The organism is Kineococcus sp. GCM10028916 (assembly GCF_042674865.1).
In the GTDB taxonomy this organism is placed as follows: domain Bacteria; phylum Actinomycetota; class Actinomycetes; order Actinomycetales; family Kineococcaceae; genus Kineococcus.
In genome coordinates this window covers 1-56,079 of sequence record NZ_JBHTFM010000006.1, presented here as the reverse complement: position 1 = coordinate 56,079, position 56,079 = coordinate 1, and the positions used below count along the sequence as shown (strand labels likewise).

The 56,079-nt window shown below is 73.4% G+C and carries 53 protein-coding genes and 3 tRNA genes (1 of these 56 only partly in view); 34 read left to right on the top strand and 22 right to left on the bottom strand.

Annotation, left to right across the window (positions count from 1 at the left end):
• Nucleotides 1-186: the 5' portion of a mycoredoxin gene (locus tag ACFQ46_RS07455; RefSeq protein ID WP_380162441.1), read on the bottom strand. The gene continues 66 nt to the left of window position 1, outside the view; the window shows 186 of its 252 coding nt (coding positions 1-186); its start codon is at nt 184-186; its stop codon lies beyond the left edge, outside the window.
• A 176-nt stretch (nt 187-362) separates the two neighbouring features.
• Here ACFQ46_RS07455 and ACFQ46_RS07450 point away from each other — a divergent pair, with 176 nt between their 5' ends.
• The 4 genes from ACFQ46_RS07450 (at nt 363) to ACFQ46_RS07435 (ending at nt 3,655) form a co-directional block, all read left to right on the top strand.
• Complete coding sequence (locus ACFQ46_RS07450; RefSeq protein ID WP_380258705.1) at nt 363-2,468, top strand: ATP-dependent DNA helicase UvrD2; 2,106 nt, start codon at nt 363-365, stop codon at nt 2,466-2,468.
• Between the two features lie 187 nt (nt 2,469-2,655).
• A complete protein-coding gene (locus ACFQ46_RS07445; RefSeq protein WP_380258703.1) occupies nt 2,656-2,916 on the top strand; it encodes a hypothetical protein in 261 nt (86 codons plus the stop codon).
• A gap of 110 nt (nt 2,917-3,026) precedes the next feature.
• Complete coding sequence (locus tag ACFQ46_RS07440; protein WP_328292360.1) at nt 3,027-3,395, top strand: WhiB family transcriptional regulator; 369 nt, start codon at nt 3,027-3,029, stop codon at nt 3,393-3,395.
• A gap of 35 nt (nt 3,396-3,430) precedes the next feature.
• Nucleotides 3,431-3,655, top strand: a complete 225-nt coding sequence (locus ACFQ46_RS07435; RefSeq protein ID WP_328292359.1) for a hypothetical protein — start codon at nt 3,431-3,433, stop codon at nt 3,653-3,655.
• Between the two features lie 45 nt (nt 3,656-3,700).
• Here ACFQ46_RS07435 and ACFQ46_RS07430 read toward each other — a convergent pair whose 3' ends face one another.
• Both ACFQ46_RS07430 and ACFQ46_RS07425 read right to left on the bottom strand, forming a co-directional pair.
• Nucleotides 3,701-4,489, bottom strand: a complete 789-nt coding sequence (locus tag ACFQ46_RS07430) for a hypothetical protein (RefSeq protein ID WP_380258700.1) — start codon at nt 4,487-4,489, stop codon at nt 3,701-3,703.
• 118 nt (nt 4,490-4,607) lie between these two features.
• Nucleotides 4,608-4,769: a DUF5679 domain-containing protein gene (locus tag ACFQ46_RS07425; protein ID WP_328292357.1), complete on the bottom strand. Its 162-nt coding sequence runs from the start codon at nt 4,767-4,769 to the stop codon at nt 4,608-4,610.
• 212 nt (nt 4,770-4,981) lie between these two features.
• Here ACFQ46_RS07425 and ACFQ46_RS07420 point away from each other — a divergent pair, with 212 nt between their 5' ends.
• The 5 genes from ACFQ46_RS07420 to ACFQ46_RS07400 all read left to right on the top strand — a co-directional run bounded on the left by ACFQ46_RS07420 (nt 4,982) and on the right by ACFQ46_RS07400 (nt 10,477).
• Entirely contained in the window at nt 4,982-5,746 is a 765-nt protein-coding gene (locus tag ACFQ46_RS07420; RefSeq protein WP_380259219.1) for a M48 family metallopeptidase, read from the top strand.
• A gap of 139 nt (nt 5,747-5,885) precedes the next feature.
• Nucleotides 5,886-6,971: a sugar ABC transporter substrate-binding protein gene (locus tag ACFQ46_RS07415; RefSeq protein WP_380258698.1), complete on the top strand. Its 1,086-nt coding sequence runs from the start codon at nt 5,886-5,888 to the stop codon at nt 6,969-6,971.
• Nucleotides 6,972-7,052: 81 nt separating this feature from the next.
• Nucleotides 7,053-7,859, top strand: a complete 807-nt coding sequence (locus tag ACFQ46_RS07410; RefSeq protein WP_380258696.1) for an ATP-binding cassette domain-containing protein — start codon at nt 7,053-7,055, stop codon at nt 7,857-7,859.
• Nucleotides 7,860-7,869: 10 nt separating this feature from the next.
• A complete protein-coding gene (locus tag ACFQ46_RS07405; RefSeq protein WP_380258694.1) occupies nt 7,870-9,216 on the top strand; it encodes a sugar ABC transporter permease in 1,347 nt (448 codons plus the stop codon).
• A gap of 7 nt (nt 9,217-9,223) precedes the next feature.
• Nucleotides 9,224-10,477 carry an ROK family protein gene (locus tag ACFQ46_RS07400; RefSeq protein ID WP_380258692.1) on the top strand — a complete coding sequence of 418 codons (1,254 nt, stop codon included), beginning with the start codon at nt 9,224-9,226 and terminating at the stop codon, nt 10,475-10,477.
• 19 nt (nt 10,478-10,496) lie between these two features.
• Here the strand turns inward: ACFQ46_RS07400 and ACFQ46_RS07395 are convergent, their stop codons facing one another.
• Complete coding sequence (locus ACFQ46_RS07395; protein ID WP_380258690.1) at nt 10,497-12,047, bottom strand: zinc-dependent metalloprotease; 1,551 nt, start codon at nt 12,045-12,047, stop codon at nt 10,497-10,499.
• 169 nt (nt 12,048-12,216) lie between these two features.
• On the opposite strand from ACFQ46_RS07395, the gene ACFQ46_RS07390 reads away from it, so the two are divergent.
• On the top strand, nt 12,217-13,365 hold the full coding sequence (locus tag ACFQ46_RS07390) for a PDZ domain-containing protein (protein ID WP_380258688.1): 1,149 nt from the start codon (nt 12,217-12,219) through the stop codon (nt 13,363-13,365).
• Between the two features lie 20 nt (nt 13,366-13,385).
• On the opposite strand, the gene ACFQ46_RS07385 is transcribed toward ACFQ46_RS07390, so the two are convergent.
• Nucleotides 13,386-13,979 carry a PPA1309 family protein gene (locus ACFQ46_RS07385; RefSeq protein ID WP_380258686.1) on the bottom strand — a complete coding sequence of 198 codons (594 nt, stop codon included), beginning with the start codon at nt 13,977-13,979 and terminating at the stop codon, nt 13,386-13,388.
• Between the two features lie 204 nt (nt 13,980-14,183).
• Here ACFQ46_RS07385 and ACFQ46_RS07380 point away from each other — a divergent pair, with 204 nt between their 5' ends.
• The 10 genes from ACFQ46_RS07380 (at nt 14,184) to ACFQ46_RS07335 (ending at nt 25,600) form a co-directional block, all read left to right on the top strand.
• On the top strand, nt 14,184-17,240 hold the full coding sequence (locus ACFQ46_RS07380) for a UPF0182 family protein (RefSeq protein WP_380258684.1): 3,057 nt from the start codon (nt 14,184-14,186) through the stop codon (nt 17,238-17,240).
• 101 nt (nt 17,241-17,341) lie between these two features.
• Nucleotides 17,342-17,418 (top strand) — tRNA-Met (locus ACFQ46_RS07375).
• A 94-nt stretch (nt 17,419-17,512) separates the two neighbouring features.
• Nucleotides 17,513-17,589: transfer RNA gene (locus tag ACFQ46_RS07370), tRNA-Met, on the top strand.
• 109 nt (nt 17,590-17,698) lie between these two features.
• Nucleotides 17,699-17,775 (top strand) — tRNA-Met (locus tag ACFQ46_RS07365).
• A gap of 83 nt (nt 17,776-17,858) precedes the next feature.
• Nucleotides 17,859-19,256, top strand: a complete 1,398-nt coding sequence (locus ACFQ46_RS07360) for a 3' terminal RNA ribose 2'-O-methyltransferase Hen1 (protein ID WP_380258682.1) — start codon at nt 17,859-17,861, stop codon at nt 19,254-19,256.
• 23 nt (nt 19,257-19,279) lie between these two features.
• The gene (locus ACFQ46_RS07355; RefSeq protein ID WP_380259218.1) at nt 19,280-21,817 is read left to right on the top strand and encodes a polynucleotide kinase-phosphatase; all 2,538 of its coding nucleotides are present in this window, start codon (nt 19,280-19,282) and stop codon (nt 21,815-21,817) included.
• 114 nt (nt 21,818-21,931) lie between these two features.
• Nucleotides 21,932-22,555 carry a hypothetical protein gene (locus ACFQ46_RS07350; RefSeq protein ID WP_380258680.1) on the top strand — a complete coding sequence of 208 codons (624 nt, stop codon included), beginning with the start codon at nt 21,932-21,934 and terminating at the stop codon, nt 22,553-22,555.
• A 103-nt stretch (nt 22,556-22,658) separates the two neighbouring features.
• Nucleotides 22,659-23,798 (top strand): sensor histidine kinase, encoded by a 1,140-nt coding sequence (locus tag ACFQ46_RS07345; RefSeq protein ID WP_380258678.1) that lies wholly within the window; start codon nt 22,659-22,661, stop codon nt 23,796-23,798.
• A gap of 23 nt (nt 23,799-23,821) precedes the next feature.
• Entirely contained in the window at nt 23,822-24,475 is a 654-nt protein-coding gene (locus tag ACFQ46_RS07340; RefSeq protein ID WP_380258676.1) for a response regulator, read from the top strand.
• A gap of 162 nt (nt 24,476-24,637) precedes the next feature.
• Nucleotides 24,638-25,600 (top strand): hypothetical protein, encoded by a 963-nt coding sequence (locus ACFQ46_RS07335; RefSeq protein WP_380258674.1) that lies wholly within the window; start codon nt 24,638-24,640, stop codon nt 25,598-25,600.
• A gap of 65 nt (nt 25,601-25,665) precedes the next feature.
• Here the strand turns inward: ACFQ46_RS07335 and ACFQ46_RS07330 are convergent, their stop codons facing one another.
• Nucleotides 25,666-27,612, bottom strand: a complete 1,947-nt coding sequence (locus tag ACFQ46_RS07330; RefSeq protein WP_380258672.1) for an anthranilate synthase family protein — start codon at nt 27,610-27,612, stop codon at nt 25,666-25,668.
• Between the two features lie 239 nt (nt 27,613-27,851).
• On the opposite strand from ACFQ46_RS07330, the gene ACFQ46_RS07325 reads away from it, so the two are divergent.
• Both ACFQ46_RS07325 and ACFQ46_RS07320 read left to right on the top strand, forming a co-directional pair.
• Nucleotides 27,852-29,276: a glucose-6-phosphate dehydrogenase (NADP(+)) gene (locus ACFQ46_RS07325; protein WP_380258670.1), complete on the top strand. Its 1,425-nt coding sequence runs from the start codon at nt 27,852-27,854 to the stop codon at nt 29,274-29,276.
• Nucleotides 29,261-29,752, top strand: a complete 492-nt coding sequence (locus tag ACFQ46_RS07320; protein WP_380258668.1) for a GNAT family N-acetyltransferase — start codon at nt 29,261-29,263, stop codon at nt 29,750-29,752. Before ACFQ46_RS07325 ends, ACFQ46_RS07320 begins: the two co-directional genes overlap by 16 nt.
• 30 nt (nt 29,753-29,782) lie before the next feature.
• Here ACFQ46_RS07320 and ACFQ46_RS07315 read toward each other — a convergent pair whose 3' ends face one another.
• A complete protein-coding gene (locus ACFQ46_RS07315) occupies nt 29,783-30,298 on the bottom strand; it encodes a GAF domain-containing protein (protein WP_380258666.1) in 516 nt (171 codons plus the stop codon).
• A gap of 299 nt (nt 30,299-30,597) precedes the next feature.
• Between ACFQ46_RS07315 and ACFQ46_RS07310 the strand changes: the two genes are divergently transcribed.
• Nucleotides 30,598-30,909, top strand: coding sequence for a hypothetical protein (locus ACFQ46_RS07310; RefSeq protein WP_380258664.1), 312 nt, complete (start codon nt 30,598-30,600; stop codon nt 30,907-30,909).
• On the opposite strand, the gene ACFQ46_RS07305 is transcribed toward ACFQ46_RS07310, so the two are convergent.
• The 3 genes from ACFQ46_RS07305 to ACFQ46_RS07295 form a co-directional block, all read right to left on the bottom strand.
• Nucleotides 30,893-31,579, bottom strand: a complete 687-nt coding sequence (locus ACFQ46_RS07305; protein ID WP_380258662.1) for a SemiSWEET family transporter — start codon at nt 31,577-31,579, stop codon at nt 30,893-30,895. The two genes, ACFQ46_RS07310 and ACFQ46_RS07305, sit on opposite strands and share 17 nt — an antisense overlap.
• A gap of 106 nt (nt 31,580-31,685) precedes the next feature.
• Entirely contained in the window at nt 31,686-32,867 is a 1,182-nt protein-coding gene (solA, locus tag ACFQ46_RS07300; protein WP_380258660.1) for an N-methyl-L-tryptophan oxidase, read from the bottom strand.
• Nucleotides 32,867-33,952 (bottom strand): mechanosensitive ion channel family protein, encoded by a 1,086-nt coding sequence (locus tag ACFQ46_RS07295; protein WP_380258658.1) that lies wholly within the window; start codon nt 33,950-33,952, stop codon nt 32,867-32,869. The genes solA and ACFQ46_RS07295 overlap by 1 nt, the downstream gene beginning before the upstream one ends.
• Before the next feature lie 174 nt (nt 33,953-34,126).
• Between ACFQ46_RS07295 and ACFQ46_RS07290 the strand changes: the two genes are divergently transcribed.
• On the top strand, nt 34,127-35,011 hold the full coding sequence (locus tag ACFQ46_RS07290; RefSeq protein ID WP_380258656.1) for a universal stress protein: 885 nt from the start codon (nt 34,127-34,129) through the stop codon (nt 35,009-35,011).
• Nucleotides 35,012-35,014: 3 nt separating this feature from the next.
• Here the strand turns inward: ACFQ46_RS07290 and ACFQ46_RS07285 are convergent, their stop codons facing one another.
• Entirely contained in the window at nt 35,015-35,800 is a 786-nt protein-coding gene (locus ACFQ46_RS07285; RefSeq protein WP_380258654.1) for a CPBP family intramembrane glutamic endopeptidase, read from the bottom strand.
• Nucleotides 35,797-36,627, bottom strand: a complete 831-nt coding sequence (hisN, locus tag ACFQ46_RS07280; protein WP_380258652.1) for a histidinol-phosphatase — start codon at nt 36,625-36,627, stop codon at nt 35,797-35,799. Before hisN ends, ACFQ46_RS07285 begins: the two co-directional genes overlap by 4 nt.
• Before the next feature lie 169 nt (nt 36,628-36,796).
• On the opposite strand from hisN, the gene ACFQ46_RS07275 reads away from it, so the two are divergent.
• Nucleotides 36,797-37,492, top strand: coding sequence for a vitamin K epoxide reductase family protein (locus ACFQ46_RS07275; protein WP_380258650.1), 696 nt, complete (start codon nt 36,797-36,799; stop codon nt 37,490-37,492).
• Between the two features lie 21 nt (nt 37,493-37,513).
• Here ACFQ46_RS07275 and ACFQ46_RS07270 read toward each other — a convergent pair whose 3' ends face one another.
• The 4 genes from ACFQ46_RS07270 to ACFQ46_RS07255 all read right to left on the bottom strand — a co-directional run bounded on the left by ACFQ46_RS07270 (nt 37,514) and on the right by ACFQ46_RS07255 (nt 46,154).
• Entirely contained in the window at nt 37,514-43,036 is a 5,523-nt protein-coding gene (locus ACFQ46_RS07270; protein ID WP_380258648.1) for a diguanylate cyclase, read from the bottom strand.
• A gap of 96 nt (nt 43,037-43,132) precedes the next feature.
• Nucleotides 43,133-44,185 (bottom strand): ribosome small subunit-dependent GTPase A, encoded by a 1,053-nt coding sequence (gene rsgA / locus ACFQ46_RS07265; RefSeq protein ID WP_380162445.1) that lies wholly within the window; start codon nt 44,183-44,185, stop codon nt 43,133-43,135.
• A gap of 20 nt (nt 44,186-44,205) precedes the next feature.
• Complete coding sequence (gene aroA / locus ACFQ46_RS07260) at nt 44,206-45,549, bottom strand: 3-phosphoshikimate 1-carboxyvinyltransferase (RefSeq protein WP_380258646.1); 1,344 nt, start codon at nt 45,547-45,549, stop codon at nt 44,206-44,208.
• Between the two features lie 74 nt (nt 45,550-45,623).
• The gene (locus ACFQ46_RS07255) at nt 45,624-46,154 is read right to left on the bottom strand and encodes a DoxX family membrane protein (RefSeq protein WP_328292329.1); all 531 of its coding nucleotides are present in this window, start codon (nt 46,152-46,154) and stop codon (nt 45,624-45,626) included.
• A 76-nt stretch (nt 46,155-46,230) separates the two neighbouring features.
• Between ACFQ46_RS07255 and ACFQ46_RS07250 the strand changes: the two genes are divergently transcribed.
• From ACFQ46_RS07250 to rsrA, 3 genes are read left to right on the top strand one after another with little or no spacing between them, the layout of a single operon-like run.
• Nucleotides 46,231-47,049 carry an SOS response-associated peptidase gene (locus ACFQ46_RS07250; RefSeq protein WP_380258644.1) on the top strand — a complete coding sequence of 273 codons (819 nt, stop codon included), beginning with the start codon at nt 46,231-46,233 and terminating at the stop codon, nt 47,047-47,049.
• A gap of 36 nt (nt 47,050-47,085) precedes the next feature.
• On the top strand, nt 47,086-47,856 hold the full coding sequence (locus ACFQ46_RS07245; RefSeq protein WP_380161411.1) for a sigma-70 family RNA polymerase sigma factor: 771 nt from the start codon (nt 47,086-47,088) through the stop codon (nt 47,854-47,856).
• Nucleotides 47,853-48,119, top strand: a complete 267-nt coding sequence (gene rsrA, locus ACFQ46_RS07240) for a mycothiol system anti-sigma-R factor (protein WP_328292326.1) — start codon at nt 47,853-47,855, stop codon at nt 48,117-48,119. Before ACFQ46_RS07245 ends, rsrA begins: the two co-directional genes overlap by 4 nt.
• An 81-nt stretch (nt 48,120-48,200) precedes the next feature.
• Here the strand turns inward: rsrA and ACFQ46_RS07235 are convergent, their stop codons facing one another.
• Nucleotides 48,201-48,275 (bottom strand): 50S ribosomal protein bL37, encoded by a 75-nt coding sequence (locus ACFQ46_RS07235; RefSeq protein ID WP_375791718.1) that lies wholly within the window; start codon nt 48,273-48,275, stop codon nt 48,201-48,203.
• 117 nt (nt 48,276-48,392) lie between these two features.
• Here ACFQ46_RS07235 and ACFQ46_RS07230 point away from each other — a divergent pair, with 117 nt between their 5' ends.
• Nucleotides 48,393-49,544, top strand: a complete 1,152-nt coding sequence (locus ACFQ46_RS07230) for a type IV pilus twitching motility protein PilT (RefSeq protein ID WP_380258642.1) — start codon at nt 48,393-48,395, stop codon at nt 49,542-49,544.
• Here the strand turns inward: ACFQ46_RS07230 and ACFQ46_RS07225 are convergent.
• The gene (locus ACFQ46_RS07225; protein ID WP_380258640.1) at nt 49,541-49,981 is read right to left on the bottom strand and encodes a nuclear transport factor 2 family protein; all 441 of its coding nucleotides are present in this window, start codon (nt 49,979-49,981) and stop codon (nt 49,541-49,543) included. The genes ACFQ46_RS07230 and ACFQ46_RS07225 overlap by 4 nt on opposite strands.
• 126 nt (nt 49,982-50,107) lie before the next feature.
• On the opposite strand from ACFQ46_RS07225, the gene ACFQ46_RS07220 reads away from it, so the two are divergent.
• Nucleotides 50,108-50,704 (top strand): TetR/AcrR family transcriptional regulator, encoded by a 597-nt coding sequence (locus tag ACFQ46_RS07220; RefSeq protein WP_380258638.1) that lies wholly within the window; start codon nt 50,108-50,110, stop codon nt 50,702-50,704.
• Nucleotides 50,705-50,742: 38 nt separating this feature from the next.
• On the opposite strand, the gene ACFQ46_RS07215 is transcribed toward ACFQ46_RS07220, so the two are convergent.
• Nucleotides 50,743-51,465 carry a maleylpyruvate isomerase family mycothiol-dependent enzyme gene (locus ACFQ46_RS07215; RefSeq protein ID WP_380258636.1) on the bottom strand — a complete coding sequence of 241 codons (723 nt, stop codon included), beginning with the start codon at nt 51,463-51,465 and terminating at the stop codon, nt 50,743-50,745.
• A complete protein-coding gene (locus tag ACFQ46_RS07210; protein ID WP_328292320.1) occupies nt 51,462-51,620 on the bottom strand; it encodes a hypothetical protein in 159 nt (52 codons plus the stop codon). Before ACFQ46_RS07210 ends, ACFQ46_RS07215 begins: the two co-directional genes overlap by 4 nt.
• A 101-nt stretch (nt 51,621-51,721) precedes the next feature.
• Between ACFQ46_RS07210 and ACFQ46_RS07205 the strand changes: the two genes are divergently transcribed.
• Together ACFQ46_RS07205 and ACFQ46_RS07200 are read left to right on the top strand one after the other, a co-directional pair.
• Entirely contained in the window at nt 51,722-52,726 is a 1,005-nt protein-coding gene (locus tag ACFQ46_RS07205; protein WP_380258634.1) for a GlxA family transcriptional regulator, read from the top strand.
• Nucleotides 52,723-53,589, top strand: a complete 867-nt coding sequence (locus tag ACFQ46_RS07200) for a YihY/virulence factor BrkB family protein (protein WP_380258632.1) — start codon at nt 52,723-52,725, stop codon at nt 53,587-53,589. The genes ACFQ46_RS07205 and ACFQ46_RS07200 overlap by 4 nt, the downstream gene beginning before the upstream one ends.
• 69 nt (nt 53,590-53,658) lie before the next feature.
• Here the strand turns inward: ACFQ46_RS07200 and ACFQ46_RS07195 are convergent, their stop codons facing one another.
• A complete protein-coding gene (locus tag ACFQ46_RS07195) occupies nt 53,659-54,177 on the bottom strand; it encodes a DinB family protein (RefSeq protein ID WP_380258630.1) in 519 nt (172 codons plus the stop codon).
• Nucleotides 54,178-54,242: 65 nt separating this feature from the next.
• Here ACFQ46_RS07195 and ACFQ46_RS07190 point away from each other — a divergent pair, with 65 nt between their 5' ends.
• Together ACFQ46_RS07190 and ACFQ46_RS07185 are read left to right on the top strand one after the other, a co-directional pair.
• Complete coding sequence (locus tag ACFQ46_RS07190) at nt 54,243-55,091, top strand: DUF3626 domain-containing protein (RefSeq protein ID WP_380258628.1); 849 nt, start codon at nt 54,243-54,245, stop codon at nt 55,089-55,091.
• Nucleotides 55,092-55,134: 43 nt separating this feature from the next.
• Nucleotides 55,135-55,419, top strand: coding sequence for a bleomycin resistance protein (locus ACFQ46_RS07185; RefSeq protein WP_380258626.1), 285 nt, complete (start codon nt 55,135-55,137; stop codon nt 55,417-55,419).
• 29 nt (nt 55,420-55,448) lie between these two features.
• Here ACFQ46_RS07185 and ACFQ46_RS07180 read toward each other — a convergent pair whose 3' ends face one another.
• Nucleotides 55,449-55,976, bottom strand: a complete 528-nt coding sequence (locus tag ACFQ46_RS07180; RefSeq protein WP_380258624.1) for an HNH endonuclease signature motif containing protein — start codon at nt 55,974-55,976, stop codon at nt 55,449-55,451.
• Nucleotides 55,977-56,079: the final 103 nt, after the last annotated feature.

Sequence of the window (56,079 nt, the reverse complement as noted above, 5' to 3'; positions counted from 1 at the left end):
CAACGTCGGCACGGTCTGGTTGCCACCGTTGACCTGCATCACGTACTCGGCCGCGTTCGGGACCTCCTCGATGTTCACCTCGGAGTAGCTGATGCCTTCACGGTCCATCTGCGACTTCAGGCGACGGCAGTAGCCGCACCACGTCGTCGTGAACATCGTGACGCTGCCGGCCGCGGGGGCCTCCATCGTGGACACGGTCCTGCTCCTCGCTCCAGGTCACCACCGGGCTGTGGATCGTCTGCACCTCGTGCAACCACGGGATCCACAGCCATCTTCCCGCAGGCGGTTCACGGCGTGTCGTCCACAACGCGCCGCCCCTCCTGCCACCGACCACCCGTCCGGTGGGAGAAGATGCCGGGGCCATGACGACGAGCACAGACCTCCGCCCCAGCGCCGACTCGGTCCTCGACGGGCTCGACCCCGAGCAGCGCCAGGTCGCGACCACGCTCGACGGCCCCGTCTGCGTCCTCGCCGGCGCCGGGACCGGCAAGACCCGCGCCATCACCCACCGCATCGCCTACGGCGTGCACTCCGGCGCCTACGTGCCCAACCGGGTGCTGGCCGTGACGTTCACGGCGCGCGCCGCGGGGGAGATGCGGACCCGCCTGCGCGACCTCGGCGTCGCCGGCGTCCAGGCCCGCACCTTCCACGCCGCCGCCCTGCGTCAGCTGCAGTTCTTCTGGCCGCAGTCCATCGGCGGGTCGCTGCCGAACCTGGTCGAGCACAAGGCCCCGCTCATCGCCGACGCCTGCAACCGGCTGCGCATCCAGGCCGACCGCACCCGGGTGCGCGACCTCTCCGCCGAGGTCGAGTGGACCAAGGTCATGCTCGTCGACCCCGACGACTACGTGCGCCTCGCCGCCGCCGCCGGCCGCGGCGAGCCGGGCGGGCTCGACCTCGCCACCGTCGCGCGCCTCGTGCGCACCTACGAGGACGTGAAGACCGACCGGGCCGTCATCGACTTCGAGGACGTGCTGCTGCTGACCGCCGGCATCCTCGACGAGCGCCCCGACGTCGCCGCCACCGTCCGTGAGCAGTACCGCCACTTCGTCGTCGACGAGTACCAGGACGTCTCGCCGCTGCAGCAGCGCCTCCTCGACCTCTGGCTCGGCGGCCGCCAGGACCTCTGCGTCGTCGGCGACGCCAGCCAGACGATCTACTCCTTCGCCGGCGCCACCCCCGAGCACCTGCTCGACTTCCCCCGACGTCACCCCGACACCAAGGTCGTCCGGCTCGTGCGGGACTACCGCTCCACCCCCGAGGTCGTCGGCCTCGCCAACTCCGTCCTCTCGATGGCCAGCGGCACGCACGCCCAGGCCCGCCTCGAGCTCATCGCCCAGCGGCCCTCCGGCCCGCCGCCCACGTTCACCGCCTACGACGACGACGTCGCCGAGGCCGCCGGCGTCGCCGCGCGCATCGCCGCCGAGGTCCGCGGTGGTCGCAGCGCCAAGGACATCGCGGTCCTCTTCCGCACCAACGGCCAGTCGCAGGCCCTGGAGTCGGCGCTCGCCGACGCCGGGGTCGGCTACGTCGTCCGCGGCGGGGAGCGGTTCTTCTCCCGCAAGGAGGTCCGCGACGCGATCGTGCTGCTGCGCGGTGGCGCCCGGTCCGCGGTGCCCGGCCACGACCTCGGGGCCGAGACCCGTGCGGTGCTCTCCTCGGCCGGCTGGGGCGAGAAGGCCCCGACGGCCGGTGGCGCGACGCGCGAGAAGTGGGAGTCGTTGCAGGCACTGGTGGTCCTCGCCGACGAGCTCGCGGAGAAGCGCCCCGGTGCGCAACTCAGCGACCTCGTCGAGGAACTCCTCGAACGCAGCCAGGCCCAGCACGCCCCGACGGTCGACGGCGTGACGCTGGCCTCCTTCCACGCGGCCAAGGGGCTGGAGTGGGACGTGGTGTTCCTGGTGGGGGTGAGCGAGGGGCTGTTGCCGATCTCGTTCGCCGAGACCCCCGACGACATCGAGGAGGAACGCCGCCTCCTCTACGTCGGGGTGACCCGGGCCCGCGAGGGGATCCACCTGTCCTGGGCCAACTCCCGCACCCCGGGAGGCCGGGCCTCCCGCAAACCCTCGCGCTTCCTCGACGCCGTCCGTCCCCAGGGCGCGCCCACGGCCCGTCGCGGCGGTGCGGTCACGCCGGCGGGCGCGAAGACCAAGCGCACCAGCGGACCCATGCTCTGCCGCGTCTGCGGCGCGTCGCTCACCGCCGGGGTGGACCGCAAGCTCGGGCGCTGCAGCGACTGCCCGTCCAGCTACGACGAGGCGGTCTTCGAGAGGCTGCGCGAGTGGCGCAGCGCGACGTGCAAGGCCGCCGAGGTGCCCGCCTACGTGGTGTTCACCGACGCCACGCTCGTCGCGATCTGCGAGGCGATGCCCACGGACACCGCCGCGTTGGCGAAGATCTCCGGGGTGGGGCCGTCGAAGCTGGAGAAGTACGCCGACGAGGTGCTGGCCGTCCTCGCCACCGACTGACCTCGATGGGATCCCTTGATCCGTTGCACGGCAACGGATCGGGCGGTGGTTGAGGATTGCACCGGAACTCGTCCGGAACCCGGCGGAAAAAGACGTTGTCGTCCCGGTGCGGGTGCCCCTACAGTCAGATGCACGACAGCACGGGGCAACGGTCCCGCGCGAACGCACCGTAGAGGAGGGCAGGACGATGGAAAGCATCGTGAACGCGGTCACCGCGCAGAACGGCGTCATCGCCGATGCCTTCGCCGTGCGCCCGCGCCAGACCTCCCCGATCGCTGCCCAGTGCAGTTCGTGGGAGCGCAGCCACGCCTCCACCGGCGGCATGACCACGGGTGGAGTGCGTCTGCTCCCGGCCACGAAGTCCCCGGCCGGGCGTCTGGTCGCCCCCGCCTACGGCAGCACCTCCTTCCCGTTCTCGGGACCCTCGACTCTGAGTCCACCGGTCTAGCCACAGACCGGCGACCTCTCAGGCCGCGGATCCCGATCACCTCGGGTCCGCGGCCATTTTGCGTTCGTGGGCTCTTCGACGCCGAACCACTCGCCGGAGAACGCAGAGAGATGACCGTGCACCAGTCCCCGCAGACCCGACCGGGTCGAGGCAACCGACAGAACATCCGCACCACCGGTGACGCCGGATCCGTCACCGTGACCCAGGAGGAGGTGAGCGGCGTGACCCGCCGCCACACGCCGGACCCGCTGCCCTGCCGCCGCTTCGACTCCGAACTCTGGTTCGCCGAGAAGCCCGAGGACGTCGAACTCGCCAAGTCGCTCTGCGCGGACTGCCCGCTCGCGAACGCCTGTCTCGCAGGCGCTCTCGAGCGTTCGGAACCGTGGGGCGTCTGGGGCGGCCAGCTCGTCCTGTCCGGGGTCGTCGTCCCGCGGAAACGTCCGCGCGGCCGTCCCCGCAAGCATCCCGTCGCTGCGTGAACCGGCTCGTCCGGTCCGACGCAGCGACCCCCACCGTGAACGGAACTGGAGTCACCATGTCCTACGTCGAGGAGAACCTCGTCCGAGAACGTCTGCTCAGCCTGCACCGCGAAGCCGCCCGCACCCGGACGGTCCGCGCCCTGCGCGCCCGTCGCCAGGCCGAGGTCGCCGCCCGGCGTGCCCTCGTCCTCGCGGTGCGTGCCGACCGCGCCGAGGCCGCCGCCTCGACCGCCGGGGACCGCGACCTCGCCGCCGTCTGACCCCACGGCCCGCGACCTGGCCGGAACCCCCGGCGAGGTCGCGGGTCAGAGGGGGAGGTCGACGCACCCGCAGCCGGGGTGCGGGGCCCAGCCGCGGGCCCGCACCCGTCCCTCCGGCAACAGCAGTTCCAGGGAGACCCCCACCGTCGTCGCGGGAACGCCGTCGAGGTGCGATAGCACCTGCAGCGCAGCCAGTCCGGCGACGGCGTGGGCGGTCGCCGCGTCCGTCGGGCGACGGGGCCCGCGGCTCAGTCCGTCCCGCGTGGCCGGCCAGCACGGGTCGGCGTCGGTGCGCCAGCGGTCGACGCAGCGCAGGCACGCCGAACGGCCCGGCAGCACCAGCGGCCCGATCAGCGCATCGGTGTCGCGCACCACGACCGACAGGTGCACCACACCGTCGGCGAGCAACCCGTCGGCGGCGACGGGCCGTGCGGTGTGTTCGTCCAGCAGGACGACCACGTCGGCCGGCCCCGAGTCCGCGGGGTTCCCCGTCCTGCGCACCCGCGCGGGAACGGCCTCGGGGCGGTCGCACGCCAGCCGGCCGACCCCGGCCGCGGCCAGCACCTCGAGCAGCACGTCCGCCGTCTGGGCGGACCCCACGACGGCGACGCTCGCGCGGCCACGCCCGGTCAGCCGGTCGGGGGAGCCGGTGCGGTCGTAGGCCGCCCAGGCGTCGGCCTCGTCGGAGGGGGGCCCCGCCTCGAGGGGCGGCGCCGGGGGCGCGGACTGCACGACCGCGCTGCGTGGTGTCGACCCCACGAGGAACCGACCGTCGGGCCGGGCGAGGACGGGCACCCCGCGGGGGAGGGCCCGCATCGTGGTGGGGGAGAGCATGCGGTCACTGTGCCGCAGGTGTGCCGGAGGGGGACCGCGTCGTCCACAGGCACACCCTGCCGGTGGTGACCCCGGCACGCGGGGTCACCGACCGGTGGTCGGGAGGCTCAGTCCCGGATCAGGACGCCTTGCCGAGGATGCGGTTGAGGTTGGTGTCGCAGACGGGGCACTTGCCCTTCGCCATCCGACGGCCGTTGGTCTCGACGACGTTGCCCGTCGCCTCGCGCTTCTCCTTGCACTTGACGCAGTAGAACTCGCCGCTCCAGGTCTCGTCGGCCATGGTGCCTCCTCGTGTCTCGTTCGCGGGCGGGTGCCCCGTCGCGGGACCCCCGGTGACCACCCTCACCCGTCGGTGGGCTCCGGTGGTCCTGTCCGGCATCGTGCCCTGCGCAGCCGTGCGAGGCGCGTCGGCACGCCAGAACGGCCAGGTTCGGCACTGCGCGTACCGTGTCGATCACCGCACGACGGACTTCCGGGGCCCGGACGGGTAGCCTGCCGGAGGTGACGGCTCACCAGGAGGGTGCAGCGGCGCTCGATGCTGCCCACGGGGCGCTCGAGCCCCACGACGATTCGCACGACTCGTTGGACCACCCCCGCGACGTGCGAGCCGGCCCCGCCGTCGACGTGCGACGCAGCCGCCGCCGGACCCGGACGGTCTCGGCCTACCGCGACGGCGACCGCACCGTGGTGCTCATCCCCGCCCGCTTCAGCCCGGCCGAGGAACGCGAGTGGGTCGAGCGGATGGTCACCCGGCTCGAGGCGGCCGACCGGCGCCGCAACCCGCTCGAGGGCGACCTGCTGGAACGCGCCCGCGAACTCTCCCGTCGTCACCTGGACGGCCTCGCCCGGCCGACGTCGGTGGCCTGGGTCGAGAACCAGCACCACCGCTGGGGGTCCTGCACCCCCGCCGACGGCAGCATCCGCCTGTCCAGCCGTCTGCAGGGCATGCCGAGCTGGGTCCTGGACTACGTGCTGCTGCACGAGCTCGCCCACCTGCTCGTCCCGACCCACTCGCGGGCCTTCTGGGGACTGCTGAACTCCTATCCCCGGACCGAACGGGCGCGCGGCTTCCTCGCGGGCATCGACCACGCGACGGGTCACGAGGGCCCGAACCACCACGACAAGGACGACGAGGACGAGGACGTGGAGGACGAGGACGTCGAGGACGTCGACGTCGCGACTCCCTCCGACGACCGTCCCGCCGTCGCCGCGGACGAGCAGCCGCCCGCCGTCGAGGTCATCGTCAGCACGAGCTGACCCCTCTCGTCGAAGGGGTGCTGCGGGTCACAACTCGGTCACGAACGACCACGTCCGCGCGGTCCCGGGTATATGTTGCGGCTCACAACTTACTCCCGGCGAGCTGACCGCCGGGAGAGCCAGATGCGAAGGAGCATCCATGCGCGTTCGATCCTCAGTCCTGCTCGCGACCACCGTCGCCGGCGTCCTCCTCGTGTCGTCCTGCGGCAGCAGCGACACGGGATCCTCCTCGTCCTCCAGCGGCGGTTCCTCCGCCGCCGAGGTCGGCGTGATCCTCCCGGACACGAAGTCCTCCGCCCGCTGGGAGTCGTTCGACCGTCCGCTGCTCCAGAAGGCCTTCGAGGACGCCGGCGTCAAGGCCGACATCCAGAACGCCCAGGGCGACGCGTCCAACATGCAGACCATCGCCGACCAGATGCTCACCGAGGGGGTCAAGGTCCTGGCCATCGTCAACCTCGACTCCGACTCCGGGGCCGCGATCGAGGCCAAGGCCAAGAAGCAGGGCGTCCAGACCATCGACTACGACCGGCTGACCCTCGGTGGTTCGGCCGACTACTACGTCTCCTTCGACAACACGAAGGTCGGCGAGGAGCAGGGTCAGGGTCTGGCCCAGTGCCTCGGCGGCGGGGACAAGAACATCGTCTACCTCAACGGTTCCCCGACCGACAACAACGCCGGGATGTTCTCGGCCGGCGCGCACAGCGTGCTGGACCCGATGACGAACTACAAGGCCGTCGCCGAGCAGTCCGTCCCCGACTGGGACAACCAGCAGGCTGCGACGATCTTCGAGCAGATGCTGACCCAGCAGGGCGGCAAGATCGACGGTGTCCTGGCCGCCAACGACGGTCTCGGCAACGCCGCGATCTCGATCCTGGCCAAGAACGGGCTCGCCGGGAAGGTTCCGGTGACGGGGCAGGACGCCACCACCCAGGGTCTGCAGAACATCCTCGCCAAGACCCAGTGCATGACGGTCTACAAGCCCGTCGACCAGGAGGCGAAGGCGCTGTCCGACATCGCCATCGCCCTCATCAAGGGTGAAACCCCCAAGACCACGGGGACGACCAAGGACGCCACCGGGAACCGTGACGTCAAGTCCATCCTGCTCGACCCGCAGCTGATCACCCGCGACAAGGTGAAGACCGTCGTGGACGCGGGTTTCGTCAAGGCCTCCGAGCTGTGCACCGGTGACTTCGCCGCGGACTGCACCGAACTCGGCATCTCCTGACCGACCGACACCCGACCGGCCGGAACCCCGCTGCGGCGGGGTTCCGGCCGGCCGTCACCACGTCCCCCCGAGGAGGGGTGCATGAGTTCCACCACCACTGACGCGACGACCGACGCGACGACGCTGCTCTCGCTGCGCGGCATCGACAAGAGCTTCGGTGCCGTCCAGGTCCTGCACGGCGTCGACCTCGACGTCCGCCCCGGAGAGGTCACCGCGCTCGTCGGGGACAACGGCGCCGGCAAGTCGACCCTCGTGAAGTGCATCGCGGGGATCTACGCGATCGACGCGGGGGAGTACCGCTTCGACGGACAGCCCGTCTCGATCAGCACCCCCCGCGACACCGCCGACCTCGGCATCGAGGTCGTCTACCAGGACCTCGCGCTCTGCGACAACCTCGACATCGTCCAGAACATGTTCCTCGGCCGGGAGAAGCGCCGCGGGGTGCTGCTGGACGAGCCGACGATGGAGGAACTGGCCCGCCAGACGCTGGCCAGCCTCTCGGTGCGCACCGTCCGCTCGGTGCGCCAGCTCGTCTCCAGCCTCTCCGGCGGTCAGCGCCAGACCGTGGCCATCGCCAAGGCGGTGCTCTGGAACTCCCGCGTCGTGCTGCTCGACGAACCGACCGCGGCCCTCGGTGTCGCCCAGACGCGGCAGGTCCTGGACCTGGTGCGTCGCCTCGCCGACAACGGCCTCGGCGTCGTGCTCATCTCCCACAACCTCAGCGACGTGTTCGAGGTCGCGGACCACATCACCGCCCTCTACCTCGGCCGGGTGGCCGCGACGGTGCGGACCCGCGACGTCACGAGCAGCCAGGTCGTCGAACTCATCACGACGGGGCGATCCGGTGACCTCGGTCTCGCTCCCGCCACCGCTTCCGCCCCGGTCTGAGGAGATCGCCATGTCGACCACCGGACAGGAGTCCGAACCCGCGGCCGCCAAGGCCGCGGACACCGCCCCGCTCACCGAGCAGGAGCGCATCGTCCAGCTCGCCCGCGCCACGGCCGGCGGTGGGAGCACCCTGGCCCAGCCCGCTCCCGAACCGACCTTCCGCGAGGGGGTCAGCGCCTACGTCGCGCGGCTGCGCGGTGGTGACATCGGGTCGCTGCCGGCCATCGCGGGACTCGTCGTCCTCTTCGTGCTGTTCTCCGCGCTGCGTCCCGACACCTTCCCCACGCCCGGCAACATCGCCAACCTGCTGGTGCAGGCCTCCTCGATCATCGTGCTCGCGATGGGGCTGACGTTCGTCCTGCTGCTGGGCGACATCGACCTCTCCGCCGGTGTCGCCGGGGGTGCCTCCGCCGCCGTGATGGCCCTCGTGCTGCGCGAGACCGGCGTGAACTGGATCGTCGGCCTGCTGGCGGCCCTGGTCACCGGTCTGGTGCTGGGCACCCTCATCGGTCTGCTCGTCGCCCGGGTCGGGATACCCTCCTTCGTCGTGACCCTCGCGTTCTTCCTGGGCGTGCAGGGCATCACCCTGCGCCTGATCGGCGAGGGCGGCACGATCGCGGTGCGCGACGACGTCATCGTCGCCATCGCCAACTCCAACGTCCCGGTGTGGCTCGGGTGGGTCCTGGCCCTCGCGGCCGCCGCCGGGTACGCGGCCGTCAGCCTGCTCCGGTGGACGGGTCAGCGCCGTCGTGGGCTCTCCCGCGACAACCTCGGGGTCGTGGTCCTCCGCGTCGTCGTCGTCGCGGCCGTCCTGCTCCTCGTGACCGCGGTCCTCAGCCAGAACCGGGCCCGGGTCGCCAGCATCCACCTCGCCGGCATCCCGTACTCCGTCCCGCTCATCGCCGTGCTGCTCGTCGTCCTCACCCTGGTGCTGGGGCGCACCCGATACGGCCGTCACGTCTACGCCGTCGGCGGCAACCCCGAGGCGGCCCGCCGGGCGGGCATCTCGGTGCGCGGGATCCGCATGTCCGTCTTCATGATCGGCTCGACGCTGGCCGCGCTGGCCGGGGTCATCGACGCCTCCCGCCTGAACTCCGTGGCCCCCGGGTCGGGCGGTGCGAACACCCTGCTCCTCGGGGTGGGCGCGGCGGTCATCGGCGGGACCAGCCTCTTCGGCGGCAAGGGCCGCGTCTCCAACGCCGTCATCGGTGGTCTGGTCATCGCGGCGATCGCCAACGGCCTCGGGCTGCTGGGCCAGGCCCAGTACGTCAACTACCTCGTGACCGGCGTGGTCCTGCTGCTCGCCGCGACGGTCGACGCCGTCTCGCGTCGACGCCGAGCGTCCTCCGCGGTCTGAGCACGTCGTGGACGCGTCGGGGGCCGGAGGACCGCGGGGACAGGGCACCGAGGACGTCCGCCGGCACAACCTCTCGACGCTGCTGGGCCTGGTGCACAGCCGGGGCGGGGTGACGCGCGCCGAGGTCACCCGCGACCTGGGTCTGAACCGCTCGACCGTCGGCGCCCTCGTCGGGGCGCTGGTCGAGGCGGGGTTGCTCGTGGAGGAACCCCCCGCCGACCAGAGCCCCGGCCGGGTGGGCCGCCCCTCCTTGCAGGTGCGACCGCGCGCCGGGGGCGCCGAGGTGCTCGCGGGCTACGTCGACGTGCACGCCGTGCAGGTCGTGCGGGTCGGGCTGGGCGGCACCGTCCACGGCCGGCGCACCATCCCGACCTCCACCCCGCCCACCCCGGAGGAGGCCGCGGACCTGGTCGCCGGGGCTGCGGTGGAACTGCTCGAGGACTCCCCGCACGTCCCCGTCGTGGGGGTGGGCCTGGCCGTCCCGGGGACGGTGCGCACCGGCGACGGCACGATCGGCCTGGCCCCGAACCTGGCCTGGCGCGACGTGCCCTTCGGCGCGCTGGCCGCGGCGGCGCTGGCCGAGCGGACGGGACGCGCGCTGCGGGTCGACGTCGCCAACGACGCCGACCTGGGACTCATCGCGGAGGTCCGTCGTGGCGCTGCGGTCGGGCTCTCCGACGTCGTCTACCTCTGCGGGACCTACGGACTCGGCGGGGGTGTGCTCACCGGGGGACACCCGCTGACCGGGCACCGGGGCTACGGCGGCGAGGTCGGGCACATGAGCGTCGACCCCGACGGCCGCGCGTGCCGATGCGGCAGCCGGGGGTGCTGGGAGTCGGAGACCCTCGCCGAGGCGTGGGCCGAACCCTTCGACCTGGACCCGGCCGCACCGGACATCGCCGACCTGGTGCTGGCCCGGCTCGCCTCCGGCGGGGTCGTCAGCCGACGCACCCGGGACCGGTTGTCCCGGGCCTTCGCCCGTGGGCTGGCCAACGTGTGGCACCTCTTCGACCCGCAGACGGTGATCCTGGGCGACGGTCTGTGGCGCCGGTTGTGGCCGGAGGTCAGCGACGACGTCCTGCCCTGGGTCGACCGCCTGGTGATGCCGGCCATGCGGGCCGACGTCACCGTGAGCCTCTCCGCCCTCGGGTCGCGCTCCACCGTGCTCGGCGCCGCCGAACTGGCCTGGAGCCCGCTGCTCGCCGACCCCGTGGGGTTGCTGGCCGCGCAGGACGGGCGGGAGGCGCCGGTGCGGGTCTGAGCGACCCGCACCGTCGGCCTCACTGCGGGCGGGGACCCTCCTGGTCGGGACCCTCGGTCCCGTCCCCGGACCCGCCGTCGAGCAGGTCGCGCAGGGCGGCGTCCATCGCGTCCCCCTCGGGTGCGGTGGCGTCCTCGGCCCCCAGACGGCGCTCGACGAAGGCCGCCGCGTCGTCGAGGTCCTCCGCCGTGGGCAGCAGGTCCGGGTGGTCCCAGACCGCGTCACGGGCGCTGCGCCCGCCGCGGGCCAGGAGGAGCTCCCACAGCGCCGCGGCCTCCCGGGCCCGGCGCGGTCGCAGTTCCAGCCCGACGAGCACCGCGAAGGCGTGCTCCGCGGGGCCACCCGTCGCCCGGCGGCGGCGCATCGTCTCGCGCAGCGCCGCGGCGTGCGGGAGGACGTGGCCCGCGGCCTCGTCGGTGACGTGGTCGACCCAGCCCTCGACGAGCGCGAGCGCCGTCTCCAAGCGCGCGAGCGCGGCCTGCTGGGCGGGGGTGGACTCGGGTTCGAAGATCCCCGAGGACAGCGCCTCCTGCAGCGACTCCGGGTTGGTCGGGTCGATCTGCTGGGCCGCCTCGGCGATGCGGTCGCCGTCGACGGAGATGCCGCGGGCGAAGGACTCGACGGAGCCGAGCAGGTGGCTGCGCAGCCACGGCACGTGCGCGAAGAGGCGCTGGTGGGCGGCCTCGCGCAGCGCGAGGTAGCGGCGGACCTCGTCGAGGGGGACCTCGAGACCCTGCGCGAAGCTGCGGACGTTCTCCGGCAGCAGCGCGGACTTCCCGGAGGGCGCCAGCGGCAGCCCGACGTCGGTGGTGGAGAGGACCTCACCGGCGAGCTGGCCGATGGCCTGCCCGACCTGCATCCCGAACACCCCGCCGCCGACCTGGCGCAGCATGGCGCCGGCCGAGCCGAGCATCGCGGCCATCTCCGGTGGGGCCTGGGCGGCCATCGCGTCCCCCATGGCGGCGGCGACGTTCGTCGCGACCGGCTCCACCAGCTGGCGCCAGACCGGCATGGTCTTCTCGACCCACTCGGCGCGGCTCCAGGCCTCCAGGGTGCCCGCGGCGGCCTCGAGGTCGGTCTGGCCGTCGAGCCAGAGGTCGGCCACCCGCAGCGCGTCCTCGACCTCGCGGCGGTCGACGGCGTTGGGCGTGGGGTCGCCGTTCTGCGCGGCGGCCTGGCGGGCGAGGTCGTGGGCGACGTCCCAGTTGACGGGGGCGTCGGAGCCGCTGGAGAGGAACTTCTGCAGCTGGCCGAGGACCTGGCCCATCACGGCCGGGTCGAAGCCGGCCTCGCCGAAACCGGGGATGCCCTGCATGCCCGCGGGGAAGCCCGGGATCTGCCCACCGGGGAACTGGCCGCCCGGGAACTGACCGCCGAAGAGGGGACCGAGCAGGTCCTCGAGCGGGTTGCCGCTGGACGGCCCCGGTCCGGGGTCCTTCTTGCCCGGTGCGCCGGAAGGCCGGAACCCGGGCTGGCCGCCGCGCTCCTCGGGGAGCTGCTCGCCGCGGGTCTCCTCGGCGTCGCCCTCGCCCTCGGGACGTTCCCGTCCCTCGTCGTCTCGCTGGTCCACCGTGTCCTCCGCATCGTCGACCGGTCCGCGTCGTGTCGACGCGGTCCGGCTCGGTCCTCCTGCAGGTCGTCTCCCATGATGACGCCCCGCACCCGGAGCGACGACCGGCGGGCGGTCCGCGTTCCGCCTCCCGCGTCTTCTTCACCCTCGGCGAACGTAGGCTGAGGTGGTGTCGAGCGCGTCCCCCGGTGAGTCGATCGCTTCGCCCGAGCCCGGGGGGTCCTCCGCGGCGCTGCCCCGGGGGCGCTCCACCGCGCTGAGCCCGCGGGGCACGCTGCTGGCCGTCTCGGCCTTCACCGCGGTGCTGATCGCCGCGCTGCTGAGCGTCGTGCACGTCCCGTACGTGGCCTTGAGTCCCGGACCCGTCACGGACGTCATCGCCGGCGCGACGAAGGACACGAAGGGTCTGATCAGCATCTCGGGGCACGAGACCTATCCCACGACGGGGCAGCTGGACCTGACGACGGTCTCGCTGCGCGGGGGTCCCGGCCTGGAGATGACGCTGGGGGAGCTGCTCGCCGACTGGCTCGACCCGGCCGTGAACGTCGTCCCGCGCGCGCTGTACTTCCCGCCGACCCAGACCCAGCAGGAGGCCGACGCGGCCAGCGCGGCCGAGATGACGGGTTCTCAGACCAACGCGAAGGTCGCGGCCCTCACCGAGCTCGGGATCGAGGTCCCCGCGACGACGACCACCCAGGTGGACTCGGTGGCCTCCGACGCCCCGGCCGGCGCGGTCCTGCGCGCCGGTGACGTCATCACGACCCTCGACGGGACCGCCATCGCGGACTTCCCCGCGCTGCAGAGCGCGATCCGCGCCCTCCCCGGTGACGCCGAGGTGAGCATCGGGCTGACACGCGGCGGGAAGCCGCTGACCGTCACGACGAGGACGGTCAGCGCGAACGGGACGACCCTGCTGGGGATCACCCCCTACGTCGACTACCGCTTCCCCTTCGCCATCGACATCGCCATCGACGACGTGGGCGGCCCGAGCGCGGGCACGATGTTCGCGCTCGGCATCGTCGACGAGCTGACCCCGGGCGCGATGACCGGGGGACAGCACATCGCCGGCACCGGGGCCATCGACGCCGACGGCACGGTCGAGCAGATCGGCGGCCTGCGCCAGAAGGTGCTGGGGGCGAAGGCCGACGGAGCGACGTGGTTCCTGGCCCCGCGCGCGGAGTGCGCCCAGGTCGCGGGCGCCACCCCCGACGGCATCACGGTCGTCCCGATCTCGACCCTGCACGAGGCCCGCGCCGCCGTCGAGGCGATCGGCGCGGGCCGGGGCTCCACCCTCACCACCTGCGACCAGGCCCCCTGAGGGGCCCGCTCGCGGCGGGTTCAGTCCGTGAGCGTGGCCTGCAGGGCGCTGACGAGGCCGGGGACGAGGTCGGCACCCGTCCGGACCTCGCCGTCGGAGTCCTTGGAGCGTGAGCGCACGGCGCACTCGTGGCGGCCGTCGCGCAGCACGCCGACGGCGATCCGGACGTCCTCGGCCAGCGGGTGCGCGGCGAGGGCCTTCGCGCGGCCCTCCTCGTCGTCGGCGGCGGTCGCGGCCCGGACCTCGGCCTCGGCGTCCGGCGGGACGAGGATCTTCTCCACGACCAGCGCGGCCCCGTCGACGCCGTCGGGCCAGGCGAGCTGCGCGAGCAGGTCGTCGAGGTCGGCGACGTCGGGGACGCCCTCCTGCTCGACGGAGGTGAGGTGGTCGGCGTCCGCGCGGGCCTCGTCGACGACGTTGGCCGGCAGGCGCCACTCCAGGCCGGGATCGCGCTGGAGCGCGTCCGCGGTGCGCACGAGGGCGAACAACCGCAGCGGCGCTCCCCAGCCGTCGGAGGCGACGTAGCGCTCGATCTCGGCGACGGTCCGCCACAGGCCGGAGGAGCCGGAGGAGGGGGGCGGGGAGGTCAACGCGTCGGAACTCACGGCCCGCATGGTGGCACGAACGGCCGGCCGGCCGCCTCCACGTCGCCGCCCGCGGCCCCGGAAGGCCCCGTCAGGTCACCGGATCTGCACCGGGTGTGCACGTTCGCCGCCCAGCGGGCCGGCCGTGACAGCAGGGTGACAACGAAGTGGTCACGATGCGTGGAACCGGGACGACTCGGGGCACCCGGACGGGGGCTTGTAAGTTGCAGAACTGTGAGCTTCCCCCCGCGCCGCCCCTCTCGGCCTGTGCTCCGGCGTCGTCGCCGTGGCGCAGCCCTGCCGACCATCCTGATCCTGGTGGGGGTGGTCATCGCCGTGATGGTCGGCGCCCGCATCACGGCCGACGTGTGGTGGTTCGACGAGCTGGGCTTCCTCTCCACCTTCACGACGAAGCTGTGGCTGCAGATCGTCCTCTTCGTCGTCGGTGGCGGGCTGCTCGCGGCGGCCGTCGCGGTGTCGCTGACGATCGGGTACCGCTCCCGTCCCGTCTACGCGCCCGTCTCCACCGAGCAGGCCGGTCTCGACCGCTACCGCGAGTCGCTGGAACCGCTGCGCCGCGTCGTGGTGATCGTGCTGTCGGTGGCCGCGGGGCTCTTCGGCGGGTCGGTGGCGATGAGCCGCTGGCAGACCCTGCTGCTGTGGTGGAACCGCGTCGACTTCGGCACGAAGGACCAGCAGTTCCAGATGGACCAGGGCTTCTACGTCTTCTCGTTGCCGTGGTTCACGTTCCTCGTGAGCTTCCTCACCGCGGCCGTCGTGCTCGCCGGCATCGGCGGGCTGGCCGCCCACTACCTCTACGGCGGGCTGCGCCTCTCCGGCGGCGGTGACCGCACCACCCGCGCGGCCCGGATCCACCTGGCCTCCCTCGCGGCCGCCTTCCTGCTGCTGCGCGCCGTCGGGTACTGGCTGGACCGCTACGAGGTGATGACGAGCAGCTCGGGCTACGTCACCGGGGTCGTCGGCCCGACCTACACCGACGCCAACGCGGTGCTCCCGGCGAAGGCGATCCTGGCGCTCATCGCCATCGTCGTCGCCCTGCTCTTCGTCGCGGCCGCCGTCGGCTCGTCGTGGCGGCTGCCCGCGATCGGGACGGGCCTGCTCGTGGTGAGCGCCATCGCGATCGGCGGCATCTACCCGTGGGCCGTGCAGAAGTTCCAGGTGACCCCGAACCGGCAGAGCCTCGAGTCGGACTTCGTGAAGAAGAACATCGACGCGACCCGGGACGCCTACGACCTCTCCGACGTCGAGGTCTCCGACTACGCCGCGAACACCACGGCCACCCAGGGGCAGTTGTCGTCCGACGCGCAGACGATCCCCAGCGTCCGCCTGCTCGACCCCGCGGTCGTCGGCGAGGCGTTCCAGCAGACCCAGGGACAGCGCGGGTACTACAAGTTCGGCGACACCCTCGACGTCGACCGCTACGCCACCGAGAGCGGGACCCAGGACGCGGTCGTCGCCGCCCGCGAGCTGAACCTCGCGGGGCTGGCCCCCAACCAGCGGACCTGGGTCAACGAGCACACCATCTACACCCACGGCTACGGCGTCGTCGTCGCCCAGGGGAACTCCCGCGCCCCCGACGGCAGCCCCAGCTACCTCGAGGCCAACGTCCCGACCACGGGTGACCTCGGCCTGGACCAGCCCCGCATCTACTTCGGTGAGGGCACGACGGACTACTCCGTCGTCGGCGGCAAGGACAACGAGATCGACTACCCCGACGGTTCGGCCACGGGGTTCGCCACGACCAAGTACGACGGGTCCGGCGGCGTCGCCGTCGGGAACCTGCTGCAGAAGCTGGTGTACGGGCTGAAGTTCGGGGACCAGAACCTCCTGCTGTCCAGCTCGGTGACGGCGGACTCGAAGATCCTCTACGACCGCACCCCCCGCGAGCGCGTCGAGAAGGTCGCACCCTGGCTGACCATGGACGGTGACGCCTACCCCTCGATCGTCGACGGCCGGGTCGTCTGGATCCTCGACGGGTACACGACCTCGAGCTCCTTCCCCTACGCGGCGGCGACCGAACTCGGCGACGCCACCACGGACGCGCTGACCCAGTCCCAGGGCAGCAGCGTGCAGGCCTTGCAGGACCGCACCGTCAACTACGTGCGGAACTCGGTGAAGGCCACCGTCGACGCCTACACCGGCAAGGTCTCCCTCTACGAGTGGGACGACACCGACCCGGTGCTCAAGGCCTGGATGAAGGCGTTCCCCGACGCGGTGAAACCCCTCGCCGACGTCGACGAGTCGCTCATGCAGCACCTGCGCTACCCGCAGGACATGTTCAAGGTCCAGCGTGAGGTCCTCGAGAAGTACCACGTGACCGACCCGTCCTCCTTCCTCACCGGTCAGGACTTCTGGAACGTCCCCGCGGACCCGACCGTGGAGGTCCCCACGGGGGCCACCCGGCCCAAGCAGCCGCCGTACTACCTGACGTTGGCGATGCCGGACCAGCAGGACCCGACGTTCAGCCTGACCACGACGTACGTGCCGGCCTCGAACGCGAACACCTCGGGCACCCAGGTGCTGCGTGGTTTCGTCGCGGTCGACTCCAACGCCGGAGCCGAGACGGGGGTCAAGAACGCCGGGTACGGCAAGATCCGGCTGCTGGAACTCCCGCAGTCGACGACGATCAACGGCCCGGTGCAGATCCAGAACAACATCAACTCCGACACCGCGGTGGCCGACCAGGTCCGGCTGCTGACCCTCGGCGGCGGGTCGACGGTGAAGTACGGGAACCTGCTGACGCTGCCCGTGGGCGGCGGCCTGCTCTACGTCGAACCGATCTACGCGCAGAGCACCGGCGACAACTCCTTCCCGCGCCTGAGCCGCGTCGTGGCGGTGTTCGGCGACACCATCGCCATCGACACCACCCTGGACGGGGCGCTGAAGAAGGTGTTCGGCGGCAACGCCGGGGCGACCGCGGGTGACGCGGGGACCGCCCCGTCCACCGGGGCCACCCCGACGGGCACCCCGACGGCCGGCGCGACCGGGACACCCACCGGGAGTCCCACGGGGAGCCCCACGACCGGTGACCCCGCCACCGAGCTGCAGCAGGCGCTGGACACGGCCAAGCAGGCCATCCAGGACTCCTCGGCCGCGCTCGCCTCGGGCGACTTCACCAAGTACGGCGAGGCGCAGCAGCGCCTCACCGCGGCCGTCAACGCTGCGAGCGAGGCCCAGAACCGCCTCGAGGGCGGCGACGGGAGCAGCCCGTCGGCGAGTCCGTCCTCCTCGGCCGCGCCGCCGGACCCCACGGGCACCCCCACCCCCTGACCCACCTCCCGTCCGTGATCTTGCGGGGATTCCCTGCGAGATCACGGACGAGGGGAGGGATTTGGCCCCGCGGCCGTCGTGGCGTAACGTGGTGTTCACGACGCGGGGTGGAGCAGCTCGGTAGCTCGCTGGGCTCATAACCCAGAGGTCGCAGGTTCAAATCCTGTCCCCGCTACCAGTAGGACGAAGGCCCGGACCACACGGTCCGGGCCTTCGTCGTTCCCCCGGCGATTTGGGCTCACCCCGATCGTGGCGTACCGTAGGGACCACGACGCGGGGTGGAGCAGCTCGGTAGCTCGCTGGGCTCATAACCCAGAGGTCGCAGGTTCAAATCCTGTCCCCGCTACCAGTAGGACGAAGGCCCGGACCACACGGTCCGGGCCTTCGTCGTTCGCGGTGCTGCTCTCCCGCAACGGATTTGGCCTCGCGGCCCTCGTGGCGTACGATTGGTCCCACGACGCGGGGTGGAGCAGCTCGGTAGCTCGCTGGGCTCATAACCCAGAGGTCGCAGGTTCAAATCCTGTCCCCGCTACCAATAGGACGAAGGCCCGGACCACACGGTCCGGGCCTTCGTCCTTTCCCGTGCGCCGGAGCCGCCATCCGTGATCAGCTGGACCGGTGATCCTGACCCTCACCGCACAGCGACCGGCGCCCGACGTGCCCGCGGGCGACCTCGGGTTCCTGCTGCACAAGCACCCCGACCGTGTCCTCACCGCCGAGCAGGGCGCGGTGACCACCCACGTGTTCTACCCGGAGAACACCCCGGAGCAGACCACGCTCGCGGTGCTGCTGGAGGTCGACCCGGTCGGGCTGGTCCGCTCCGCCCGGGGGGACACGCAGAGCGTGCTGGGTCAGTACGTCAACGACCGTCCCTACGCGGCGTCCAGCATGCTCGCCGTCGCCCTCGGCCGGACCTTCTCCACCGCCCTCGCCGCGCGCTGCACCTCGCGTCCCGAGCTCGTGGACGTGCGCTGGCCGTTGCAGGTCCGCCTGCCCGCCGTCCCCGCCCGTCGCGGCGGCGCCGACCTGGTGCGCCGGCTCTTCGAGCCCCTGGGCTGGAGCGTCACCACCCGCGACCTGCCGCTGGACGAGACGGTGCCGACGTGGGGGACCTCGCGCTACGTCGACCTCGAACTCGCCGGCCGCGCGCGGATCGCCGACGTCCTGGCGCAGCTCTACGTCCTGCTGCCGGTCCTGGACGACGCCAAGCACTACTGGGTGGGGGAGGAGGAGATCGACAAGCTCGTGCGCCGCGGCGGCGACTGGCTCGCGGCCCACCCCGAACGGGACCTCATCACCGCCCGCTACCTCGCCCACCGACGCCACCTCGTGGTGGACGCCCTCGACCGGCTCGTCGACGTCGACGGCACCGCGGGCCCCGTCGAGGAACCCGAGGACGCCGAGGTGCGGGTTCCGCTGAAGGAGCACCGCCGCGCCGCGATCCTCGCCGTCCTGCGCGAGTCCGGCGCCGCACGGGTCGCCGACCTCGGCTGCGGACAGGGGCAGCTCGTGGCCGCGCTCGCCGCCGACGCGCAGTACACCTCGATCCTCGGGACGGACGTGTCCGTGCGGGCCCTGCAGCAGGCCGCGCGCCGCCTCCACCTGGACCGGATGCCGGACCCCGACCGCGTGCGGCTGTTCCAGTCCGCCCTCACCTACCGCGACGAACGGCTGAACGGCCTCGACGCGGCCGTCCTCTCCGAGGTCGTCGAGCACGTCGACCCGCCCCGACTGCCTGCCCTGGAACGGGTCGTCTTCGGTGAGGCCGCCCCCACGACGGTGATCGTCACGACCCCCAACGCGGAGTACAACGTGAACTACCCCGACCTGTTCGAGAACGGGTTCCGCCACGCCGACCACCGCTTCGAGTGGACCCGCGCCGAGTTCGCGCGGTGGGCCGGCGGCGTCTGCGCCCGGTTCGGCTACTCCGTCGCCACGCTCGGGGTCGGTGACGAGGACCCCGCCGTGGGGACCCCGACGCAGCTGGCCGTGTTCACCAAGGGGGTCGCCGCGTGAGCCGCGAACTGACCGTCCCCGCGATGAGCCTCGTCGTCCTCATCGGGACCACCGGGTCGGGGAAGTCCACCTTCGCCCGCCGCCACTTCAAGGCCACCGAGGTCGTCTCCAGCGACTGGGCCCGCGGCGTCGTCGCCGACGACGAGAACGACCAGTCCGCCACCAAGGACGCCTTCGAGGTCCTCGACTTCATCGTCGGCAAGCGCCTCGCCGCGGGCCGCCTCACCGTGGTCGACGCGACGAACGTCCAGCAGTCCGCGCGGAAGTCGCTGGTGGCGCTGGCCCGCGCGCACGACGTGCTGCCCGTCGCGATCGTCCTCGACGTGCCCGAGGCGGTCAGCGCTGAACGCAACCGCCACCGCGCCGACCGCGACTTCGGTCCGCACGTCCTGCGCCGCCAGCAGGCCGACCTCAAGCGCAGCCTCAAGGGGTTGCCGCGGGAGGGGTTCCGCACCGTGCACGTGCTGCGCGACCCCGCCGAGGTCGACGACGTCACCATCACCCGCACCCGCCTGTACACCGACCGCCGCGACGAGACCGGCCCCTTCGACGTCGTCGGCGACGTCCACGGCTGTCGCGAGGAACTCCTCGACCTGCTCGGGCGGTTGGGGTACGGCCTCGTCCACGACGAGGAGGGACGGGCGGTCGACGCGCTGCCCCCGGCGGGGCGGCGGGCGGTGTTCGTCGGCGACCTCGTCGACCGCGGGCCCGACACCCCCGGTGTCCTGCGCCTGGTGATGGGGATGGTCGCCCACGGCCACGCGCTCTGCGTCCCCGGCAACCACGAGCACAAGCTGCTGCGCGCCCTGCGAGGTCGTGACGTGCAGGTCACCCACGGCCTCGCGGAGTCCCTGGAGCAGCTCGCCGCGGAGACCGAGGAGTTCCGCGCGGGCGTGGTGGAGTTCCTGGACTCCCTGGTCTCGCACTACGTCCTCGACGAGGGCCGGCTGGCCGTCGCGCACGCCGGGGTCCTCGAGAGGTACCAGGGGCGGGCCTCGGGTCGCGTCCGCGACTTCTGCCTCTACGGCCAGACCACGGGGGAGACCGACGAGTTCGGGCTGCCCGTCCGCTACCCGTGGGCCAACGACTACCGCGGTCGCGCGACCGTCGTCTACGGCCACACCCCGGTCCCGGAACCGGAGTGGGTCAACGGGACGATCTGCGTCGACACCGGCTGCGTCTTCGGCGGTCACCTCACGGCGTTGCGCTGGCCGGAGAAGGAACTCGTCTCCGTCGCCGCGCGGGCGGTCCACCACGCACCGGCCCGCCCGTTCCCCGTGGCCGGGACGCTGTCGCCGGAGAGCGCGGTGCTGCGCGACCCCGACGTCCTCGACATCAGCGACGTCCAGGGCCGCCGTGTCGTGGAGACCGCCGACCACGGTCGCATCAGCGTCCGGGAGGAGAACGCCGCCGCCGCGCTCGAGGTCGTGTCCCGCTTCGCCCTCGACCCGCGCTGGCTGATCCACCTGCCGCCCACCATGTCGCCCGTCGCGACGTCGAAGCGGGAGGGGTTCCTCGAACACCCCGACGAGGCGTTCAGCGCGTTCGCCGCCGACGGCGTCGACACCGTGGTGTGCGAGGAGAAGCACATGGGATCGCGGGCGCTCGTCCTGCTCTGCCGGGACGAAGAAGCTGCCGCGCAACGCTTCGGCGCACCCGGTGGAGCGCTGGGGGCGATCTGGACCCGCACCGGGCGCAGCTTCTTCGACCCCGCGCTGACTGCGGCGCTCGTCGAGGAGCTGCGGACCGCCGCCGAGGCGGCCAGGTTGTTCGAGGAGTTCGACACCGGCTGGCTGCTGCTCGACGCCGAACTGCTGCCCTGGAGCGCGAAGGCGGGTCCGCTGCTGCGCGAGCAGTACGCCTCCGTCGGGGCGGCCGGTCGCTCGGCGCTGCCCTTCGCCGTGGGCGTCCTGGAGCAGGCCGCCGGGCGCGGGCTCGACCTCGGGGACCTGCTGCCGCGCACCGCGTCCCGGGCCACCAACGTCGCCGCCTTCACCGACGCCTACCGGCGCTACTGCTGGCCGACGGACGGGCTGGACGGGGTGCGGCTGGCCCCCTTCGCGCTGCTCGGCGCGGCCGGGCACACCTTCGCCGACCGCCCGCACGACTGGCACCTGGGGATCGCCGACCGCCTCGTCGCCGTGGCCCCGGACCGGATCGCAGCGACCCGGCGGATCGTGGTCGACACCACCGACGCGGAGTCGAGCGCCGCCGGGGTGGCCTGGTGGAGCGAGCTGACCGACGCCGGGGGCGAGGGGATGGTGGTGAAACCCCTCGCCAACCGGGTGCGCACCCGGCGGGGACTCGTCCAGCCCGGCCTCAAGGTCCGGGGCCGGGAGTACCTGCGCATCGTCTACGGCCCCGACTACACCGAACCCGCGAACCTCGAGCGGATCCGGCAGCGGAGCCTGGGGCGGAAGCGGTCGCTGGCCCTGCGCGAGTACGCCCTCGGCCTGGAGGGGCTGGAACGGGCCGCCCGGGCCGAGCCGCTGTGGCGCGTGCACGAGTGCACCTTCGCCGTCCTGGCGCTGGAGTCCGAACCCGTGGACCCCCGCCTCTGAGGACCACCCCCTACCGGGGTCGCACGTGCCGGCGGCTCCGGTGGGGGACGACGCCCGTGGGCCCGGGCCGGTTGACTGGCGTCGCTGCGGGAGTCGAGAGGTCGGGTGGTTCGGGTGGACGTGCTGGTGGGGACGCCGTACGCGGTGCTGGCGCCCGCGATGGTGCTGGAGGGGCCGGTGGCGACGTTCGCCGGCGGCACCCTGGTCGGGGCCGGTCACGCGGCGCTGCTCCTGGTGTGGTTGCTGGCGTTCGGGATCGACCTGCTCCTCGACAGCGGGCTCTACCTGCTCGGCCGGGCCGGTCGCCGGGCCGGGGGCCACCCGTGGGTCGCGCGCCTCAGCGCGAAGCTCGGCTTCACCCCGGACCGCCAGGACCTCCTGTGCCGCAAGGCCTCCGACCACCTCGGGACGGTCGTCGCCGGGGCGAAGCTCGTCGACGTGGGTGCCGTGCCGGCCTTCCTCGCCGCCGGCTACGCCGCCGTCGGCTACCGCCGGTTCCTCGGCTGGACCGCACTGCTGACCGCCGTGCGGGTCAGCGTCCTCGTCGGGCTCGGCATGCTGACGGGGGAGCACCTCGCGGCCCGCGTGGAGGGGGTCCTCGACCGGCCCTGGCTCGCGGTGCTCGCCGGTCTCGCCGTCGCCGGTCTCCTGCTGGGGGTCAAGACCGTCGTCGGGGCCGCGCTGGCGACGATCCGGTCAGGAGGTGGGCTCCTTGCTGCGTCGTTCCAGCCGGCGTGACCGGCCGGTCCGGGCGCCCCTGACCCGGCTGCCTCGTCCACGTCTACCCCGGCCCCGTCCACCCCGCGTCCCCGCGGCGCTGCGGCCGCTCCTCTCCGGCCGGGTGGCCGTGGCGCTCCTGGCGGTGGCGCTGTACGCCGTCGGGGCTCCGGTGGACGCCGCCGTGCACGGGGTCCCCGCCGGGTGGGCGCTGGCCGCCGTCCTGATGCAGTGCGGCGGGCTGGTGCTCGCGCTCTTCCGGGCCGACCTCGGGGTCATCGCGGCGCTGACCGGGGTGCTGCTCGTCGCGGTGGGGGCCGACCCCCAGGCCGGGCCGTGGCCCTGGACGGTCCCGTCGCTGCTGACGTTCGCCGCGCTGCTGCTGGTCCTGGGAGTGCGGCGGTTGTGGCGGGTCGGGGTGACCGCGTGGGTGGGCAGCCTCGCGCTCACCGTCGCCGTGGCCGGGCTCTTCAGCGGGTTCTCCGAGGACTCCGGCGCGAACCTCGTCGTCTACGGCTCGAACTCCCTGCTGGCGCTGGGCATCGGCAGCGCCGTCGGCGCACGCCGACGGGTGCGCGAGGAACTGGCCCGCTCGCGTCGCGACACCGAGCTGGAGCAGTCCCGGCGGGTCGTCGTCGAGGAGCGCAACCGCATCGCCCGCGAACTGCACGACGTCGTCGCGCACAGCATGTCCGTCATCGGCGTCCAGGCCACCACGGCGCAGTACCGCATCCCGGACCTCTCCCCGGCGGCCCGGGCCGAGTTCGACGACATCGCCGCCCAGTCGCGCACCGCGCTGGCCGAGATGCGGACGCTGCTCGGGGTGCTGCGCAGCCGCTCCGACGGGGTCGAACTCGCCCCGCGGTCCGGGCTGGACGGACTCGCGGAACTCGTCGAAGGCGCCCGCCGGGCGGGCTCGGACGTCCGGGTGCGCGTCGACCCGTCGCTGCGGGACCCGTCACTGCCGTCGGCCCTGGGGATCGCCGTGCACCGGATCGTGCAGGAGGGGCTCTCCAACGTCGTGCGGCACGCGACCGGGGCGGGCGTCGAGGTCAGCGTGCTGCGCACGGACCCCGGGGTCGTCGTCGAGGTCCGCAACGGCGTCGCTCCCGAAGGTTTCCCGCCCGCCCCCGATTCCGGCGGGCACGGGCTGGTCGGCGTGCGGGAACGGGCGTCGCTGCTGGGTGGCTCGGTGAGCGCGGAACCCACCCCGGACGGTGGGTTCCTCCTGCGGGTGTCGCTGCCGTGGGAACCTGGGGTGTGAGCTCCTCGGGAACGGTACGAGCCGTGGTCGTCGACGACCAGGCGATGATCCGGGCGGGGTTCTCCGCCCTGCTGGACGCCCAGCCCGGGATCGAGGTCGTCGGGCAGGCCGCCGACGGTGAGCAGGCCGTGGAGGTCGTGACCTCGGTGCACCCCGACGTGGTGCTGATGGACGTCCGGATGCCCGTCCTCGACGGGCTCGGCGCGACCCGCGCGATCCTCGCCGCGGGGCTCGACCCGGCGCCGAAGGTGCTGGTGCTGACGACCTTCGACATCGACGACTACGTGTTCTCGGCCCTGCAGGCCGGCGCCAGCGGGTTCCTGCTCAAGGATGCCACGCCCGAGGTCCTCGTCGACGCCGTGCGGGCGGTCGCGGTGGGCGACTCGCTCCTCTCGCCCGGGATCACGAAACGCCTCATCGAGCACTTCGTCGCCACCCGCACCCGCGGGGTGAACGTCCCCGCGGCCGTCGCCGACCTCACCCCGCGCGAACGCGAGGTGCTCGTCTGCATCGCCCGCGGGTTGTCGAACCAGGAGATCGCCGCAGAACTGTTCATCGCCGAGCAGACGACCAAGACCCACGTCAGCCGGATCCTCACGAAGCTCGGGCTGCGCGACCGCGTCCAGGCCGTCGTGCTCGGTTACGAGATCGGGTTGGTCAGCCCCGGCCACCCCTGACCAACTCCTGGGAGACTTCCCACCCTTCCGGGGCGGTGAAGGGTGGAAAATCTCCTAGGAGTTGCCGAGGCAGGGGTCATCCCGGTGTGCACAGGCTGGGTGCGGACGGCGCTCTGTGGACGAAGCGGTGAGCGTCCCGTCGACCCCTCGCACCATCGGCGGATGCCGCGTCGCCCCCAGGTGCCCAGTGCCCTCGCCCGCCACCCGTTCACGGTGGCTCAGGCCCTCGACGCGGGTCTGTCCCGACGCCAGCTCGAGTCCGCGGTGTGGCGTCGGCTGCACACCGGGGTGTACGTGCACCGCGACGTCGCCGTCGACGACGCGGTGCGGGTGCAGGCCCTGCGGTTGGCGGCCCCGGGCGAGGTGGTCTTCGCCGGTCTGACCGCGGCCTGGATCCACGGGGTGTGGACCCCGCCGCCGGGGGTCGACGTCCCTCTCGTCACCACCCGGGGGCCGGACGGGGCCGGGATCGAGCGGGCGGTGCACCGGTCCCGCCGGCAGGTCCTGCGCGCGGAGGACGACGACACGGTGGTCGTCGGTGGAGTTCTGGTCACCAGCTGGTTCCGGACGGTGTTCGACCTCCTCCGCGACGTCCCGCTGGTCGAGCGGGTGTCCGTCCTCGACACCTTCGCCGCCGCCGGACTGGACCTGGCGCAGTTCGCCGAGTACCTGGAGAGGCACCGCCGGTGGCCCGGCGTGGACTACGCCCGGACCGCGTTGTCCCTGTGCCACGGCGCGTCCCGCTCGGTGGGGGAGAGCCGGCTGCGGATGTGTGTCGTCCTGGCCGGCCTCCCCGAGCCCTGGGTGAACCCGTCCCTCCTCCTCACCACCCCGGACGGGTCGCTCCTGAGGTTCCCCGATCTCCTGGTCCGGGGGCGACGTCGGGTGTTCGCCCTCGAGTTCGACGGCGGGTACCACGACGACCTCCGGCAGCGCGACGCCGACGCCACCCGCGAGAGGCTGCTCGTGGTGCAGGCCGACCTTCCCGTGCTGCGGTACCGCTGGGCGAACCTGTGGCCGGCGCAGCGGGTCATGCTCGAGATCGCCCGCGCCATCGAGTGGCAGCCGATGAACGACCTGCGACCGGCCGACTTCGCCCGTCCCCGGTACCGGCTCCCGTGGTGAGCACTCCTGGAGAGTTTTCCACCCTTCCGCCTCGTGGGAAGGGTGGAAAACTCCCCAGGAGTTGGTCAGGGGGAGGTGAGGAGGGGTTCGACCAGGGAACGCAGGACGTCCGGGCCGCCGAGGGTCAGGACGGACTCGGGGTGGAACTGGATCCCGGCGAAACCCTCCCCGCGCACGGCGACGACCTCGTCGGCGGGACCGGTCGCGACGTGGATGCCCTCACGCGCGAGGCGCGCGATGGACGCCTCGTCGACCCGTGCGGTGAAGCTGTTGTAGAACCCGACGGTCGCCGCCGTGCCGAACAGGTCGACGTCGAGCTGGGTGCCCTGGTGGGGAGCGTCCTTGCGGCGCAACGGCAGACCCAGCGTCCCGGACAGCAGCTGGTGGCCCAGGCACACCCCGAGGAGGGGGTTCCCGCCCGACCGGGCGGCGGCCGACAACCGCGCGGCGAGTTCCTGCAACCGCGCGATCCGCGGGTCGCCGGAGTCCTCCGGGTCACCCGGGCCGGGACCGAGCAGCACCAGCCCGTCGTGGGCGGCGAGCTCCGCGTCCAGCGTCGGGTCGTCGTAGCGCAGCACCCGGGCCTGCAACCCGGCCGAGGCCAGCAGGTGCACGAGCATCGAGGTGAACGTGTCCTCGGCGTCGATCACCAGGGCCTGACCCAGGGGCGAACCCGTCGGCTGCTTCTGCGGTTCGAGCCAGAACGACGCGAGCCGGTCGCGGCGGGAGGCCAGCAGCGTCGCGACCCGCGGGTCGGCGATGAGCGGGACCCGGCGGACGGGCGCCCCGTCGGCGCCGGTGCGGGGCGGCAACGGGGGCAGCGCCCCGAGCGCGCGCAGCACCCCGGCGGACTTCGCGTGCGTCTCCGCGACCTCGCCCTCGGGGGTGGAACCCCGCACCAGGGTGGCGCCGACCGAGACCCGGACGGTGGCGGTGGAACCCTGCGCGCGGACGTCGGCCGTGCGGATGAGGATGGGGGAGTCGAGGGTCTGGGTGCCCTCGTCGTCGGTGCCCAGCAGCGCCAGCGCGCCGGCGTAGTACCCGCGTCCCGAGGGCTCGAACCGGCGGATGACCCGGCACGCGCTCTGCAACGGGCTGCCCGTCACGGTGGCGGCGAACATCGTCTGGCGCAGCACCTCCCGGGCGTCGAGGGTGGTCTGGCCGCGCAGTTCGAACTCGGTGTGGGCGAGGTTCGCCATCTCGCGCAGGTACGGACCGTGCACGACCCCGCCGAGGTCACCGACCGAGCACATCATCTTGAGTTCCTCGTCGACCACCATGAAGAGTTCCTCGACCTCCTTGGGGTCGGTGAGGAACTCCACGAGACCGTCGGCGTCGGGGCCGGTCGCGGGGTAGCGGTAGGTGCCGGAGATCGGGTTCATCACGACCTCGCCGCGGGCCATCCGGACGTGGACCTCGGGACTCGCGCCGACCAACGTCCGCGACCGCCCCTCGGCCCCGGGGACGTGGACCACGAACGTCCAGTAGGCCCCCTGCTCGGCGACGAGGAGGCGGCGGAAGAGGCTCAGCGCGGTCGTCGCGCTGAACCCGTCGATGACGCCGTCGACGTCGCGGCGGATGACGAAGTTCGCGCCCGAGCCCTGCGCGATCTCCTCGTCGATGATGCGGCGCACGACGGCGGCGTAGTCCTCGTCGGAGAGGTCGGGCGCGACGTCGCGCAGCGCGACCTCGGCGTCGGGCAGCGCCCGCAGCGCGTCCTCGAGCGCGAGGTCCTCGGTGGAGTCGATGCGCAGGACCTGCAGGGGGGTGTCGTCGTCGTGGACGTCGAACCCGCGTTCGCGGATCTGGCGGAACGGCACGAGGGCCAGGGCGTCGCGGGAGGTGCGCTCGCGCAACGGGATGTCGGCCAGGTGCTCGACGACCTCGACGGGTCCGCGCAGGACCTCGACGGGTCCGGGCCGGCCGCTGCGCGGGTCGAGGCGGCGCAGCAGCGCGAAGGGACCGGCGCCGGGCGCCAGCAGTTCCGCGATCAGTTCGTCAGCGGGTGTCATCAGGGGTTCTCTCCTCGAGGGGCTGGGGGAGCCGACCGTCGAGGGACCGTCACGGGAGGGCCTCCTCGACGAGGCGGCCACCGGGACGGGCAAGCGTCAGGCGACCGCCGACACCCACCACCACGCACCGCTGCACAGCGCGCGGGCGCTGTCGGCGGAGGCTCCCCGGAGGGACGCAGTGGTGGTCACGGGACCACCTTAGCCCCCGGTGCGCGACCCGGGACAAGTACCGTTCGCACGTGACCACCGCACCGCAGACAGCGCAGTCCAGCACCGACCGGCCCACGATCTTCGTCATGTACGGGGCGTCGGGCGACCTCTCCCGCCGGCTCGTCTCCCCGGCGTTCTTCGAGCTGGCCCGCCTCGGCCGGCTCCCGCAGCAGTGGCGACTCATCGGCAGCGGACGCCGTGACATGTCCCACGACGAGTTCCGCGAGTTCGTCCGCGAGGCGCTCGAGGAGTTCGGGCCGCAGCCCGCCGACGGCCCCTGGGACGACTTCGCCCAGCACCTGCTCTTCGCCGGTGGCGGGTTCAGCGAGGAGGACCCGGGCGCGCTGCTCGACGTCCTCGCCCAGGCCCGCGAGGACCTGGACGGCGACGCGCAGGTCGTGCACTACCTCGCCGTCCCGCCGGACGCGTTCCTGCCCACCACCAAGGCCTTCGCGGCGCACGGCCTCGTCGAGGGTGCCCGCGTCGTCTACGAGAAGCCCTACGGCACCTCGCTGGAGACCTTCGAGGAGCTCGACACCGAGGTGCAGCGCGTCTTCGACGAGTCGCAGGTGTTCCGGATCGACCACTTCCTCGCCTTCGAGGCCCAGCAGGACGTCATCCACGCGCGGTTCGCGAACCCGTGGCTGTCCTCGATCTGGAGCAACGAGTTCGTCGCGCAGGTCCAGGTCGACATCGCCGAGACCCTCGACGTCGCGCAGCGCGCGAGCTTCTACGACGCGACCGGCGCGTTCCTCGACATGATCGTCACCCACCTGTTCCAGATGGCCGCGACCGTCGCGATGGAACCCCCGGCCGACCTCGGCCCGGGGGCGTTGCAGGCCTCGCGCGACGCTGCGCTGCAGGACTTCCGCGAACTCGACCCGGCCGAGGTCGTCCTCGGGCAGTTCGAGGGCTACACCGCGATCGACGGCGTCCCGGACGACTCGCAGACCGACACCCTGGCCGCCTGCCGGGTGTGGATCGACAACGACCGCTGGCGCGGGGTGCCGTTCCTGCTGCGGTCGGGCAAGAAGATGACCGCCGACGAGCAGCGCGTCACCCTCGTGCTGAGGGCCCCGGCCGACGGCCCCTACGCGGGGTCCGACGTCCAGCCCGCCACGGTCAGCTTCTCGCTGCTCGACGGCGGCGCGATCGACGTCTCGATGACGGTGCGCACCCCTGGCGTGGCCGGCGGCACCGTCGACGGCACCGCGACGCTGCCGCTGCCGGGTCTCGACGGTCAGCAGCCCGCGCTGCCCTACGTCCACCTCATCGAGCACGTGCTCACCGGTGACCGGTCGCTGTTCACCGGGGTCGAGGGGCTGCGGGCCGCGTGGACCGTCATCGACCGGTTCTCCGCGAACCGTCCGGCGGTCGAGTCCTACGCGCCGGGCACCTGGGGCCCGGCGTCGGTCGAGGCACTGGCGGAGCCGGGACAGTGGATCCTGCGGTAGTCCTGCGGCGCGCGGTGGACGGTGACGCGGGGGAACTGCTCACCGTCCAGCGCGCGGCCTTCGTCAGCGAGGCCCAGCGCTACGGAGACCCCTCCATGCCCCCGTTGCGCGAGGACCTCGACGCGGTCCTCGCGGCGATCGGGGAGCAGGTCGTGCTCGTCGCCCTGCGCGGCACCCGCCTCGTCGGGGCCGTCCGCGGACGGGTCGAGGGGAGCACCGCCCACGTGGGGCGTCTCGCCGTCGCCCCCGACCAGCAGCGGCAGGGGTTGGGGTCCGCCCTGCTCGGTGCCCTCGAAGAGGCGCTGCCGCAGGGGATCACCGAGCTGCGGTTGTTCACCGGCGGGGATTCCGCGGCGACCATCGCCCGCTACGAACGGGCCGGCTACGTCCGGGCCGGCGAGTCCGTCGACGACCACGGCACCACCCTGGTCCACCTGGTGAAGGAGGTCGGGGACCCGGCCCGGACGATCGGGTAGCCCGTCACCGGGCGAGGGGCACCGCCGGTCTCACAGCGTCGTGAGGCCGTCGCGGTGCTCCTCGAAGATGGCGACGATCTCCGCGGCCGCGCGTTCCAGCTCCGCGATCTCCCCGGGGCCGAACTCGTGCGGTTCGACGCCCAGGACGCAGTGCGCACCCACGACGCTCCCGTCGCGGGTGCGCAGGGGCACGCCGGCGTAGGAGCGCACCCCGGCGTCGGTCACCACGGGGTTGTCGTGCTGGAGCGGATCGAGGGCGGCGTCGGGAACGACGTGGGGAGCGCCCTCGACGACCGTCGTGGTGCAGAACGACCACTCCGCGGGCAGACCGCCGACTTCCGCGACCCAGCTGACCAGTCCGTGGCTGCCCGCGAAGACGACCGAGGAGTCCAGCACCAAGCTGACCAGGCTGAGGGGGAACCCCAGGCCGGCCGCGGTGCGGGAGGCCACCTGGTCCAGTCGGTGCTTCAGATCGGGGTGGATCCCGTCCCAGGTCGCGACCGCCTCCAGCCGCGAGCGGTCGGTCAGCACGCCGGCCTCGTCCATTGCAGCTCCTCGTCCTCGACGTCCTCGACACCACCGCCGTCACCGCGGCGGGTGCCCGCTGCTCGTGGACGGGCCCGGTCTTCCCATCGGCTTCCCGCCGGGGGACCTGCAGCCCCGTCCGCCCCACCACCCGTCCGCGCCACCCGGACGGCCCCGTCGGGGTCGACCGGTCACCGGGAGGCGCCCGACCGCCGCCGTGATCACGGGAGTGGCTCGCGACAGCACCCCTCGGCCACCACCCGTCCGCTTCACCCCCCTGGAGGCTCCGCGACGTGGTCTCCCGTGCCGATGTCTCCAGCATGAGATCGGGACAGGCGGAGCTGACCGCGCCGGCGCGCCGCTCCTCGCGTCAGGTGGAACCCCCGACGACGGTGGAGTGGCTGCGACGCCTGGCCGACGTCTCGGGTCCCGAGCAGGCCCTGCAGGTGTGGAGCGAGGCCGCGCTGGCCACGGGCCGCCTGGGCATGGAGCTGGGTCCCGACGACCTCGAGTGCGTCGGGCAGTGGCTGGTGCAGCACTGCGCCGACCAGCCGATGCGGATGGCCGTGCGCAGCTGCCTGGTCCGCCTGCACGTGCACCGGGCGATGAACCGGGTCACGCCGCCAGCGTGAGGGTGGCCCGGCGGGCGAGGACCAGCGGGCGGACGAGGAGGCGGCCCGGGACGCCGAAGCGGCCCTCGTGCAGGGCGCGGGCGACCGCGAGGGGCGGGCAGCGGCGCGAGAGGACGACCCCCGCCAGGACCGCGGAGACGACGGAGCAGACCACGACGGAGGGCTGTCCCGTCCCGAGGCCGTAGACCGCCCACAGCGTGGCCGACAGCTGGGTCAGGACGAACGACGCGGGCGCGAGGCCGTGCAGCGGTTCGCGGCGCAGGACGGTGCGGACCTGGGGCAGCATCTTCACCAGCGAGACCGCGGTGGCGACCACGCCGACGAGGGCCGGACCCCCGAGGAGGAACGCCACCGCGACGAGCGGGACCCAGGCCGCCACGCACACCAGGGCCGGGGTCAGGGCCACGCCGAGACGACGGGCGGCGAGGACGACGGTCACGACCGCGCAGGCGAGGCCGGGGACGTTCGCGACGAGCTGGGCCGGGTCGAGCAGCAGGAACCCGTAGGTCAGCCAACTGCCGGAACTCAGCACGCCGAGGACCGCGGAGGAGAAGGACAGGCCGCTGGCGTCGGGGCTGCGCAGCAGGCGGAGCACCTGCGGGACCCCCGTGAGGATGCCGATGGCGGCGGCGACGAGACCGAGGGAAGGGATCAACAGGGCGAAGGGCACGTGCCTGTGTGTCGACGCGCCCCCCGGCACCCCTTGAGCGGGTCGCCCGTCCGTCCCCGTTGAGAGCTGCGTCACACCGCCGGGGTCGTCTCGTGCCGGGCTCCGGTCAGCCCCGCAGCAGGAAGGCCGGGACGAAGGCCGGGTCGGTCAGGGCGGGACGGTCGGCGCGGAAGCTCCCGATGGGGTGCGACGACCGGCCGTCGACCACGAGCTCGGCCAGGACCTCGCCCAGCAGGCCCGAGAACTTCGCGGCGTGACCGGCACCCAGACCCAGCACGATGCGGGGGTGCCCGGGAAGGGCGTCGACGACGAAGTCGCGGTCCGGCGGCATGTCGTAGACGCAGGTCTTGCTGTACAGCTCGCGCCCGATCCCGGTTGGCAACCGGTCCCGGACGAAGTCCGCCAGCAGGTCCGTCTCGGCCGGGATCGGCTCCCGGGTGCGGGTCTGCTGCGTCACGAAGTTCCCGGTGACGTCGCGGGAGACCTTGATCGCGACCTCGCCGTAGACGGGGAACCCGTAGAACATCATCTCGTCGTGCCAGACCCACACCGGGAACCGCCCGATGGAGAAGTCCTTGACGTGGGGGGTCGCGAAGTAGGCGACCTGCTCCTGGCTGATGGTCGTCGTCCAGGTCTGGCCGAGGTCCCGCAGCAGGTCGTCCGCCCAGGAGGCGGTGGCCACGACGACGTGGTCCGCGGTGTGCACGCCCTCGTCGGTGAACACCCGCACGCCGTGGGCGTAGCTCTCGAGGCGACGGACCGGCGTGCGCTCGAGGAACGTGACGCCCGCCCCCTCGGCGAGCGCGACGTGCGTCTGGCGGGAACGGCGGACGTCCAGCAGGCCCGTCTCGTGCTGGTACGTCGCCCGCACGTCCTCGTCGATGCGGAACTGCGGGAAGCGCTCGAGGAGGCCGGCGGTGTCCAGCGCCTCCCACGGGTGGCCGTTCTCGGTGAGGGTGCGGCGGTAGTTCTCGACGCCCTGCACCCCGGGGGTGCCTTCGACGGCGATGTCCAGGCCACCCGTCTCGAACACCAGCTGCTGACCGCTGCGGTCCTGCAACCTCGCCCAGTTGTCGTAGGCGGGACGGGTCAGGCGACCGTAGACGCTGTCGTGGTAGCTGTGCCGGATGATCCGCGAGTGGTCCTCGGACGCGCCGTGGGCGTGGCCGAGCTCATACTGCTCGAGCACCAGCACGTCGGTCTGGCCGCGTTCGGCCAGCCAGTAGGCGGCCGCGGAGCCGATGGCGCCGGCGCCGACGACGATCGTCTGGAGGTGCGCGCTCCCCATCAGCCCGTCACCGTCCGCGTCGCCCGGTGACCGTCCTGCTGCGGGATGTGGACGGCCCGCGGGGTGTCCATCCGGACCTTGGGCAGGGCGCCCGGGTGCTCGCGGCGCAGGAGGGCGACGAGTTCCTCGCGCACCGCGCAGCGCAGGTCGAAGAGTTCCCCGCCCGAGTCCGCGCTGACCAGCACCCGGAAGGAGACGAACGAGTTCCGCGCGTCGGTCACCTGCAGCGCGTAGGTCTGGCCGTTCCAGAGCGGGTGGTCCTTCACGAAAGCCTCTGCGTGCGAACGGACCTCGTCGAAGGGGACGGTCCAGTCGACGTCGAAGTCGACGCTGCCGATGATGTCCGAGGAGTTCCGTGTCCAGTTCGCGAACGGCGTCGTCGTGAAGTACGTGGAGGGGAGGATGAGACGCCGCTGGTCCCACAGCTTCACCACGACGTAGGTGAGGGTGATGTCCTCGATGTTGCCCCACTCCTCCTCGACGACCACGACGTCGTCGACGCGGATCCCGTCGGTGAAGGCGATCTGCAACCCGGCGAAGATGTTCGCCAGCGAGGTCTGCGCGGCCAGGCCGGCGACCACCGAGAGCAACCCGGCCGAGGCCAGCACGCTCGCGCCCGCGCCGCGCGCACCGGGGATCGTCAGCAGCATCGAGGCCACGGCGACGACGATGATGAGGGCCACCGCGACGCGCTTGACCAGCTGCACCTGGGTGCGGCGCTGGCGCTGGCGGCGGTTGTCCTTGACGTCGATCCGGTAGCGCAGCAGCAGGACGTCCTGGACGACGTTCGCGGCGACCACCGCCAGCCAGGCCCCGAAGGCGACGGTCAGCAGGGTCAGCGCGAAGAACGTCGGCTGCTGCCAGTCGGCGGTCTGGGAGTAGATCTTCAGCGCCCACTGCGCGGCCAGGGTGGCCATGAACCCCGCGAGGGGTCGCCGTCCCCGCTGGGCGAGGGTGGCGAGGATCTCGTGGTTGCGGCCGAGGCGGCGGACACCGAGGGCGACGAGCTCGCCGACGACGGCGGCCGCGACGGCGGCCACGACGGCGACGGCCAGGGTCAGCCAGACGGAGGTGCTGATGTTCACGTGGTGCGGCTCCTCAGGGATCGAGTACGGACGTCGATGTCCTGCGGACCCACCACGGTAGGTGAGCCGGGCACGTCGGAGCGGCCGAAAGCGTGTCCGTGCTGTGAAGTTCGCCGATCGCTACCCTGGTCGCGTGCAGCACCGTCCCGCCCCGGCCGACCCGCGCAGCCACGGGTGACCGTCCTCGTCGCCTACCTGCCCGAGAAGGGCGGCCGCGCCACCCTGAACCTCGGTGCGCAGCTGGCGCGCGCGCTCGGCGTCCCGCTGGCCGTCGCGACGGTCCTGCCCAGGCCCTGGGACACGCCCTCCCCGGCGATGGTCGATGCGAAGGCCGACGCGCAGTTCGTCGAGTGGTCCGGATCCCTCGCGGCGCAGGCGGAGAGGTCGGCCCGGACCTACCTCGACCAGATCGCCCCCGGGGCCACCGTGCAGTTCCACGTCCGCGCGGGACGGTCCGTCTCCGCGAGCCTCATCGACCTCGCGGCCGACATCGGCGCGGCCGTCCTGGTGCTCGGCTCCTCGCCCGACGGCCACCTCGGGCAGGTCACGGTGGGGTCCACCGCGGGTCGGCTGCTGCACTCCTCACCGCTCTCGGTGGCCCTCGCCCCGCGCGGCTACCGCGGTGGGTCCGTCGCGCTGCAGCGGGTCACCTGCGCCGCGGCGGGGGAGGACGAACTCGTCGTGGCCCGTGCCCAGCAGTTCGCCGAACGGGTCGGGACGGGGCTGCGGGTGCTGACCCTCGCGGTGCGCAGCCGGACGGGGTGGAGCTCGGGGTTCGGCGTCGACGGCGACGACGAGGTCTTCGACGCCTGGCTCGAACAGGCCCACCGCAGCGTCGAGGCCCTGCGCCGCAAGGGAGCCCTGCCGCCCGACGTCACCGCCGTCGTCGGGGCCGGTCGGGGGTGGCGGGAAGCTGTCGACGCCGTCGACTGGGAACCCGGGGAACTCCTCGTGGTGGGTTCGCGGCCCAAGGGCCCGGTGGCCCGGGTGTTCCTGGGCTCGCGGGCCACGAAGATCCTGCGGCACTCGCCGGTGCCGGTCCTCGTCCTGCCCGGGTGACGCTCAGCCGGGCAACCAGCTGACCTTCCCGACCAGCGCCGCGTACCCGACGAACGCGACGACGTCGATGGCGGTGTGCGCGACGACGAGCGGCGTCGTCCGGCCCCACTTCTGGTAGACCCAGCCGAAGACCAGCCCCATCGCGACGTTGCCGACGAACCCGCCCACCCCCTGGTAGAGGTGGTAGGAACCCCGCAGCAGCGCGCTCACGAGCAGCGCGGGGAGCCAGCGGAAACCCAGCTGCGCCAGCCGGTGCAGCAGGTACCCGGCGACGAGGACCTCCTCGAGGACGCCGTTCTCCGCGGCGGCCAGCACCGAGATCGGGATGGCCCACCAGGTGTCGGGCAGCGTCGACGCCGCGACGTTGGTGTTGAGGCCCGCGCCCCGGGCCCCCAGGTACAGCACCAGCCCGCAGCCGCCGATGACGGCGGCCAGACCCAGACCCGCGAGGAGGTTGCGCCCGAAGCGGGCACCGTCGAAACCCAGGGTCCGCAGCGACTCCCCGCCCCGGGCCATCAGGTAGCCCACGAGGAACACCGGGGCGAGTCCCGCCGCGATCGCGACGAGCTGCAGGGCCAGGTCCAGCCACGGCCGGTCGGGGGCGTAGCTGCCGAGCACCGTCGAGGTCTGGGCGTTGATCGCCTCGGGGGCGGTGAGGATGCCGACGAACCGGACCAGGGCGCGGACCCCGCTCATGCCGAGCGAGACCCCGAAGACGGCGACGACCTCCCAGACCAGCAGGCGCCGGGCGCGGGGGTCCTGCAGGACGGGGTCCACGGCGGGGTTCACGGCTGGGCGGGGGTCCCCAGGAAGCGCAGCGCGTCCTCGTGCAGCAGCCCGTTGGTGACGACGGCGTCACCGCCGAAGGGGCCGTCGACGCCGGCGCGGGAGGTGAACCGGCCCCCGGCCTCGGTGACGATCGGGACGAGGGCGGCCATGTCGTGCAGCGCCAGCTCCGGTTCGGCGGCGATGTCGACCGCGCCCTCGGCCAGCAGCATGTAGGACCAGAAGTCACCGAACCCGCGGGTCCGCCACACCGAGCGGGTCAGGCCCAGGAACCCGTCGAGGGCACCGCGACTCTCCCACCCCTCGAGCGAGGAGTACGCGAAGGAGGCGTCCGAGAGGTTCGACACCGAACTCACGTGCATCCGCGTCGCCGCGGAGAGGCTGCGCCCGGTCCAGGCCCCCGACCCGGTCGCCGCCCACCAGCGCCGCCCCAGCGCGGGTGCGGAGACCAGCCCGACGACGGGGACGCCGTCGTCGACGAGGGCGATGAGCGTCGCCCACACCGGCACCCCGCGGACGAAGTTCTTCGTCCCGTCGATGGGGTCCACGACCCACTGCCGGGCCCCGTGCCCGACCAGCCCGAACTCCTCGCCGAGCACCGCGTCCCGCGGCCGGGTCCGGCGCAGCTGGGAACGGATGAGCTCCTCCGCGCCGCGGTCCGCGTCGCTCACCGGCGTCAGGTCCGGCTTCGTCTCGACCTTCAGGTCCAGCGCCTTGAAGCGGTCGGTGGTCACCCCGTCGACCTGGTCGGCGATGACGTGCGCGAGCCGCAGGTCGTCGTCGTAGCGCGGACGCTGGTGCGCGGCGGGGGACTGCGTGGGGGCGGACACGCCCGCGAACCTACCGCCCGGGGCCCGTGGGACCGTGGACGTGGGAGGTTCGACCCGGTGACCACGGCGGGGCCGCGACGTTCAGGTGACGTCCAGCGCTGTCGAGGATGCTGGGACAGGGTGGGCAACGGGGTGGGCACGCCCCGGAACGCGCGAGGTGAGGACGCAGATGGCCGACACGACGCACCAGGTCGACGACGAGACCTTCGACGGGTTCGACGACGACGACCACGCTGATCACGTCGACGACGCCCCCGGGGGGCACCTGTCGGCGTTGCCGGTCTCCCCGCGCGCCCGCGGTCTGCTGCTGACCGTCGGCGGGATCCTCGGCTTCGTCGCGGCCTTCACGCTGACGATCGAGCGGTTCAAGCTCGCCGAGGACCCGAACTACGCCCCGAGCTGCAACATCAGCCCGATCCTGTCCTGCGGCAGCGTCATGGCCACCGACCAGGCGGCGGCCTTCGGCTTCCCCAACCCGCTCATCGGGATCGCCGCCTTCGCGCTCTCGCTCCTGATCGGCCTGCTCGTGCTCTCGCGCACGGCGCTGCCGCGGTGGGTGGAACGCGGCTACCTCGTCGGGATCACCCTCGGCACGGTCTTCGTCGGCTGGCTGATCGCCCAGAGCCTCTACTCCATCCACGCCCTCTGCCCCTACTGCATGGTCGTGTGGAGCGTGGTCGTGCCGACCTTCTGGGTCCACGTCGCCGACGGCCTCGACCGCGGTCTCGTGCCCGTCCCGCGGGCCCTGCACGGCCTGGCCCGCACGGTCGTCGACTTCCGCGGGCTGCTCATCGTGCTGAGCTACGCCGCCGTGATCGTGATGATCGCGGTCAAGTTCTGGTCCTACTGGTCCAGCCTGGTCTGACCCCCGTACCAGGGGTCAGGGTCAGAGGGCTTCGACGACGGCGTCGCGGCCGGCGGCCTTGGCGCGGTACAGGGCGCTGTCGGCGCGGGCCAGGACGTCGGAGAGATGCTCGCCCTCGCGCAGCAGCGCCACCCCCACGCTGACCGTGACCTGCAGCTGCTCGCCCCGCACCAGCACGGGGCTGCGGCGCACCGCCAGGCGCAGCCGCTCGGCGACCTCCCGGGCCTCCAGCGGGCCGGACCCCTCCCCGGGGGCGGGACTGGTGACGACGAGGGCGAACTCCTCCCCGCCGTAGCGACCGAGGACGTCGCTCTCCCGGGCCTCGTGCTGCAACCGCCGCGCGACGGCCGTGAGGACCTCGTCGCCCGCGGCGTGGCCGTAGGTGTCGTTGACGGACTTGAAGTGGTCGACGTCGACCATCAGGACCGCCACGGCCCGGCCCGGGGTGGCCCGCCGCACGCGCTGCTCACCCAGGCGCAGCAGGTGACCACGCGTGGCCAGACCCGTGAGGGAGTCGGTGCGGGCCAGGTGCTCGACCTGGGCGAAGAGCCGTGCGTTCTCCAGGCCGATGGCCGCGGGGGCGGCGAGCGCCTCCGCGACGTGCAGCCGGGCGGAGGGCCCCTCGGGACCCCCGACGAGCACCAGCGCCTCGGCCACCAGGCCGGTCCGGTCCTTCAGGGGGACGACCAGCCACCGCTCCTCCCCGGTCCCGCCGTCGCCCCCGAGGTCCAGCAGACCCCGCAGCCGGGCGGGCAGCGGGTCGCTGCCGTGGGCGGCGAGCGGGCGTTCCAGCAGTGGCGCGGACTCGCGGTCGCCCTGCCAGTCCCGGCTCCACGGGACCTCCCGCACGGCCGCACCGCCCGCGGCCGTCACCAGCGCGGGCGGGTCGACGTCGACGGTGGAGCGGACCGCGACGGGCACCAGGGCCGCCCGGCCCGCCTGCAGCTCCGTCAGCGCCGAGCGCAGCAGCCGACGGCGCACGGTGGGCAGGTCGAGGCTGCCCGAGACCTCCTCGGTGAGACGGCGCACGGCCTCGGCGAGGTCGCGTTCGCGTTGCGCGCCGTGCACCTCGATCTCCAGGCGGGCCGCCCGGGCCGTCTCCAGGGAGGCCGCGACCTGTCCCGCGATGAGCTGCAGCAGTTCGACGTCCCCCCGGCCGAAGGCACCCTGGGCGACGGTGCTGACCGCCGCCAGCACCCCCGTCCGGCGACCGCGGACGAGCAGCGGGACGGCCACGACGCTGCGGGCGACGTCCTCGGGGGTGTGCGCGCTGCGCTGTTCCTGCGCGTCCAGCACCCCGCGGACCACGGGCCGCCCGGTCCGCGCGGCCCGGACCGCGGCCGGGTCCAGGGGGGTGCCCAGCGCCAGGTCGGTGCCGGAACGGGTGCGCCCGGCGAAGACGACGAGCTCGTCCTCGCCGTCGAGGACGGCGAGGACCGCGCGGTCGGCGCCGAGCACTCCGCAGGCCTGGTCCAGGGCGAGCCGCACGACGTCCTGCGGGTCCAGGACCTGGGCCGCGTCGCCGACGTCGCGCATCGCGCTGAGCAGCCGCCGGCGACGACCGGCCGCCGGTCCCCAGGTCCCGCTCCCCGCGGGCTGGGTCGCGTTCAGGTCGGCGCGCCCGCGCTGCACGAGGGTCGCCCAGCCGTGCCGGTCGGCCAGGGCCGTGGCCAGCCAGCGCAGCCGCTCGGCGTCGTCGAAGGCTCCGCTCGCCTCGAGGTCCTGCGCCCGCAGCAGCATCAGGTGGTGCTGCACGAGCGGGGCGTCCAGCCGGGCGGCGCGACGTTCGGCCCTGCGCCGCAGCACCTTCGCGCGGTGGGTGCGGCCCAGCCGGTGCCAGGCGGCGGCGCGGACGACGTCGAACTGCGCCTCCTGCACCGCCCCGCCGGCGCAGTGGACGAGGTGACCCAGCGCCTCCCGCAGTTCCCGCTCCCGCTCGCGCACCCGGACGGTGTCCCCGGCGTCGCTCGCCGCGGCGAGCTGCGCCAGCCGCCCGCGGACCACGAGGTCGGCGGTCCAGCGGGCCTCCACCGAGCGCCGCAGCGGGGAGCGCTGCAGGAGCGTGGTGGAACGCCGGGCGACCTCGTCGAAGCGTTCGGACAGGTCGAGCTGCTGCACCAGCCACGTCACCGTCGCGAGGTGCACCGCGAGCTGGTGCTCGGGGGACGACGTCGCCGACAGCCCGCCCCGCACCGTCGTCAACAGCTCCCCGGCCTCCCCCGGCCGACCGCAGGCCCCCAGCAGCGCGACCCGGAGCAGGTCGAGGTCGACGGGGGCCGGGGCCCCCTCCGGCACCCGGCGCAGGGCCCGGTCGTGCCAGCTGCGGGCGGCGGCGAGGTGCCCCGCGGCGAGGCGCTCGAGGACGACGGCCCGGGTGCCGGCCACGTACTCGGGCAGGTCGAGCCACTGCCCGTCGTCCTCGAGGACCTGGGCGACCTCGCGCCACGTCCCGCCGGAACGCAGCCGGTCCAGTCCCTCGGCCAGGCGGATCCCGGCCTGCACCGAGGGCTCGGTCTCGCCGCGGCGGGGGGAGGGAGGAGTCAGGGGGCGTCCGACGAGGGAGGAGGTCCCGGGGAGGCGGACCGGCAGCAACGTCGCCCGCCCCGTCAGGAGTCGGCGCAGCGCCGCGGCCAGGGTGCGTCGCCCGTCCCGGGCGAGGTCGGCGCGCCGGGCTCGCAAGGCGTGCGCGATCGAGGCCAGCGCGGTGGGCAGGGCGGGCAGCGGGTACCCGCGGTCCAGGTCGGTGGCCGCGGCCTCGCGCAGCAGCACGGCGTGGGCGGCCTCGGCGGTGTTCTCCTCGACCTCGCGGGGGGAGTCCAGGCGGTGCCGGCTGGCCCGTCGACGGCGCGGGTCGAGCAGGGTCGCCACGAACCCGGCCACGGTGACGAGGGTGAAGACCCACCAGGCCGCCCGGGTACCGGGCCGGGAGGAACCGAGCTGGGCCAGACCCTCCCGGACCGCGTCCAGAGCGTGCGCGGGCCCGTCGGGCGCCCGTTCGTGGCGGTGCAGGGTGGCGATCTCCCCGAGGCCGACGGCCTTCCCGAGGGGGTCGGTCGTGGTGCGCAGGAGGTGGTCGAGGTGGTCGTGGGCCCAGGCGTGGCGACCGGTGCGGGCCAGGCAGCTCGCGAGCAGTCGGCGCAACCGGGGGTCGAGCGGGAGACCCGCCCCGTCCGCGGTCGCGACGGCCTGCTGCAGCAACCCGACGGCGGCCTCCGGCGCGTAGTGGCGGGCGGCGCTGACCCCGGCCACCGCGCACGCCGCGACGACGTCGGCCGGGGCGACGGCGTCCCCGGCGCGCAGGTGCTGGTGGGCGCACGCGAAGACGGCCTCGCGGTCGGTGCACTCCATCCCGGCCCGGGTGTCGACGCGCAGGACGCGGGCCAGGCGCGCGTGCAGCCCACGACGCTCGACCTCGTCGAGCCCGTCCAGGACGGCGTCGACCACCTGCTGGTGCAGGAACTCGTGGCGACCGTGCGGCCGCGGGCGCAGCAGCCGGACCGCGACGCCGGCGGCGAGGCCGGCGCGGACCGCCTCGGCCGGGAGCTGGGGCGAGGCGGCCCGCAGCACGAGGTGGTCGTCGACGGAACGTCCGCACGCGGCGGCCAGCCGCAGCACGTTGCGGTGCCCGGCGGGGAGTTCCTCGACGCGGCGCAGCAGGGCCGCCAGCAGCCCGGGGGCCACCGGGACCGCCTCCAGCGCAACGTGTTCCAGTCGCCAGTGGCCCCAGTCGGGCAACAGGCCGCCGTCGTCGAGGAGGGCGGTGAGGAGCGCGAGCAGGGCACCGGGGTTGCCCGCGGCCCGGGAGACGAGCGCCGTGGCGACGGAGTCGGTGAGCACCGCCCCGGGCAGCCGACGGCGCACGACGGCGCGGGCGGCGGCGTCGGAGAGGGCCGGGACGTCGATCACGAGGGTCCGGGAGGAGTCCAGCGCCGGGTCCAGCCCACCGGACTCCCGGGGCCGGTCGACGAGGACCAGCAGCAGCGGGAGGTCGGCGCACTCCCCGGCCACCCAGCGCAGCACGGCCAGCGTCGAGGCGTCGGCGTGCTCGGTGTCGTCCAGGACGACCAGCAGCGGCCCCGTCCGGGCGGCGTGCTGGAGGAGCTCCTCGGCCAGCGCCTGCGGCCGTTGCTCCTCACCGTCACCGGGGACGACCCCGTCCCGCGGCGGCGTCGAGAGGCCACCCGCGGTCATGGCCCGGCGCAACGCGCTCAACGGGGAGGCGGGCGAGGTCGTGGAGTCCAGCACCACGCTCGCCGCGCCCTGTCCGCCCGCCCGCCGGTGCAGGTGCTCGACGAGGGAACTGCGACCCGACCCCGCCGCGCCGCGGACGACGACGACCCCGCCGGAGCCGGCGCGCGCGTTGTCCCAGGCCGCGTCGAGCACCGCGGTCTGCTGACCGCGCTCCAGCAGCGGCCCGTCGGCGGGGCTCACCCAGCTGCGCCGCCCGAGGGCGACGTCGGGGGCGGTGCCGGCCGCGATCCGGCTGAGCTCGTCGGCGACGTCGGCGGCGCTCGCGGGCCGGTCCTCCGGGTCCAGGGCGAGCAGCCGGCGCAGCAGCACCCCGAGGGCGCGCGGGACGTCGGGGCCGAGGACCGCGGGGTCGAGCGGGCGCAGCCGGCCCAGCCGGCGACGGACCTGCGTCGGGTCGCTGCCCTCCACCGGGGTGCGGCCGGTGAGGCACTCCAGCAGCAGCGCCCCCACGGAGTAGAGGTCGGAGCGGTGGTCGACGGGGCTGCGGACGACACCGGCCTGCTCGGGGGAGCGGTAGTGCAGTGCGCCGACCTCGGTCTCGGAGGCCGCGTCGGCGCCCCCGCGGTCCTCCTCACGACGGCGTTCGGGACCGTCGGCCCGTTCGCCGTGGGGGTGCACCCCGGGACGGGCGGGCACGGGGTTCTCGAGGTGCGCCACGCCCAGGTCGACGAGGACCGCGCGCCCGGCCCGGGTGACGAGGACGTTCGCGGGTTTCACGTCCCGGTGCACGAGTCCGCTGCGGTGCAGGGCGTGCAGCGCGTCGCAGACGTCGACGGCCAGACGCAGCGACGTGGTCAGCGACAGCGGCGCGGTGCTCACGGGGACGGCGTCACCGCCGCGTCCGGGGCGGCCGGGGGTGGGCGGGGCGTGCAGCAGGTCGGCCAGCGACGTCCCGTCGTGGGCGTCCATGACGAGGGCGAGGCGACCCTCGACCTGCTCGACGGCGTGCACGCGGGTGAGCCCGGGGTGGTGCACGCTGGCCAGCAGGGCGGCCTCGCGGCGCAGCATCCGGTCGGCCTCGACCTGGTCGAGCGGCGGCAGGGTGACGTACCGCTGGCGCTTGATCGCGTACTCGCGCCCGCCGGGTTCGCGGACGTCGGCCCGCGCCGCCAGGTGGACCACCGAGCCCGCGCCGCGTCCCAGTTCCCGCAGGACGGTCCAGGTCCGGAGGGGGTCCGGGGGGATGGTGGGGCCGGGAGCCGGTGCCGGGCCGGGGACGTGGGGGGCGGGGACGTGGGGGGCGGGTCCGGTGGCCTCGAGACCCGCGGGCCGGATCGAGCTGGTGTCTCCCATGAGCAGCCGTCACCTCATCTCCGACCGGGAACGACCGTCACACTAGGGCATCGCGTGTGAACTGGCAGTGGTCACCGTCCCGGTCGACCGCACCCGTCACCCGTCGTCGGCCTCGCGGGGCTGGTCGGCTCCGATCGCGTCCTCACGGGCCGGTCGGCGGGCCACGAGCAACCTCCGGAACGAGGCCAGCCGGGCCGGACCGGCCGCCCCGGCCCGGCCCGACGCCACCCACGCGTCGAGGGCGCACCCCGGCTCGTCGTGGGAGCAGCCACGGGGACAGTCCTCCTCGCCGGGCAGCAGGTCCGGGAACGCGCGCAGCACCGCCTCCGGGTCCACGTGGGCCAGGCCGAACCCGCGGATGCCCGGGGTGTCGATGACCCAGCCCCCGGCGGGCAGCGTGAGCGCCGCCATCGACGTCGAGGTGTGCCGGCCGCGACCGGTGACCACGTTGACGTGCCCCGTCGCGCGGTCGGCGTCGGGGACCAGTGCGTTGACCAGCGTCGACTTGCCGACCCCGGAGTGGCCGACGAGGACGCTGATCCGCCCGTCGAGGCGCTCGCGGACCGCGTCGAGACCGAGCAGACCGTCCGGCCCGCGGGAGGTGACCACGGCGTCGAGACCCAGCGGGGCCCACGTCTCCAGGACCTCCTGGGCCGGGCGGAGGTCCCCCTTGGTCAGGCACAGCAGCGGCTGCATCCCCGAGACGTAGGCCGCCACGAGGCAGCGGTCCACCAGGCGCGAGCGCGGCTCCGGGTTGGCCACGGCCGTCACGACGACCAGCTGGTCGGCGTTGGCGACGACGACCCGCTCGATGGGGTCGGTGTCGTCGGCGGAACGGCGCAGGGCGGTGCGCCGCTCGTCGATGCGCACGATCCGGGCGAGGGTGTCGGAGGTCCCGGAGACGTCGCCGACGAGGCCGACGCGGTCGCCGACGACCACCCCCTGACGGCCGAGTTCGCGGGCCCGCATCGCCGTGACCAGGCGTTCCTGCCCGGTCCCCTCACCGACGAGGACGTGCGAGCGGCCGCGGTCGACCACGACGACGAACCCGTCGACGGCGTCGGCGTGCGCCGGACGGTCCTTGGTGCGGGGCCGGGTGCCCTTCCGGTTGGGCCTGACCCGGACGTCGTCCTCGTCGTAGCGCGACAGCGGACCCCGCTGACGGGGGCTCAGGCCGGGGCTCCCGCGAGCATCGACGCCCACATGCCCGGGAAGTCCGGCAGCGTCTTGCGCGTGGTGGTGATGTCCTCGACGAGGACACCGGGGACGGCCAGGCCCAGGACGGCACCGGCGGTGGCCATCCGGTGGTCGGCGTAGGAGCGGAACACCCCGCCGTGCAGGGGACGCGGGCGCACCAGCAGCCCGTCGAGGGTCTCCTCGGCCTGCCCACCCAGGGCGTTCACCTCGGTGACCAGGGCCTTCAACCGGTCCGTCTCGTGCCCGCGCAGGTGCGCGATCCCGCGCAGCCGGGTGGGGGAGGAGGCCAGCGCGGCCAGGGCCGTGATCACGGGGGCGAGCTCACCGGCCTCGTGCAGGTCCAGGTCGATCCCGTACAGCTCGCCCGTGCCCTCCACGACCAGGCCCTCGCGGTCGAGGTTGACCTCGGCGCCCATCTGGTCGAGCACGTCGCGCAGCAGGTCACCGGCCTGCGTCGTGGACTGCGGCCACCCCGGGACCCGCACCCGGCCGCCCACGGCGGCCGCGGCGGCGAGGAACGGCCCCGCGTTGGAGAGGTCCGGCTCGACCTGCACGTCGAGGGCGTTGATCTCGCCCGCCTCGACGAACCAGCGGCCCGGCGTGGCGTCGTCGATGACCACCCCGACGTCGCGCAGCACCTCGACGGTCATCCGGACGTGCGGCTGGCTGGGGATCGGCGGGCCCTCGTGGACGACCTCGAGACCCTCCCGGGTCCGGGCGCCCATGAGCAGCAGGGCCGACACGAACTGGCTGGAGGCGGAGGCGTCGATGCGGACCGTGCCGCCGCGCAGACCGCCCGCGGGGCCCTGGACGCTGAAGGGCATCAGACCGTTCCCGCCGTCCTGCACGACCGCCCCGAGCTGACGCAGCGCGTCGAGCACGGCGCCCATGGGACGCTCCCGCGCGCGCTCGTCCCCGTCGAAGTGCACGGGGGTGGAGGCCAGTGCGGCGACGGGGGGCAGGAAGCGCATGACGGTCCCGGCGAGGCCGCAGTCGATGCGCGCCCCGCCCGTGACGGGACCGGGCCGGACCACCCAGTCGCGGGGGTCCACCCCCTCGACGTCGTGACCGCCCTCGACCACGTCGGTCCCGAGCAGGCGCAGCGCGTCGGCCATCAGCAGGGTGTCGCGGGAGGCCAGGGGGTCGCGCAGCAGCGACGGGCGTTCGGCCAGGGCCGCCACCACGAGGTAGCGGTTGGTGAGGGACTTCGATCCGGGCACGCTCACCACGGCGTCCAGCGGACCGGCGGCGGTGGGCGCTGCCCACAGCTCGTCCTCGGGTGGGGTGCTCGGGTCGTCCTGGGTCACGGGGAGCATCCTCGCAGCCCCCGACGACCCGCGGCCACGACCTCGCGGACGGGGTCGTGGCCGGGGGTCGGGCGGGTTCGTCGTCAGCCGAGCTTCGCGGCCGCGAGCTGGACGTCGAGCTTGCCGACCTCGACCGCGTGCACGGCCTCGCGGGCGGCGAGCTTGGCCAGGCGCTGGGCGTCGCGACCGGCGCGCTTGCCCCGCCACAGCGCCCCGGGCTTGCCGGCGGTGTCGACGGCCGCGAGCAGGGCCGCACCGAGCAGACCAACGTCGGTGAGGAAGTCGTCGAGGACCTCCGCACGGACCGCCTTGTCCTTCTCGGACCAGAACGGGTGGTTCACGTACGCGCTCGGGGCCGCCGTGAGGGCCAGCACCGTCGAGGCGAGGCGCGGGGCCCGCCCGAGCGCGAACAGCACACCGGCACCGGCCATGGCCGCGCCGTTGAGGCGGACCAGCAGGACCGGGTCGTCGGGCAGGCGCAGCGGACCCGCCACGCGGTGCACCAGCGGCTCGGCCGACGGGGCGAGGTCCTGGGCGTGCCGGACCTGGTCGATCCCGTTCTTGATGAAGATCGCCGCCAGCATCGGACGGGCTACTCGTCGCACCACAGTCATGGGAGTTGCCTACCGCACTGCGGTGATCACCGCGACCGCGGGGCCGGTGTCGGAGCCGCGTGCCAGGGTGTGAGGCATGTGCGGTCGATACGCCCTGCGGAGAGATGTCGACGACCTCGTGGCGGAGTTCGAGGTCGACGACGACACGGTGTCCGGCTCCGAGCAGGTGGTCACCCTGTCCACCAACATCGCCCCCACCACCACGCCCCCCGTGGTCCTCGAGCGCTTCCGCAAGGACGAGGAGGACGCGCCGCCGACGCGGTCGTTGCGGGCGCTGAGGTGGGGGCTGGTGCCGAGCTGGTCCAAGGACGCCACGGGTGGGGCCCGGATGGTCAACGCCCGCGTCGAGTCCCTCCTCGCCAAGCCCGCGTTCGCCAAGGCGGCGGCCGCCCGGCGCTGCCTCGTCCCGGTCGACGCCTGGTACGAGTGGCAGACGAGCGAGAGCGCGAAGGGCGGGGACGGCAAGCCGCTGAAGCAGCCGTTCGCCGTCGCCAACGCCGACGGGTCGGTGCTGTCGCTGGCCGGGATCTACGAGTTCTGGAAGGACGACACCAAGGCCGCGGACGACCCGACGCGCTGGCTGGTGTCCTTCGCCATCGTCACGACGGCGGCCGAGGCCGGCCTGGACCGCCTGCACGAACGGATGCCCCTCGTCGTCCCGCGCGACCTGCGCGACGCCTGGCTGGACCCCTCCCTCGACGACCCGGAGGAGGTGCAGGCCCTCCTCGACGCCGTCCCGCGCGACCTCTTCCTCGGCGGCACCCTCGACGCGCACCCCGTCTCGCGCCGGGTCGGCAACGTCCGCAACACCGACGACGACCTGCTCGCCCCCGTCCCGCCGGACGAGCTCGAGGGGGCGGTGGACCTGCGCACGGGTGAACTGCTCGGGGTGTGACGGAATGCTCACCCGGGTCCTCGCGTTGATCCGGACATGTCGTTCGCACCACCTCTCGAGCCTGCGCGCCGGGTCGAACCGCGTGTCAGGCAGCGCCCCAGTGCCGGTCCGCCGACGCGTCGTGACGTCCGTGGCCGCCGGGCCGCGAGCGGTGCCCCCGCGCAGGGCCTACCCTCGAACGCGATGACCGAACAGACCGATCGGGCTCCGTCCGAGGAGAGCACCGACGAACGCGCAGCGCGCTTCGAACGCGACGCGCTGCCCTTCCTCGACCAGCTCTACTCCGCAGCCCTGCGCATGACGCGCAACCCCGCCGACGCCGAGGACCTCGTCCAGGACGCCTTCGCGAAGGCCTACGGCGCCTTCCACCAGTTCACGCCGGGGACGAACCTCAAGGCGTGGCTGTACCGGATCCTGACGAACACCTACATCAACACGTACCGCAAGAAGCAGCGCGAACCGCAGCAGTCGCACGCCGACGAGATCGAGGACTGGCAGCTCGCGCGGGCCGAGTCCCACCAGTCGACGGGGCTGCGCTCGGCCGAGACCGAGGCGCTGGAGCACCTGCCGGACTCCGACGTGAAGCGGGCCCTGCAGCAGGTGCCGGAGGACTTCCGGCTGGCGGTGTACCTCGCCGACGTCGAGGGCTTCGCCTACAAGGAGATCGCCGAGATCATGGGCACGCCGATCGGGACGGTCATGTCCCGGTTGCACCGGGGCCGTCGACTGCTGCGAGAGCTGCTGCGCGACTACGCCGTCGGTCGTGGTGTGTCGGGTGCCGTACCGGAGACGGAGGGAGCGTCGTGAGCGCCTCGGAACCGAGCACGTCGGAACTCGGCCACTGCCGGGAGGTCCTCGAGCGGGCCTTCGAGTACCTCGACGGTGAGATGGCCGAGCTCGACTGCGCGCACCTGCAGGCCCACCTCGAGGAGTGCGCCAGCTGCCTGGCGCAACTGGCCGAGGACGAGAAGCTGAAGCAGGCCATCCGCGCCGGGTGCCCGTGCGAGGAGGCCCCGCAGGCCCTGCGCGCGAAGATCCTGGTGCAGATCACCGAGGTCAGCGTCCACTGACGCCCCGCCCGCACCCCAGCACGTACGACGAAGGCCCCGGACCGTTCGGTCCGGGGCCTTCGTCGTACGTGAGCTGCTCGCTCAGGCGTTGGGGCGCTTGCCGTGGTTCGCGCCGTTGCCCTTGCGCGAGCGGCGCTTGCGGCCTCGCTTGCTCATGAGCTCCTCCTCCATCGCTCGGTGGGTACCCGGCGAACCGGGCGTCTGTTCGTCGTCCATCGTCCCACGGGGTGAGGGGTGCTCAAGGTCGCGCCCGCGAGACCCGATGCCGCAACGGTGACGATCACGCAGGGGACCGACGCCGGCACGACGAACGAGCAGGCGGCGGGCCACGTCGCGGCACCCGTGGAGCCGCTCATCACGCCGTACCTGCGCGCTCTCGTCGACCTGCGCGGCTCCGACCTGCACTGCAAGGCCGGGTCCCCGCCCCGGATCCGCATCGACGGCCGGTTGCGGGCGCTGCAGGCCCCGGTCCTGACCCCGGACGTCACCGAGCGGATGCTCGAGCAGATCCTGCGCGCCGACCTCATCGAGGAGTTCGCCCGCACCAACGAGGCCGACTTCGCCTACAGCCTGCCCGGTGGTGCCGGTCGGTTCCGCGTCAACGCCTTCCGCCAGCGCGGCTCCGTCGGGCTGGTGCTGCGTCGCGTCGCGGCGCAGGCCGTCCCCCTGGCCGGGCTCGGCGTGCCGCCCGTCATCGAGCAGCTGGCCCTCGAGCACCGCGGGCTGCTGCTCGTCACCGGTCCCACCGGCTCGGGCAAGACGACCACGCTGGCCGGGATGATCGACCACATCAACAACGTGCGCGAGTCCCACATCGTGACCATCGAGGACCCGATCGAGGTCCTGCACACCGACAACCGCTCGATGATCAGTCAGCGGGAGGTCCGCCTCGACACCGCCGACTTCGGGACCGCGCTGCGGGCCGCGATGCGTCAGGACCCCGACGTCATCCTCGTCGGGGAGATGCGTGACCAGGAGACCGTGAAGGCGGCGCTGTCCGCGGCCGAGACCGGTCACTTCGTGATGTCGACCCTGCACACCATCGACGCGGCGGAGACGATCTCGCGCATCATCGACTTCTTCCCCCCGCACGAGCAGAAGCAGGTCCGCCTGGCCCTCGCGGGTTCGTTGCGCGGCATCGTCTGCCAGCGGCTGGTCCCGCGCGCCGACGGTGCGGGTCGGTGCGTCGTCATGGAGATCTGCGTGAACACCGGTCGCATCGCCGACGCCATCGCGGACCCGGACAAGACGAACCTCATCACCGACCTCATCCGCGAGGGGCAGTACTACCAGATGCAGACGTTCGACCAGCACCTCGTGACGCTGGTCCGCGACGGCGTCGTGACGCTGGAGGACGCCCAGATGGCCGCCTCCAGCCCGCACGACCTCGCGGTGGAGCTGCGCCGCCTGGGCCTGGTCGCCTAGTCCTCCTGTCGCTGCTGTCCGCTGCCCGGGGGGACGACGAGCCGCCGCGCGACGCGCCAGCCCCCCGCTTCCCGGCGCAGCACGTCGTGGTGCACGACGGCGGTCAGGGTCCGGTCGGCCATGAGCATGAGCCCCTTCGAGTCCACGGCCACCTCGTCGCCGTCCTCGGCCCCGCTGTCCGCCCCGCTGTCCACGCCACCCCGGCCGAGCACGACCACGTTGCTCACGTGGTGGGAGATCGGGCCGTGGGTTCCCAGCTGCCGGGCCACCTCCCGCGCGGCCTCGATGCCGTGGATCACCGGCATCCCCACCGCACTCATGTCGTAGACGACGTCGGAGGTGAAGACGGTGTCGATCTCGTCCAGCCTGCCCTCGTCGAAGACGTGGCCCACCGAGCTCAGCGTCTCGGTGATCGCCCAACGGTCCTCGGTGTCCATGGTCCGTCCTCCCGTTCGTGCCGGTTCCCGATGACCCGACCTCCAGGATGGTACTCAGTACCAAACTGAACGTAAGCCCTTCGGAAACGGGAGACCGTCAGGGTCCCGGTGCTCTACGCTGCGCCGATGACCTCGGCCCCCTCCCTCGTCGAGCGCAAGCAGCGCGCGGCCCGCGAGCGCATCGTGCGTGCCGCGGCGGAGCTCTTCGCCGAGCGTGGCTTCGACGACGTGTCGGTGTCCGACATCGCCGAGCGGGCCGAGGTCGGGCGGACGACGTTCTTCCGGCACTTCGGCGACAAGCAGGAGGTCGTCTTCGCACGGGAGGAGGCGCTGTTCGACGCCCTCACCGCGGAGAACCTCGACCCCGCCCCTCCCGGCGGTCGGTCCGCGCGAGGTGCCGTCCAGGCGCTCCAGTCCCTGGTGCTGCGCCTGTGCGCGCACGTCTGCGAGGACCCGGAGGAGTACCGACGCCACGAACGGCTGGTCGAGGGACACGTGGAACTGCGGGGACGCAGCGCGGTGAAGGCCCAGCTCATCGCCCGGCGGCTGGGGGTGCTCCTGGCGGAGAACGGGTGGAGCGAGGACACCGCCGCTCTCGCCGGGCAGATCGCGTCGGCCTGCTGGGCGACGGCCCGCGCGTCCTCCGACCGCCCCGAGGACCTCGTGGAGGGCACCCGTGCGGCGTTCGAGCAGGTCCTCGGTCTCGGCGTGGACGCGCCCTGACCCTGTCGTGTCGTCGAGGTGGGGCCCGCGCGGCGACCTCAGGGCGTGAGGCGGCCGGCGAGGAACTCCGTGGCCCGTGCGGCGTCGCCGGTCACGACGAGCCCGGCCCCTGAGAGGTCGCTCCGTCGCCACAGCAGCCGCAAGAGGTCGGCGTCGGCGCCCGCGACGGCGGCGACCGGCGGACCGTCGCCGAGCACCCAGCGCCGGGAGCCCAGCAGTTCGACGCCGATGTCGGGGGCGGGTGTCCGGCCGAGCCGGACCTGGCGCGGGTGCAGGGTGTCCAGGACCTCCTCGACGGCGTCGGCCACGACCTCCGGCGGCCCCCACCGGGGCAGGCCACCGGCGTCGGCCAGGTCCCAGGTGTGCACCAGCGTCTCGTGCAGCTGACGACGCGCCCAGTCCCGCCGCCGCCCGGCTCCGGTGAGGGTGCGGCAGGGCCGGTCGGGATCCTCGTCCAGGACGGCGAGCAGGTCCGCGGCGGCCGCGCGGTACTCCTGTGCGGCATCGGGCGCCACCGGCGGGTCGGCGTCGTCGGGCAGGTCGTCGTCGGGCACATCGTCGGCGCCGGGTGCCGTGCGCGACATGGCCGCGGCCCAGCGGTGGACGCCGGTCAGGTGGGCCGTGAGGTGCGCGGCGTCCCAGTCCGGGCAGCCGGGAACCCGGGCGGTGGGCTCGACGTGGCGGAGCAGCGCCAGGAAGGTCGCCTGGGTCCGTGCCAGGGCGGCCCGGTGGTCCAGGGGCACGATCGTGTCGACGCTCACCGGTCGGCACCGGGGTGGTCGGCACCGGGGTGGTCGAGGGGACCCTCCGGCGACCACTCCCGCGAGCGGCGGCTGTCGACACCCCAGCGGGGCGCCAGGACGGCGAGGGCGACGAGGACGAGGAGCACCACCAGGGCGGTGAGGTCTGTGGACACGGCTCCAGCGTGCTCGGCGCGACCGCAGCCGCCGAGTGGCAGCTCTGCCGACGTTCGTCCAGATCCTGCCAAGCCGTCCGAAGGCTGGCAGACTGCCCGCCATGGGTGTTCCGGGTGACCTCCACGACGTGGCCGTCGTCGTCGGCGAGGGGTTCTCGGCCTTCGAGTTCTCGGTGGCCTGCGAGGTGTTCGGCATCGACCGGACCGAGGAGGGCGTTCCCGCCTTCCGGTTCGCGGTGTGCACGGAGGGTGCCGGCCCGGTCGGTTCGCGCCAGGGCTTCAGCCTCACCGCCGACCACCGCTTCGACCGTCTCGACACCGCCGACCTGGTCATCGTCACCCCCACCAAGGCCCACCGCGGCCCGGCGGGGGAGGCGCTGCACGAGAAGCTGTACGCGGCGCTGGAGCGCGGGGCGACGGTCGCGAGCTTCTGCAGCGCGGCCTTCGTGCTCGCCCACGCCGGGTTGCTCGACGGGCGCCGGGCGACGACGCACTACCGCTACGCGGCCGAGCTCGCGCAGCGCTTCCCACTCGTCGAAGTGGTGCCCGACGTCCTCTACGTCGAGGACGGTCCGGTCGCGACGAGCGCCGGGACCTCCGCCGGCATCGACCTGTCGCTGCACCTGGTGCGGCGCCACCACGGGAGCGCCGTCGCGACGGCGATCGCGCGCCGGATGGTCGTCCCGCCGCACCGCGACGGTGGCCAGGCCCAGTACCTCGAGGCTCCCGTCCGGGCCTGCGGCGACGAGTCGCTGCAGAACGCCCTGACCTGGGCCGTGGCGCACCTCGACCAGGACATCGACGTCGCGGGCTGGTCGCGGACGGCGACGATGTCGGCCCGCACCTTCGCCCGCCGCTTCCGGGCCGAGACGGGAGTCACCCCGCACCGGTGGTTGCTGGAGCAGCGGGTCTCGGCGGCGCGGAACCTGCTGGAGGACGGCGACGAGACCATCGACGAGGTCGCCCGCCGCTGCGGGTTCGGCTCCGCGGCGATGCTGCGTCAGCACTTCCTGAGACTCGTGGGGACGACCCCCACGGCCTACCGGCGCACCTACCGCGGGTCCCGTTCGCCCGAAGCCGTCCGCCTCCTCCCGGCCGGCGCGTGAGGCGCTCCCGGGCGGGCAGCTGGCTGAGAGCGCTGTTCGCCGACGTCCACACGCGCCTGCAGGGCCACGACCTGTTCCTCATCTCGGCGGGCGCGACGTTCTACGCGTCGATGGCGCTCGTCCCCTCGCTCGTCGTCGTGGTGCGCCTGCTCGCGGCGCTGATCGGCGCGGACCGGGTCCTCGACCTCGCCGACTCCGTCGGACGTGCGCTGCCCTCGGCCCAGGGCGCCGGCGACGTGGTCCGCGGCCTCGCCGCGACCGCCGTCCACGTCGGGTGGTTGCCGGTGCTCGTCGCCCTCATCCCGGCGACGGTCTACGGCGAAGGGCTGCGCCGGGGTTTCGCCCGCGTCAGCGTCCGCTACCCGGAACCCGCCCCGCCGGCGGTGCGGGGCAGGACCGGGGCCTGGCGGATCCGGGTGAAGGCGCTGCCGCTGCTGCTGCTGGCGCCCGTGGGTTTCCTCGCGGTGCTCGAGGTCGCGCCGTTCCTGGGCCGGTTGTTCGGTTCCGGGATCCCGGGGTCGACGCTCGCGGTGTACATCGCGCTGAACGTCGACTGGCTCGTCGTGTCGCCCGTCCTGGTCTACGTCTACCGGGTGCTCGGCCCGGTGCGTCCCGGGTGGTGGGCGGCGGTGTGGGGAGGGTTCTCGACCGGGGCGTTCGTGTCGGGGTTCCTGCAGGGCTTCGTGCTGTTCCTGGCGATCCCTGTCGACCTGGGCTCGCCGTTCGGCGGCTACACCCAGGTCGGTGCGGCGGTGGCGGTGTGCCTGTGGTTGTGGGTGTTCACCGCGCTGACGATCTACGGCTACGCGCTCACGCTGGAACTCCAGCGTCGCCGCAGCCGGGAACTGCTCGACGCACGGTGAACTGAGGCACCTGCTCGTCCGAGCTCCGGCGGCTCCCTGCCCACCAGCGTCGTCGCGCCGACCGTGCGCTCAGCTGACGTCGGTCGTGAACTCCCGGTGATCACCGGTGCGCCCGTCGACCAGTTCGCGCACCAGGTCGACGTGCCCGGCGTGCCGGGCGGTCTCCTCGATCATGTGGATCAGGACCCAGCGCATCGTGACGCGGTTCCCGTTCCAGGACGTCCCGCGTTCGGTGACCTTGATCTCCCGGATGGCCTCGTCGGCCGCGGCACGGGCCCGCTCGTAGTACGACAGGACCCCCTCGGTCGTCTCCCACGGGTGGATCCGCCAGTCGGCCTGCGGGTCCTCGTCCAGCACCTCGGACGGGATCTCGTCGCTGGGGCGGCCGAACGTCGAGCAGAACCAGCTGTACTCCGTCGAGGCGAGGTGCTTCACCGTGCCGAGCAGCGTCATGTCCGAGCCCACGACCCGCCGTCGCAGTTGTTCGTCGTCGAGGCCTTCGAGCTTCCAGAGGACCGCCTCGCGGTGACGCTGCAGGCTGGCCACCAGACTCGGCTTCTCTCCCGCGGTGTAGGGAACGAGCGTCATGCCCAGGAATCTACGAGACGGCCCCGAGCTGGGCCACCGGTACCGCGTCAAGGGACCATGACCGGGTGGACGGACCCGCCGGGAGAGCGCTCGCGCACGTGCGCAGCCTCGCGCGCGGTGGACCGCTCGACCCCTCGGTGCGCGTGACGGTGCACTTCCACCCCGACCGCGACGCCGGTGGGCGCAGCACCCTGCAGGCGTTGCTCGACGACGGGGTCTACCTGTCCCAGTTCGCCACGGGCACCTCCAACGGCGGGCTCACCGCCCACCCCGGCGGGGAGCGGTGGACCTGGGAGAGCCGCCTCTTCGGCGCCGCCTACGACGACGCGCCGCCCACCGCCCGACCGGTCTACGGATCGCTGAACCACCGCTCCCGCCCCGCGGGAGGATCCGTCCGGTTCGGGTCCGCGCACCTGCGGCTGAGGCCCGAGGTGCTGGCGCGCACCACCTTCTGCTTCCCCGACTCCGCCGCGGACCCGGACGACGTCGGAGTGCGCGAACGGTGCGACCTCACGGCGCTCGCGGACACGTCCGGACGCGACGTCCTCGACGACTACGTCGAGGCCCACGTGCACGGGGGTGTGCGCCTCGACCGCGACGTCGAAGCGCTGGTGCTCGACCGGTCGTTCACCGGCGGGACCCGCGGTTTCCCCGCACCCGCCGAGCGGCACCCGGGGTTCGCGCTGACCCGCAGCGACTTCTCCCGTCCCGAGGTGCGTGCGTTCCGGGGCCCCGAGGTCGCGGCGGTGGGGGCTTCGCTGGCGGCGGTGGTGGACCCGGCCGTCATCGGTGCCGCGAGCTGGACGGGCGAGCACGACGGGCAGACCCTGAAACGGGTCTGGCACTGCGTCGCGCGGTTCGGGTACGACGGAGACCACGGCCGACCGGGCGCTGCCGAACCTCCCCTCCCGTGACCTCGACGTCACGACGGCGTTCTACGGCGCGTTCGGTTTCGAGGTGGCGTTCCGCGACGAGAGCTGGCTGATCCTGCGCCGGGGCGAGGTGCAGCTGGAGTTCTTCCCGTTCCCCTCGCTGGTGCCTTCCGAGAGTTCGTCCACGTGCACGGTGCGGGTGGCCGACGTCGACGCGCTCTGGTCGGCCATCGCCGCCGCCGGAGTGCCGCAGACCCGGCGAGGCATCCCGCGCCTGGTGCCCGTCGAGCAGCAGACCTGGGGGTTCCGGTCCGGGGCCCTCGTCGACCTCGACGGGACGCAACTCACGCTGATCGAGGACGCCGGGTAGAGCGTCGCGACGGGGTGTTCTCTCGACGTTCAGGCGGCCATCGCGAGGTCGCTCGCCCGGCGGCCGAACTTCCGGCGTTCGGGCAGGGTGAGGTGTCCCAGCGCGGGTGGTGGTTCTCGACGGTACCGGTGGCCGGTGCGGGTGATGGAGGTCGTCACCCGGGTCTCGGGGTCGTAGAAGGTTCTGAACCCGGGGAGGTCCTTGGTGTAGTTGCAGCGGGCGCAGAGGCCTTGACCGTTGTCGAGGGTGGTGGTTCCGCCGGTCGACCACGGCTGAACGTGGTCGATGTGGTGGACGGGGGCGTCGCAGCAGGGGGTGGCGCAGCGTTGGTCGCGGAGTCTGATGAAGCGGGCGAGGCCCCTCGTGAAGAGACGTTTCGTCGAGTCCATCGCGACGAGGGTGGTGTGGTCCGGCGTGGTGTACACGCGTCGGACCCAGGCCTGGTCGCTGTCTGCGGCGTGGGCGACGAGTTCGCGGGCGTGAGCGGCGGCGATGGGGCCGATGCCGACGAAGGAGGCTGAGGCGTTTCCGCCGCGGAGGAGGGTCTCCTCGGTCATGACGAGCTGGACCTCGAGGGGAACCGGGTCGGTGGCGATCTGAGTGACTGTTTCAGATATGGAGTGAGTGCTGCCTCGGCCTGGTCAGCCGACGCAGCATCAT

What these genes read in the sequence shown, in the direction of transcription:
- ACFQ46_RS07195 (WP_380258630.1), bottom strand. Translation starts at nt 54,177, where the DNA reads ATGACGCTCGTTCCCTACACCGCGGGAGAGAAGCCGAGTCTGGTGGCC.
- ACFQ46_RS07250 (WP_380258644.1), top strand. Translation starts at nt 46,231, where the DNA reads ATGTGCGGTCGATACGCCCTGCGGAGAGATGTCGACGACCTCGTGGCG.
- ACFQ46_RS07405 (WP_380258694.1), top strand. Translation starts at nt 7,870, where the DNA reads ATGTCGACCACCGGACAGGAGTCCGAACCCGCGGCCGCCAAGGCCGCG.
- ACFQ46_RS07335 (WP_380258674.1), top strand. Translation starts at nt 24,638, where the DNA reads ATGCCGCGTCGCCCCCAGGTGCCCAGTGCCCTCGCCCGCCACCCGTTC.
- ACFQ46_RS07220 (WP_380258638.1), top strand. Translation starts at nt 50,108, where the DNA reads ATGACCTCGGCCCCCTCCCTCGTCGAGCGCAAGCAGCGCGCGGCCCGC.
- ACFQ46_RS07315 (WP_380258666.1), bottom strand. Translation starts at nt 30,298, where the DNA reads ATGGACGAGGCCGGCGTGCTGACCGACCGCTCGCGGCTGGAGGCGGTC.
- ACFQ46_RS07205 (WP_380258634.1), top strand. Translation starts at nt 51,722, where the DNA reads ATGGGTGTTCCGGGTGACCTCCACGACGTGGCCGTCGTCGTCGGCGAG.
- ACFQ46_RS07270 (WP_380258648.1), bottom strand. Translation starts at nt 43,036, where the DNA reads ATGGGAGACACCAGCTCGATCCGGCCCGCGGGTCTCGAGGCCACCGGA.
- ACFQ46_RS07425 (WP_328292357.1), bottom strand. Translation starts at nt 4,769, where the DNA reads ATGGCCGACGAGACCTGGAGCGGCGAGTTCTACTGCGTCAAGTGCAAG.
- ACFQ46_RS07355 (WP_380259218.1), top strand. Translation starts at nt 19,280, where the DNA reads ATGAGCCTCGTCGTCCTCATCGGGACCACCGGGTCGGGGAAGTCCACC.
- aroA (WP_380258646.1), bottom strand. Translation starts at nt 45,549, where the DNA reads ATGCTCCCCGTGACCCAGGACGACCCGAGCACCCCACCCGAGGACGAG.
- ACFQ46_RS07330 (WP_380258672.1), bottom strand. Translation starts at nt 27,612, where the DNA reads ATGACACCCGCTGACGAACTGATCGCGGAACTGCTGGCGCCCGGCGCC.
- ACFQ46_RS07385 (WP_380258686.1), bottom strand. Translation starts at nt 13,979, where the DNA reads ATGCGGGCCGTGAGTTCCGACGCGTTGACCTCCCCGCCCCCCTCCTCC.
- ACFQ46_RS07445 (WP_380258703.1), top strand. Translation starts at nt 2,656, where the DNA reads ATGGAAAGCATCGTGAACGCGGTCACCGCGCAGAACGGCGTCATCGCC.
- ACFQ46_RS07410 (WP_380258696.1), top strand. Translation starts at nt 7,053, where the DNA reads ATGAGTTCCACCACCACTGACGCGACGACCGACGCGACGACGCTGCTC.
- ACFQ46_RS07450 (WP_380258705.1), top strand. Translation starts at nt 363, where the DNA reads ATGACGACGAGCACAGACCTCCGCCCCAGCGCCGACTCGGTCCTCGAC.
- ACFQ46_RS07310 (WP_380258664.1), top strand. Translation starts at nt 30,598, where the DNA reads ATGAGATCGGGACAGGCGGAGCTGACCGCGCCGGCGCGCCGCTCCTCG.
- ACFQ46_RS07430 (WP_380258700.1), bottom strand. Translation starts at nt 4,489, where the DNA reads ATGCTCTCCCCCACCACGATGCGGGCCCTCCCCCGCGGGGTGCCCGTC.
- solA (WP_380258660.1), bottom strand. Translation starts at nt 32,867, where the DNA reads ATGGGGAGCGCGCACCTCCAGACGATCGTCGTCGGCGCCGGCGCCATC.
- ACFQ46_RS07255 (WP_328292329.1), bottom strand. Translation starts at nt 46,154, where the DNA reads ATGACTGTGGTGCGACGAGTAGCCCGTCCGATGCTGGCGGCGATCTTC.
- ACFQ46_RS07245 (WP_380161411.1), top strand. Translation starts at nt 47,086, where the DNA reads ATGTCGTTCGCACCACCTCTCGAGCCTGCGCGCCGGGTCGAACCGCGT.
- ACFQ46_RS07225 (WP_380258640.1), bottom strand. Translation starts at nt 49,981, where the DNA reads ATGGACACCGAGGACCGTTGGGCGATCACCGAGACGCTGAGCTCGGTG.
- ACFQ46_RS07440 (WP_328292360.1), top strand. Translation starts at nt 3,027, where the DNA reads ATGACCGTGCACCAGTCCCCGCAGACCCGACCGGGTCGAGGCAACCGA.
- ACFQ46_RS07415 (WP_380258698.1), top strand. Translation starts at nt 5,886, where the DNA reads ATGCGCGTTCGATCCTCAGTCCTGCTCGCGACCACCGTCGCCGGCGTC.
- ACFQ46_RS07275 (WP_380258650.1), top strand. Translation starts at nt 36,797, where the DNA reads ATGGCCGACACGACGCACCAGGTCGACGACGAGACCTTCGACGGGTTC.
- ACFQ46_RS07180 (WP_380258624.1), bottom strand. Translation starts at nt 55,976, where the DNA reads ATGACCGAGGAGACCCTCCTCCGCGGCGGAAACGCCTCAGCCTCCTTC.